Genomic DNA, 57,671 nt, shown 5'->3' with positions numbered 1-57,671 from the left:
CTGGATGGCCCTCTGATTTTTTGACCCGCGCGAACCCCAAGCGGGCACGTTTTCTCCGGCATGTTCGCGCTGCGGATTTCCTACACGATTCCAATGTGGTATGCCAACACTTACTAGCCAAAGGCCATCCGTCCGGGGCCAGGACGGACAGGTTCGCGCTGCATCGGCCCTAGACCGTTCTTTGACAAATGCATAGCGTAAGGCCGTCGCCCCCTGCGCGGGGGCGTGGATTGAAACCGCTCCAGCTCCTTGGCCGCCGAGCCGGCGCTGATGTCGCCCCCTGCGCGGGGGCGTGGATTGAAACTCCCTGGACGACGGCTACACGCCGTCCAGGGAGTGTCGCCCCCTGCGCGGGGGCGTGGATTGAAACACGGCAACCGCTTTGCCAGCATGGACGGCAGCCGCGTCGCCCCCTGCGCGGGGGCGTGGATTGAAACCCGGCATGATCGCCGCGGTGGCCGACCCCGAGTGTCGCCCCCTGCGCGGGGGCGTGGATTGAAACATCGGCTCCGACATGGACCCGCACTGGATAGCCAAGTCGCCCCCTGCGCGGGGGCGTGGATTGAAACTCGACGAACCCCACCTTGTGCTTGAAGGCCTGCGCGTCGCCCCCTGCGCGGGGGCGTGGATTGAAACCCCCCGGAACAGGGCGGCAATGCGGTGCGCGCGCTGGTCGCCCCCTGCGCGGGGGCGTGGATTGAAACCCGGTCCTTCGCGCCGGCGACGCCGAGCACATAGGTCGCCCCCTGCGCGGGGGCGTGGATTGAAACCCCCTCAGAGCCATGTTCCCGCCCCTCCGGCGACGGTCGCCCCCTGCGCGGGGGCGTGGATTGAAACTGGCGCGGGGCCGCGATGGATGACGGGTTGGCGGCGGTCGCCCCCTGCGCGGGGGCGTGGATTGAAACAGGCGCTGCAAGGCGCCGACGCCGATCACCGCGCCGGTCGCCCCCTGCGCGGGGGCGTGGATTGAAACGGATCGTTCGCGTTCCAGGCGCTGAACTGCCACGGTCGCCCCCTGCGCGGGGGCGTGGATTGAAACCGTAGAAACTGACCGCTATTGCGCGGGCTACCCGGTCGCCCCCTGCGCGGGGGCGTGGATTGAAACATCATCCGCGTCCGCCGCGTCACTCCGACCGCATCGTCGCCCCCTGCGCGGGGGCGTGGATTGAAACAGCACATGATCCGCCAGCCCGGCGACGCTTATCAACGTCGCCCCCTGCGCGGGGGCGTGGATTGAAACAGTCCAATATTGTTCGCTATCACTGCGCTACAGTGTCGCCCCCTGCGCGGGGGCGTGGATTGAAACTGCGCGGCTATGGTGCGCAGGATCAGCCCGGTATGGTCGCCCCCTGCGCGGGGGCGTGGATTGAAACCGCCGCCGCCGACCAGGGTGATCGCGGGGGCGGTGTCGCCCCCTGCGCGGGGGCGTGGATTGAAACGCCGACCCGCACTGGACGATGGTCCGCGACTACAGTCGCCCCCTGCGCGGGGGCGTGGATTGAAACGCCCGCTGTTCGTCCCTCGGGACGTCGAGCCTCCGGTCGCCCCCTGCGCGGGGGCGTGGATTGAAACCCCTGCCAGAGCAGACCCGCACCATGAGCGATGCCGTCGCCCCCTGCGCGGGGGCGTGGATTGAAACTTGACGATCACCGCATCGCCGGAAGCGTTGAAGGTCGCCCCCTGCGCGGGGGCGTGGATTGAAACGACGCGGACCGGTACGCATACTTGGCGGCGCGGCTGTCGCCCCCTGCGCGGGGGCGTGGATTGAAACGGCCGCAGCCGCAGCCCTGATCCGCGCGCGCGCGGTCGCCCCCTGCGCGGGGGCGTGGATTGAAACACTGAAGCGACCATCTCTCCGCCGATCGCATTCGGTCGCCCCCTGCGCGGGGGCGTGGATTGAAACACCGTGCAACTCATGGCACCGGCTGGAGCCACGCGTCGCCCCCTGCGCGGGGGCGTGGATTGAAACTTTTTCATGCCAGCATACTGCGAAGCATTTCCGGCGTCGCCCCCTGCGCGGGGGCGTGGATTGAAACGCCGAGGCCTCGGCGTCCAGCGCGGCCTGGCCGGGTCGCCCCCTGCGCGGGGGCATGGATTGAAACTCCCAGTTGCGCGCACTGTACTTCCTGGCCCCGAGTCGCCCCCTGCGCGGGGGCGTGGATTGAAACTCTGCCAGCGGGTTGGGGCTGTAGCCCACCAGGTGTCGCCCCCTGCGCGGGGGCGTGGATTGAAACGCCGAGAGCCAGCTGAAGCTGGCCCAGGCCCAGGTCGCCCCCTGCGCGGGGGCGTGGATTGAAACAGCGCGGCAGAGGTCGCCGCTGTCCTGGCGATACTGTCGCCCCCTGCGCGGGGGCGTGGATTGAAACTTGCCTTGCGCGAGATCGAGATGAGACCGGCCAAGTCGCCCCCTGCGCGGGGGCGTGGATTGAAACGTAACTCCCAGGAACTACAGGCCGAAAGTCATCAGGTCGCCCCCTGCGCGGGGGCGTGGATTGAAACCGCTAACGTCGCCCCACCCGACCGAATTGAGCGCGTCGCCCCCTGCGCGGGGGCGTGGATTGAAACACCCGGATTTGTTTGGTCGGGCCGTCCAACACCATGTCGCCCCCTGCGCGGGGGCGTGGATTGAAACCGCGTGGTAGCGCGACAGCTCGTCAATCTCATCCGTCGCCCCCTGCGCGGGGGCGTGGATTGAAACTGATCGAGCGGGACGAGGACGTCGTCGAGGTAGAGTCGCCCCCTGCGCGGGGGCGTGGATTGAAACCATCGCCGCGGACCGCGCGCACGGCCTCGTCCGGTCGCCCCCTGCGCGGGGGCGTGGATTGAAACCATCGCCGCGGACCGCGCGCACGGCCTCGTCCGGTCGCCCCCTGCGCGGGGGCGTGGATTGAAACACCGGGACCGTGCCGCCCGACCTGCTGGACCAGGTGGCCCCCTGCGCGGGGGCGTGGATTGAAACAAGGCGATCCTTTGCGTCGTACGATGCATGTCAGGTCGCCCCCTGCGCGGGGGCGTGGATTGAAACTCCTCGGTCAGGACTTCCTCGCCGTCCTTCGCGAGTCGCCCCCTGCGCGGGGGCGTGGATTGAAACCAGGTCAGCAAGTGCGGACAGCGCGTCGGATGGGGGTCGCCCCCTGCGCGGGGGCGTGGATTGAAACCTCGACCGAGTGAGCCAGCCCGAGCAGCACATCGTCGCCCCCTGCGCGGGGGCGTGGATTGAAACTTGTCCAGGCCGGCCAACCGCGACGCCACGAACGTCGCCCCCTGCGCGGGGGCGTGGATTGAAACAAACCGTTGGGTGTGAATATGCTTGATTGCTGCGGTCGCCCCCTGCGCGGGGGCGTGGATTGAAACATGAGCTTCCCGATCAGCGCGCAGAAGCGTATTGGTCGCCCCCTGCGCGGGAGCGTGGATTGAAACGCGCCGGGCAGCTGCGCGTTCGCAATCAGGCTGATCGCCCCCTGCGTGGGGGCGTGGATTAGAACATGTCGGACCCGGCCAGCGCGGCGAAATCCGGTGCTCGACCCCATGTAGAGCTATTCATGCCCAGCGGATGCGACGCTAAACTCCGCGACAGTGACGAGCCCGGTCAAAGCTGGACCGGGGGTGCATCGAACTGGTCAGCACCGCCTCCGCGAGATCGTCGGGCGGCTGGATGCCCAAGGCCACCATCACGGAGCGGAACTCCGCCTCCAACGCCTCGCCAGTAAGGGTTTCGGTGTTGGTGGTCGACGGTGGCGCGTCCATCAATCCATGCAGCTTGGCGAGCGCCACCGCTGCCCCGGTCAGGGCGCCCGGCTGCTCGCGCTGACGGGCAAGTTCGGCGGCTTCAAGAAGGAGATCGGTGACGGTCTCCAGGCTGACGACACGCCGCTCACGCGCTGCTTCCTGTGCTTCGGCCATGGCTGCAATGATCCTTGGATGATTGAGGAGGTCCCGCGCCCGGTAGCTGGCGCTCCGGCGGGTCATCTTCGGCTTGTACGCCTCAACGTAGGCATCAATCGGCTGCAGCCCACCGAGCAGGTTCTCGACGAAGCGTTGCTGCTTCTCGGTCAGACCGGACCTTACCTTCCGCGTCGCCGCCGTCATGCTGAGCCCACTTCGGTGCTGGAACACAGTCGGTATAGTATATATAGTGCCTCAGCCACTATAAAGCCACCAAATATGCGAAAAGGATGCGGATTGCCGCTGTCTCATTCGGGTAATTGGGTCAGGGGTCTGAAATCCTAGTCGGCTCTGACCAGGGCAGTGGGAAATCTTCGCCCAGGCGGTATATCGGCTATGTCGCTTTACCCCTGCGTTTACTCACCATACCTCATAAGAGGCGGATGGACTGTGCCGGCGAACTTGATTGAGCTTGGCAAGCAACCGTCTGGCTGGAGTGGCGCCACCAGCACCCAGAACGGCAGGTCATATCAGCGCTCACTTCGCCTATGGCGGCGCTGGCCTGGTCAGGTTGGGTCAGGGTCTGGTCAGGGTAAAGGCTGTCTAGAAACCCGCAGGATTGCTGGGTTGGTCAGGGTGGTCAGGGTGGTCAGGGTGGTCAGAGTTGATAGTGTTGATGAAAGCACATGTCTGAGCAGCAGCCCTCAGAATACCTCTCACTGCAGTGCTGGGCAATATGACCGATTTCACTGCGACCACCCTGACCACCCTGACCAGCCCAGCATTTCCGCGGGCATTTCGCGCCGGCATCCCTGACCAAGACCCTGCCCATGCCTCCTTCACCCTGACCAATGCAGGGTAAGGAAGCTATTCGTTCTCGATACCCTCACCGTCAGAAACCGTCGGCCAGTTGATTGGGCCACCGATTGCGCTCTCGAAAGCGGCCCGGGCGTCTCGCAAGGGAGGAAACCTGATGGACAGCGGTCGTTCACCGGACGAGTGCCGCGGCCGGTACATCTCCATAGTAGGTACCAAGCTGCGCAGTTGCTTCCAGAACATGGCCTGTGGCTCCGGACGGTATTCAGCTTTTTGGTTCCCCACCCATATGAGATATTCTTGGTACAGGCTGTTCTTTGACGCGCCCGTCATCCACCAGTGGGCGTCGATTTCTATCGCTATAACTTGTATCTGGCTATCTGTCGGTTCGGGTGGTTCGTCGGCTGCGTATTCCGGCGAAAGCGCCCTGGCGTTTCGGTTCAAACCGCCCACCGTTTCGGTGATTTCGCCCACCCGCCCCATGGGACGGGTGGGTGGGCGGCATCGTGATCCATCGTTTTCATCTTATGCTGGTATCGTCGCTCGTGCCAGGGGTCACGATGGCGTTGCAGATCTGGCTGTTTTCTGGTCTGCCGCCCGTACCCGGCGCATGGACTCGCCCGTGAGCTCGATGCGCAATGCCCGGTGAACGACGCGGTCGAGGATCGCGTCGGCGTAAGTGGCATCGCCGATCGACCGGTGCCAGTTCGCCACGGGGATCTGGGTTGCCAGCACCGTGGCGGCACGGTCATGCCGGTCGTCGATCACTTCCATCAGGTCGAGCCGCTGAGCCGCAGTGAGCTCGGTCATGGCCCAGTCGTCGATGATCAGCACCTCCAGGCGGGCCAGGCGGCGCAGGACGCGGGCGAGCGAGCCGTCGAGCCGGGCGGTCGCCAGATCGTCGAGCAGGCGCGTCAGCCGGGTGTAGAAGACGCCGTAGCCTTCCCGGGCCGCCTGGTTGCCCAGCGCACAGGCCAGGAACGTCTTGCCGATGCCGGTCGGGCCGGTCACCAGCAGCGGCTGGTGCTCGCGAACCCAGCGACAACTCGCCAGATCGCGGATCAGCGTGCGATCGAGGCCGCGCGGCGTGCGCCAGTCGAGATCCTCCAGGCAGGCGGTCTGGCGCAGCCGGGCCCGCTTCAGCCGGCTGGCCAGGGCGGTGTTGGCGCGCTCCGCCGTCTCGCGCTCGACCAGCAGGGCAAGCTGGTCGTCGAAGCTGAGCTGGTTGCGCTCGGGCTGGCGCTCGAGGTCTTCCAGGCCGCGCGCCATGCCGTACAGCCGCAGCCGGCGCAGAGCCTCGTGGGTCGGATGCTTCATGCTCTCGGGTCTCCTTGTTCAGTTCCGGTAGTAAGAGGGGCCGCGCAGGTTGGCGTGCTCGCCCAAGCCGTCGGATGAGGCTGGCGGCGGACCGCCGCTGGTGAGCCAGCGCTGGACGTAGCGCCAGGATCGGACATTGGCTTCCAGGGCGGCCTGACAGGCTTGTTCCAGCCGGTCGGCGCCGTGGGCGCCGCCGAGCCGGAGCAGGCCGAGACCGGCACGCACCGCCTGCTCGCGATGTTCCGCCGCCGCCAGGATGCGCTCGAACAGCAGGGTCGCCGCCGAGCCGACCGCGGCGAACTCGGCCTGAAGGTGTTCCGGCGTGTAGCGGGCCACCGCGCGGTGGGAGGCCGGCTGGTGAGCTTCCAGCGTCGTCCGGCTGCCGGCCGAAGCCCGGGGATGGCAGGCGACGCGCCGCCCGCGCAGGAAGATGCTGATCAGGGCGGCGGTCGCGTGGACATCGACCGTCTTGCCGATCGCGGTGTAGGGCACCGAGTAGGCGGCGCCGTCGATCACGACATGGTAATCGGGCGCCAGCTTGTAGCGGCTCCAGGTTCCCGGAACGAAGCGGTCCGCCGGCAGCGGCCGCAGATGGGCACGCTCCCGCTCGGCCAGGATCCGCGCCCGGCAGCTGTCCTTGTCGCCGCTCAGCGGTGCTGCGTTCAGCATGGCCAGGTGCTCCCGGATCGCGGCGTTGGCGGCGTCGAGGCTGACGAAGACGGTGTCGCGGATCGGCGCCAGCACGCGCCGTTCGACCTGCAGCACCGCATTCTCGACCGCTGCCTTGTCCCTCGGCTGACGCACCCGCGTCGGGACGACGGCGATCCGGTAGTGCTGGGCAAGGTCGTGGTAGCCGGGGTTGAGGGTGGGATCGTAGAACGAGGCGTGGCTGACGCCGACCTTGAGGTTGTCGGGCACCAGGCGGGCCGGAGCACCGCCCAGGTGCTCCAGCAGCCGGACGTGGGAGGCCAGCCAGTCCTCCGACCGCTGCGTCCAGGTCGCTTCGGCGTAGATGTAGCCGGAGTACGGCAGGCAGGCGACGAAGATCTGCGCCGGGCGGGCATCGGCGCCGACCCCGATCATCAGGGTCATGCCGGCGTAATCGACTTCCAGCGCGTCGCCCGGCAGATGGTCGCGCCGCATCCGGGGAACTGCCCGGGCGGCCTGCCAGTCCCGGAAGCGCTGGACGAACTGGGTGTAGCGGTAGCCGTCGGGATGGCAAACCAGATACTCCTGCCAGAGCAGTTGGAGCGTCACGCCCCGCCGGCCCAGGTCCCGCTCCACCGCTGCCCAGTCCGGCAGGGGACGTGGCTGCGCCGGCGGTGGCGGGAACAGACGCCGCTCCAGCTCCTCGTCGCTCCACTCCTTCACGTCGCCAAAGCGCAGGTCCGCGCTCTCGAGGCGGCGCAGGTAATCGCGCACCGTCGTGCGCGGCATCCGGCATGCCGCCGCGATCCGGCGCACGCTCGCCCCGAACTCATCGCGCAGCCGCAAGACTTCCCTGATGCGTCGCATGTCCGATCTCCCTCGCGGCATCCCACCCTCCCTGCCCATTGTCGCAAGGACCCCAGTGTAGATGCCGATACAGGATCAGACGCCGCCCATCTCTACTCCCACGTGTGGGCGAAATCGCCGAAACGGCAGGGCGGTTTGAACCGAAACAGGGGGGCGCTTTCCCCCGAAATCAGAGGGCGGATTCAGCCGAAATATGCAGTCGGCCACACACAACCGCTCGAACCACCAGCGTGATACGCCGTGCAGGCTGAAGAGCTTCTGCTCGATCAGGCCGGCCGTCGTCGGCGCCGTGCGGTGGTTCCACCTGGCAATGTCACGTCGGAGCATGTCGTGGAGGAACGCCGCCAATCCGCCGGCCTCCATCTCAGCGTTCAACGCGGTGAAATATTCGCTCTTGCCCTTCACCGTGTCAGGAACATCGAGCACCAGGTACCGGCGTGCGTCCTTGGCGGCCGGGACGGCCCAGTCATTGTTGGTCGCCATGATGACCCGCAGCAGGTTCGGTGCCTGGACAGCATCCACCCCCTTGCGTTCGATCATCAGCGTCGGTTCGGTGATCAACCCCTTGAGCACCCCGTCGGCAGCCCGGTCGCCGGCGAAGAAGGCTTCGTCGGCGAACAGGAGGAGCACATCGCGCAGATGGCCGTTGAAGTTCCCGACCACGTGTCTCGGGTTGGTCACCTGGATGCCGTGTATGCCCAAGATGTCGCGGAGAGCACGCCCCAGGGTTCCCTTCCCGTTGCCCTCGCCGCCGCGCAGGACGACGGCCACCTCTGCCTTGACCATGGGCTGTTGGAACATGTGCGCGCACCAGTTCAACAGCCAATCGCACAGGCTGGTGCTGCCCAAGCAGATGACGTCGAGGAGATGCCGGCGCAGCAGCGGCCACTCACCCGGGCGAGGCTCGATGCCAAAGCCGCGCCAGAGATTGAAGGTGTCCGCCGGGGCCACCTGGCCGGGCAGAAACACCAAGCCGCCCAGGAATTGCCGGCGGTGTTCGTGTTCCAGCCAAGCGTCACCAAGAGGACGCCGCATCGGCTGCCCGTTCTTGCGCCTGCCGACCTCAACCCGGTGGTTCGCGTATAGGGAGGAAATCTGGGCGGGGGAGCTGAAGACATAGACCGGCTTTCCAGTCGCGTAGTCGAGCTTTTCCGTCATCACCAACGTCTTGCCGGCGTCGAACACGACGGCGTGCCGCTCGTTCATCTTCAGGACCCAAGCAGGCGTGTCCGCCCGGTCAAAGGATCGCACGACGCAGCGTGCGAGATACCGGAGTTGGGCCGCCTCGGTGGTGTGCTTACCCGTTTCGCAGGCCGCTCCATGCTCGAAGGCCCGCAGGATGAGCGCAACATCGACGCCCGAGAAGCCGGCCTGCTTGAGCATGGACGCGAGACTCATATCCAAGCCGCTGCGGCTGGTGTCCATCAGCCCGGCGGTGTCTCCCTCCCAGCGGCACCGCAGAGGCTCGGACGTGGCCAGGGCGGCATCCAGGCCTGACTGGAGGGCTGGCGACAGGTCGGCCCATTCCCGGACTTCCAGCACGCGCTTAGCGCGCATCTCGCTGATCAGGGCGGCAATGGCCGCCCCCATCTCAGGAGTCGTCATCGGGCTCCGGGGCCGGTTTGCGGGAAGGTCCGTGGCCTCCTCAGAAAAAGCGGATGGTCCCCACTCGGCGAACAGCCGGTCCGGCAATGCCTCCAGCTGATCGGGCGAGTACTCCCCACCGCCCAACCATAGAACCCTCGCCTGGGTTATGCCACGCCCCTTGTCCTTTTTCTTCCCATGAGGAAAGTTCAACGTTCCCGGCATACGCATAATGCGGTCGGTGTTAAAGGTGTTGTCGCCGCCCAACGCTTTCCCGATGGCCTTGGCGAGCGCTTCATTTCGGCGTGTCGCCTCACCGTTCGGTCCGTCGAGGGGGCATGGCTCGGCAAAGCGCCAGAACAGCTGGACGCCGTTGCCGCTGTCGATGATCACGGTCGGCGGACAGTCAGGATCGGCAGCGAGTTCGTCTGCTTGGGCGAGAATCCGTTGGCGTTCCCGATCCCAGCCGCCGGGCTTGAGTTCCTCGGCTTCCCGGGGGTCGATGTCAACGCAAACAGCGAGCGCGGCGGCCATGTGCGACTTGGCCGGCTTTGTTGATACCGGCCCGTGTGTCTGATTGGGGACGAAGTATATGTTCGCCTGGTTCTCCTGATGGAACTTAACGAACTTCGGTACTCCGGCTTCGATCTCATCAGGATTTAAGGTTCTGCCGATCAGCTTACCGCTCGGATAAATGGCGATCAATGTGAAGGGATTGCCTTTCGACCAATAGAGCGCGAATTCAACGGCGCCAAGGTTCGGCGCGCCACCATGGTCGTAGGGGAATGCACTTATCGTCACTGGACGTCCTCCTCGAAGGCAGCTAGCCGGGATTGCGTCCGGCGGAAAAGGGCATCGGCACGCACCCGGCCGATGGACAGGGCCACCATGTCATCGAACCCCTGCTCAGCAGTCTCAAGGTCGCCCTCGGAAAAGAAGTGCGCGGCAAGCTCCAGGTCACTCAGACCGTCGATCGAGTTGCCGATGGGGACTTGGTGGAAGGAGCGGGCTCTTTCGCCCGGCCTGATCTGGTAGCTGACCGTGGCCCACAAATGCCCAGGCAACTGGGCCGGAACTTCCGCTCCGCGGTCCATCGCCGCCACTTGAAGCTCACCGGGCATCTTCTTGCGGAGGCGGAGGGATCGGCCGGGATTAGCGGCGAACCAATCGCTATCATCCTCCGCCCACGGGTCGGTGACCGCATCCGAAACGACGGCCACCGCGGGCTTCATGTTGTGCACGGCCTTGCAATCATCACAGACGGCCAGGAAATCGGCCCCACTGGGCACACAGAGCACGGGAAGGCCAGGGACAGCCGGTGCACCACAGCAGTCACATCCGTGGGCAAGGAAACGGTCCGTCGCCCGATTGGTCGAGTCGATTTTGGCTCCCGTCAGCCCAAACTTGCTTGCCCTGCGCCGGGATCGTGCCGCCTCCGCGCGGCGTTGATGGCGGTTGGGGGAAGACAAGGGCCTACTGGCACGGAACATAGGTTCCATGATATGAATTCTCCATCTGAAGTGTTGGTTGCGCCTCACGAGCAGTTAGCGAGCGCTACAGCATCGTGCGGACTGAGGCTTACAGGTGCTCGGCAGGTGCAATCCCCGCCGGGCACTGTTTAATCAAGCCGGCGCATCAGTCAGGACGAGCGCTTCAGGCTCGGCTAGCCTCTTATTCAGGTGAGGTGACTGGCAATATGCCTTTGACTAATGCGTGGCCAGCATTTCTTAAGCGGGGTCCTTCTGGCATGCTTGGATAAGCTCTTGGTATGCCTTGTGCTGGCCGAGCAGCCACGCTTCTAGTACTTCCGCCATGGCTCGGTTGCCATGCTCCCAAGCGCCGAGCAAAGCTTCGAGTGCTTGATGGAGGTTTGAGGGACCGATGTCGTAGATGCTGCGATCGCTGTAGAAAAATCCACCTTCTTGTACGGTGACATTGTTCCAGTGAAGGTCGCAGCATTCAGGCCGCGTAGCATCAGTCAGCCAGACAAACAGCAATTCAAACTCGCAATTGAACAGATATGCTGTCCCGTCGTCGGCGATCCACAGGCCGTACGGCAGGCGCAGCTTTTGCCGGTTGAATTCAGCAATCGACACGGGCGTGGCAAAGACGTATTCCAAAAGAGCTTGCCGAACCTTGTGCGGGGGGCGCGTGAATTTCGCGGTATTTAACACAAGCTTCGATAGTGGCCGCGGCCTATGCTCCCAAGACGGCTGGTTTGATGGCACGATGTTGCTGGCTTCATTACCTTGGTGAGTTGTGGTATCGTGTTTAGGCATGACTTTACTCTACTCTAAGGTGAAGCTGCCCTGGGCACCGGCTGTACACCAGCCCAGGGCAGCGGAATGTTAAGGCTGTCTTTCGATACGATTTCTGTCCGCACTGGACTGGCCCATAGATCACCCGATAAGCTTAGAACCGGTCACTGAGTGCGCCGACCTTGGTCTCGATGTCGATCAGCAGCCGAGTCCTTGAAAATCCTGCAAGTGAGTTGGTGAACTCCCCACCATCTTTCCGCGCTTCAGCCTGAACTCGTGGTTTTTGATCAGGCGCTAGGATCGTACCGTCTTACGCAGTGCTGCTACCGGTTGGCTGAAGGCGTGTATCTGTCTGCACGGAACTTATGATCCATGGTAGAATGTTTCCCTGTCTAAAATTGAAGCTGTGCCCCGCGAGCAAATGGCGGGCACTGGTGCATCATGTAGATTGAGAGTTACAGGTGCCCGGCAATTGTAGTTCTTGCCGGGCACTGTTCAATTACGCCGCTTCACGCGTCAGGGCGGCTGCTTCGCGCTCGGCCAGCTTCCTGGCTAACCATTCGAGGATTTCGGCTTCCAGCCAGGCTACCCGGTTGCAACCAAGATGGATACGGCGAGGGAACTCGCCTTTTTGCTCTAGGCGCCAGACATGCACGGCGCTGTACGGAATTTTGGCGGACAGTTCCTTCGCGGTTACCAGCTTGGGAACCGCCGACGGCATTGGTGAGACCCCGCCTTTGGGAAAGGAAGGTTGGGTCGTTCGGTCGTCCATGTTCGCTCCTGTAGGCTGGTGTTAGCCGACAGTAGCTTTGAACCGCGCCGGGTTTACCGGAGGCCCCATTTCTTGAGAGACTGGGGTCATCATGACGAAACAGGCATCACCCAAGTACGCCCCTGAAGTCCGCGAACGCGCGGTTCGGATGGTGTTCGAGCACGAAGGCGAGCACGCGTCGCAGTGGGCGGCGATCAGCTCGATCGCGACCAAGATCGGCTGCACGGCGGAGACGCTGCGGGGCTGGGTCCGGCAGGCCGAGCGCGACCAGGGCAAGCGGCCTGGTCCGACAACGGACGAGCAGGAGCGGATCAAGGCGCTGGAGCGCGAAGTCCGTGAGCTGCGCCAGGCAAACGAGATCCTTCGCAAGGCATCGGCGTATTTCGCCCAGGCGGAGCTCGACCGCCCGTTCCGGAAATGATCGCCTTCATCGACGAGCAGCGCGCCGTCCACGGGGTCGAGCCGATCTGCAAGGTGCTGCCGATCGCCCCGTCGACCTACCGCGCCCATGCCGCCCGGCGGACTGACCCGTCAAAGGCGCCGGCCCGCTGGCGAAGCGATGCCGAGATAAGCGTGGTTATCCGGCGGATCTGGGATGAGAATTTCCAGGTCTACGGGGTCCGGAAGGTCTGGCGGCAGTTGCGGCGGGAAGGCCTTGCCGTGGCGCGTTGCACGGTAGCCCGCCTGATGCGGCGTATGGGGCTGAAGGGGGTGACACGCGGCAAGACGGTACGGACGACGATAAGCGACCTGGCGGCGCCGTGTCCGCTCGACCGGGTGAACCGTCAGTTCCGGGCGCCCCGCCCGAACACCCTGTGGCTGGCGGATTTCACGTATGTGGCGACTTGGCAGGGCTTCGTCTACGTGGCCTTCGTCATCGACGCCTTTGCCCGGCGGATCGTCGGCTGGCGGGTCTCCAGCACCGCCCACGCCGGCTTCGTGCTGGATGCCCTGGAGCAGGCGCTTCACGACCGCCGACCTGCCAAAGGCAGCGGTCTCATTCATCATTCCGATCGCGGGTCGCAATATGTCGCTATCAAGTACACCGAGCGTCTCACCGACGCTGGCGTCGAGCCCTCCGTGGGAAGCGTTGGCGATTCCTATGACAATGCCTTGGCCGAGACGATCAACGGCCTCTACAAGACCGAGGTGATCCGGCGCCGCGGACCGTGGCGCACCCTGGAAGCCGTCGAGTTCGCCACCCTGGAATGGGTGGACTGGTTCAACCACCGGCGCCTGCTCGAGCCCATCGGCAATATCCCGCCCGCCGAGGCCGAAGCGCGCTACTATGCTCAAACCGAGGACGTCGCCATAGCGGCGTGACTCAACTAAATCGGCCTCCGGGAATCCCGGGGCGGTTCACTTCCAGCTTCGGGTAGACGAAGGGGGGTCGTCTACCCGAGCAGTCCGGCCTCACGCAGCTGGACCACGTGCGCACCGACTCCGGCCTCGATCTGAAACTCAATCGACTCCACTAGATCGCTCAGTGTCCGGCTATACGCACCTTTTCGATGATTCTTCAAAAGTTCGTTGACCTGCTTGGACGTGAACCTCAGGTGGGCAGCCCCGATCGCGATCACTTCCCGCCTTCGACCAGCAGGCGCCTTGTTGATCGCAGCGATGACCAGTGCGCGGGCATACTCCGTTTCGAGCGGCAGAGCGTTGCCGACGCGCTGCGTGTGCGCCATTCGGTCCTCGGAAACACCCTTCAGTACGTTCTGCTGCGCATCTATCAAGTCATTGAGAGCCGGACAGACATGCCCCTGACTTTCCAGAAAGCTCCGGAAGGAGTAATTCAGCGCCAACCATAACTCCTGCTGCCGCCGTCGCCGTGCGACAGAATTTTCATCAGGTATGTTCCGCCAGTCATGATTAAGTATCCCGATCTCCGCCAATAACGCTATCGCGGCATCTTCTAAATCTGGCGGAGGAGCACCCCTTGCGCTTAGTTCAGCCCGCTTGTGTAAGACTTCGATGATCTTTGGAGGCTTGCGGCTCATGCCGGCCTCCGCAGCGGCTCTACATTTTCGATATGATCCGTGCGCCCCAGGGCGACCACGTAGCATGCCCATGCCTTCAGAGCCGTCTTGCGTTGGTCCAGATACTGACCCCGCTGGTAAACGGCGGCGATGCCGCGAACCGTGCTGCTGACGTGGTTCAGGATACGATCGATCACGACTGGGTTGAGTCCTAAATCCTGACTGGCCATCGTCGCGAATGTCCGGCGCAGGTCATGGAAGCACCATCCGGTGACACCGCTGTCCGTCCCGAGCCGGGCGCGGGCACGGCTGAAGCCGCTGACGGAGGTGGTCAGCGTTGTCGTGAACAGGAACTCGACGTCATACCGGGGCAGGGTTCTCAGCACCTCCAGCGCGGCCGGGGCAAGATGGACAACGTGCTCGACACCGTTCTTGGCCCGTCCGCCTGGGATGGTCCAGATGCCTTTGTCAAGGTCGAACTCCGACCAGCGGGCGTCCGAGACTTCCCGGAGGCGCTGACCGGTCAGGATCAGTAACTGGGTCATCGGTCCGAAGGGATATCCTTCGCGGCCGGCAGCATTCCATACAAGGCGGAGCTCCTCCGGCGTTAGTACCCTGTCGCGTGACTGCTCGCTGCTCGGCGCCTCCATCGACGTCAGCGGGCTTGCGCTCACATAGTCGCGGCCGGCAGCCCAGGTGAACATCCGCCGCAACCGGCTAAACACCCGGTTTGCTTCCACAGGCGCGTGGCGATCGATGATGGCGTCGAGCAGTCGGTGGATGTCGGCCTTGCCGACCGCGGCGATATCCATCTGGCCGATCTGGGGCAAGACATCCTTCCGAAATGACCGTTCGACCTCGGCGGCGCTCCGATTGCAGGACTGGTCCCGCTTCAGCCACTCGGAAACCACCATTTCGACCGAACGCTTTGCTGTGGCGGCGGCCTTGGGCCTGGTGCCCTTGCGCAACTCGCCCAGTACCTTGACGGCTTCCAGCCTGGCGTTCGCCAGCGACATGGCTGGGAACTCGCCCAGGCGCCCCCTGACCAGCTTGCCATCGGCGCGGCCTAGGACGGACCAGGATTTCCTGCCGGTCGGCTCAACGCGCAGGCGCAGGCCCCGAACAGTGGCGTCGGGGTATTCGGTTCGGTCATTGGACGGCCGCACCTTGTCAACGAAGGTGGCGGTTAGAGGTTTTTCGGTGAGACGGGGCACACAACACTCCTGACTGCGGGTAACATGCCGGGTAGCTTGGGTAACAAGTTCCTGCGTATTGGCATGTTCGTCAGTGTAAGCCCAGGCAAGCCTAAATGCCAGTAATAACTGGCATTTTGAAGATCGAATGTTCTTTCATGTAGGCCGATGAAGGATTGATCGACCGACTTCTAAGCGGACGGTCGCTGGTTCGAATCCAGCAGGGCGCGCCAGTTTTTCAAGAGCTTGGCAGTGTATACTGCTGCGGCTTTACCGCAGAACAAGCTCATAGCAACTAACAATGTCAAAGTTGCACCTGTTCGGCTTCCGTTGCGTGGCGCTCATGAGGTCGGTCCTCAATCCTGCGAGCAGCCAACGTCAAGCCGACTACGGGGCCCATCAGGATTTTCGCCATCACCTTTATTCGTGTCGGTAGCCGTCGATCCGCCCGAGGCAGCTGATCCGACGCGTTGCGCCATGGGCGCAACCTACGACCGTCGGCCCGCAACATCTCCGCCCTGCATCGAGCCGTAGGTTGCGCCCATGGCGCAACACAGTGCGGCGAGGGGAACGGCCGGCTGCGAGGACCGGAGCGGTTCAACCCGCAGGCAAGCAGGTCCTGGTGGCCACGCACAGCACCGAACGTGACAAGCTGTCATACATCCCGGTCTCTCAAGTGATGTATCGTCCCGCCTGAAAGCGGCCCATTGTATGCGACGTTGAACTCATCGTCTGAAAATGTAAATTTTCACGGAGGAAGCCCCGATGACGACGATGCGGAGCGAAGTCCAAATAGCCTTTCGGTCATCGACGTACCGGAGGACAAGGCGGTGAAGGCAGCTGCGGCACTCGGTAAGCGGGATGACGACGTGGGTACCCTGAAGTCGGACATGAACCTGCTGAAATGGATGATGGGCTTCGTCCTCGCCTTTCAAATCGGCATTTTCGTGAAGCTATTCGTTCATTGACAGGGTTCGTCACCTGGCGGCCTGGACGGGCCCAGGGCCGGGAAGCACCTTCAGGCAACTTCCGACCACTGCCTCAGCCCTCCGGAACCAGCAGCGGACGGCGAAGCCGACTTCCACGCAGTGGATCCGAGGTTGTGCCTTTTGCGAGCCTGCGCCATATCCTGGAATTTGGCCTGGATCTCTTCCATCCCTCCAGGTCGAACGTCTTTAGCCGTATTAAGTAATGCTATCAGATATTCAAATACAAATTTGGTGTGTTTCTTAGTTAGTTAAATATTCACTCCCCCTTCACGCAAGTGTCATCCGGGGTCTTCACGATCGCGGCGCCGGCTAACCGCTTCAACGACAACGAATTTACCGGCGGCCGGCGTCATGGGAAGCAGGGCCAGGAGAAGGGAATCCGTCATGCAATCATCGGACATTCCGGAAGGCCGGCCGCTGGACGGAGGGCTGCCGCTCGTCATCGGGCATCGCGGCGCCAGCGGCTCCCGCCCCGAGCACACGCTCGAAGCCTATCGGCTCGCGATCGAGCTCGGCGCCGACATCATCGAACCGGATCTGGTCACCACCCGCGACGGGGTCCTGATCGCCCGCCATGAAAACCTGCTGGCGCAGGTCGCGCTGGACGAGGACGGCGACATCGTGTTCGGCGACGACGGCCGGCCGGTGGTGACCCAGGCGACCACCAACGTCGCCGAATTCGACGGCGACGGGGACGGGGCGCCCGACTTCCTCGACCGGCTCAGCGTCAAGGTGCTCGACGGCGACCCGGTCGCCGGCTGGTTCAGCGAGGATTTCACGCTAGCCGAGATCAAGCAGCTGAACGCCCGCGAGCGCATCCCCGACATCCGGCCGGAGAACGCGGCCTTCGATGACCAGTTCGAGATCCCGACCTTCGAGGAGGTGATCCAGCTCGTCCGGCAAGTCGAGGCGGAAACGGGCCGGAAGATCGGCATCATCCCGGAAACCAAGCACCCGACCTATTTCGAGTTCGAGGGCACCCACCAAAACGAGGACGGCGACGGGGACGGCACGCTGGACGACGGCGAGGACGCCAACGGCAACGGCCGCCTCGACGTGGTGGACGGCGGCTCGCCGATTGGCGTGGACACCGGCCGCGTGCTGGTCGAGACCGTGACCGAGCAGGGCTTCGCCGATCCCGACCGCGTCACCATCCAGAGCTTCGAAGTCGCCAACCTGCTGGAACTCCAGGACGAGATCATGCCGGCCGCCGGCATCGACCTGCCGCTGGTCCAGCTGCTGGGCGACGTCGAGGGCGCCTTCTTCAACGAGGCGGGCGGCGGCTTCTCCATCCCCTACGACATCGCCTTCAACGCCAACCCGGACAATGCCGGCCTCGGTGCGGACCTGTCGGTCTATGACGGACTGCCCTTCGAGGTGACGGGGGAGACCGACTATGCCGACCTGGTCAAGCCGGAGGCGCTGAAGCAGATCGCCGACACCTATGCCGAGGGGATCGGCCCCTGGACCGACAGCTTCATCATCCGCGAACCGCTGCAAACGCCGGTGGATGCCGACGGCGACGGCCGGGCGCAGGTCACTTCCCGCCTGACCGGCGAGATCCGGCCGCTGGTCGCCGATGCCCATGAGGCCGGCCTGAAGGTCACCCCCTACACCCTGCGGGCGGAGGAACCCTTCCTGGCGCTGGAGGAGGACGGCACCGCCCAGACCCTGCCGGAGCAGGTCGAACTGCTGACCAGGCTCGGCGTGGACGGCATCTTCACCGACCAGCCCGGCGTCGCCGCCGACGTGCTGGAGGACCTGACCGGTATCGGCGACCGGATCAGGGTCGCCACCTACAACGCCTCGCTGAACCGGGAGGAGGAGGGCGAACTGATCACCGACCTCTCCACCGGCGCCGACGAGCAGGCCCGCAAGGTCGCCGAGATCATCCAGCGCACCGACCCCGATATCGTGCTGGTCAACGAGTTCGACTATGACGCCGAGGGCAAGGCCGCCGACCTGTTCCGCGACAACTACCTCAAGGTCGGTCAGAACGGGCAGGACCCGGTCGATTACCCCTACCAGTACGTGGCGGCGAGCAACACCGGCGTGCCCTCCGGCTTCGACCTCGACAATAGCGGCTCGGTCGGCGGCCCGAACGACGCTTTCGGCTTCGGCGCCTTTCCCGGCCAGTTCGCCTTCGTGATCTATTCCAAGCACCCGATCGTCGAGGACCAGGTCCGCACCTTCCAGGAGTTCCTGTGGAAGGACATGCCCGACGCCCGCATCCCGGAAGGTTTCTACGGCGACGAGGAGCTGGACGTCCTCCGCCTGTCGTCCAAGAACCACGTGGACGTGCCGGTCGAGGTCGACGGCGAGATCGTCCATGTCCTGGCCGCCCATCCCACGCCTCCGGTGTTCGACGGGCCTGAGGACCGCAACGGGCTGCGCAACTACGACGAGATCCGTTTCTGGGACGACTATGTCACGCCCGGCGCCGGCAGCTACATCTATGACGACGCCGGCAAGACGGGCGGCCTGGGCGCCGGCGAGCGCTTCGTGATCGTCGGCGACTACAACACGGACCCCTTCGACGGCGACAGCGTGCCGGGCGCCGCCCAGCAGATCGTCGGCAATCCCTGGGTGGATCCGACCGTCGCCCCCGACAGCGAGGGCGCCGTCGTGGACAGCTTCGCCGACGGCGGCGTCAACCTGGACCATCTGGGACATCCCGGCCTGGACACCGCCGACTTCTCCGAGCCGCCGGGCAACCTGCGGGTGGATTACGTCCTGCCGTCCGTCAACGGCTTCGACGTCAAGGATGCCGGAGTCTTCTGGCCGGCGCCGGGCCGGCCGGGCGCCGACCTGATCGACGCGTCTGACCACCGGCTGGTCTGGGCCGACCTGGTGATCACCGGCGAACCCGTGGTGGAGGTCAAGGGGGTGGAGTTCCAGGGCGCCGCCTTCCTCGCCACCGGCACCGAGTTCGAGGGGACCGAGATCGGCGGCCTGTCCGCCCTGACCTGGGACCCGGAGCGCGGCGTCTTCCACGCCCTGTCCGACAGCCGCGGCGGCGACACCGGCACGCCGCGCTTCTACACGCTGGAACTTGACCTGGCCGACGGGCGCTTCGCCAACGACGACCTCTCCGTCACCGGCGTGACCACCCTGACGGACGCCGGCGGCGAGCCCTTCGCCGACGGCTCGGTCGATCCGGAAGGGCTGGCCTATGCCGGCTCGGGCAAGCTCTACCTCTCCTCCGAAGGCGACGCCGGCGCGGGGATCGCGCCCTTCGTCAACGAGTTCTCGCTGGAAGGGCGGCAGACCGGGACGCTGGAGATACCGGAGAAGTTCCTGCCGGCCGAGGACGGCGCGTCCGGCATCCGGAACAACCTGGCCTTCGAGAGCCTGACCCTGACCCCGGACCAGCGGACGCTCTATTCCGCCACCGAGAACGCGCTGGTCCAGGATGGCCCGGCCGCCGACCTGGAGCAGGGCAGCCCGTCGCGCATTCTGGCCTTCGACACCGCCGAGGGCAAGGTCAAGGCGGAGTATCTCTACGAGACCGAGGCCGTCGCCGAGCCGCCGGTGCCCGAGGACGCCTTCGCCACCAACGGGCTCGTCGATCTGCTCGCCCTCGACAACGCGGGGACGCTGCTGGCGCTGGAACGGTCGTTCAGCACCGGTGCCGGCAACACGATCAAGCTCTTCGAGGTGCGGATCGGCGGTGCCGACGACATCTCCGGCATCCAGGCCCTCGACGGGCTGGAAAAGGCGCCGAAGGCGGTGGAGAAGGAACTGGTGTTCGATTTCTCCGGGATCGGCCTGCCGCTCGACAATATCGAAGGCATGGCGCTGGGACCGTTGCTGCCCGACGGTCGGCAGAGCCTGACCTTGGTCAGCGACAACAACTTCAGCGACACCCAGTTCACCCAGCTCCTGGTCTTCGCCCTGGACCAGGAGGGTGGCCTGGGCCTGATCGGCACTCCGCCGGCAGAGTAAGGGTCGGGGCCCGGCGCCCGGGAAAGATGCCGTCGGCGAAGGCGACCACCGCCGCCGCCGCGACGATCACCAGGGCGCCGGCCAGCCCGAGGGGCGACGGCAGCATGCCGAATATGGCCGCGTCGAAGAGCAGCGCCCAGATCATGGACGTGTACTCGAACGGTGCCAGCGTCGAGGCCGGGGCGCGGGCCAGCGCCTCGGTCATGGCGATGTGCGCCAGCCCGCCGGCGATCCCGGCGCCGATCAGATAAGCCAGCGCGGCGCCCGTGGGCGAGGCCCAGCCGAGGGGGAGGGTGGCGAGGCCCGCCAGGGCGCACACGACGGCGAAGTAGAAGGCGATGGTGCCCGGCGGCTCCGTCGTGGTCAGCATCTTGATCTGGACCTTGGCGGACGCCGTCGTGACCGCCATCGCCAGGCCGGCGGCGACGCCGATCAGCGTGCCCGAGTCGAGCGACGGCCCCTCGAACGCCGGGGCAAGCATCATGGCGACTCCGAGGAATCCCGCGAGCGCCGCCCCGACCACGACCACGCCGGGCCGTTCCTCCAACGCCACCATGGCGGCCGGCACCAGCAGCAGCGGCGCCAGGAACGCCAGGGCGGAGGCCAGCGCCAGCGGCAGATAGGCCAGCGATATGAAGGAGAAGAACATGGCGGTGCAGCCGTACAGGCTGCGCTTCAGGTGGCCGCCCGGCCGGCTGGTCCTCAGCCCGTGGGGAAACTGCCGGCGCCAGAGGAGATAGGCCACGATCGGCAACAGGGCGAAGGCGCTGCGATAGAAGACGATCTGCCCGACCGGCGCCTCGAAGGACGCCAGCCGGACGAACAGCGACATGAGCGTGAAGAGCCCCGCCGCCGCCAGCCGCAGCATGATGCCGCCGGCATCCGAATGCGATCCGGGCCGGGCCGGCGTTCCGGGCTCACGTCGCGGCATGGGACACACGGTGCAGCATTTCTCCGCGCCGCAGCGGGTCGCTGCGGCTCGCGGGGGACGAACCGACCGCCGCCCCTTCCGCCGCCAGGAGGGGGGCCGGGGCAGGGCGCGTCGGCGGCATCAACCGCCGGGCGAGGAGTGGCAACGACTGCCGTCCATTCCGCTCTCTTGTCGTGCCGTCCGCCCCCATGCCGCCTGTCCGATCCGTGGTTCCGCCCCGAGCCCGATCACTCTTGGCGAGTCCTCGACGGATGGAAAGCGGTATCGTTCCCGCCCCGGCCGGCGTCGCCCGATCAGCAAGGTGCCAGACTCACGCTTCCGGAACCAGCAGCGCGAACGGGAACTTGCCCAGCAGCGTGCCGGCCGGGAAGGCGGCGCCGTCTTCCCGGGGCTGCGTTTCGATCACGGCGCCGGTCAGCAGGTTGCGCCAGCGGCCGGCGCCGACCGAGGTCGGCAGAACCACCGCCGTGTCGCCCCAGTCCGGATCGTCCTCCAGCCGGGCGACCAAGCGGGGAACCGCGACGATCACGGTGTCGCCCTCGTGCAGGCGAGCGAAGGCGCAGACCTGGTCGGCCTTGGCTCCCTGCGCCGCCAGCGCCTCGTAGGAGCCGTGGGCGAACAGCTCCGGCTTCTCGGTGCGCAGCTTCAGAGCCTGCCGGGTCACCGCCAGCTTGACGACGCCGTCCTGCCAATGGTCGAACAGGGCGGGCAGGCAGGAGGGGTCCTGCTCCAGCTCGCCTTCCAGCTGGTCCAGCGCCCGCTGGTGCATGTCATAGTCCACCGGCAGCCGGTTGTCCGGATCGACCAAGCTGAGGTTCCACATCTCGGAACCCTGGTAGATGTCGGGCACGCCCGGGACGGTCAGCTTCAGAAGCACCTGCGCCAGGCCGTTGAGCGCCCCCAATTTCGCCACCCGCGCCTGGAACGGCACGAAAGCTTCCAGGAAGGGACTGCGGCGGGAGACGTCCAGGCATTCGTGCAGGAAGGCGATCACCGCCTCCTCGTACTCCGTGTTGGGGGCGGCCCAGGTCGAATGGACCTTGGCCTCGCGGATCGACTTGATCATCGCGCCCTCGACACGACCGATATAGCCTTTCAGCAGGGCGGCATCCGGCTGCGTGACGTTGGTCAGCTCGGCCGGCCATGACCCGACCAGGAGCTGGTACAGCAGGTACTCGTCGTTCTTGTCCGGCGGCGCCGTGCCGGCCATGTCGCCGCGCCGGGCGCGGATCATCCGGCTCCAGGTGCGGATCTGGCGTTCCCACTCCTCCGGCATCTCCGACAGCACGTTGATGCGGGCGCGGGTGTCCTCGCCGCGCTTGGTGTCGTGGGTCGATGTGCCCAGCATCGCGTGCGGCCAGCGCCGCGCCCGCTCCGCGTTGGCGTAATGGAAGGCGCTGACGCTGACGCCGAACAGCTCGGGGTGGCCGCCCACCTCGTTCAGGGAGACCAGCCGGTTGTAGCGGTAGAAGGCGGTGTCCTCCAGCCCCTTGGCCATCACCGGCCCGCTGTACTGCTGCACCCGCATGGCCAGCCGGATCACGGCGAAGCGGCTGTAGCCGCTGCGCGGCTCGGCCACCAGGTCGCCGGTCAGCAGCGCCTGGAGGAAGTCGAACACGCTGGGGTCGGCCGCGTCCACCGCCCGGCGCGCCTGGGCGATGGCCCAGTCGATGTAGCGCCGGTCGCTCTCCGCCGGGGTCGTGCCGTCGATATAGGTCCGGTAGACCGGGAAGCGGGCGACGATCTCCTTCAGGGCGGAATGTAGGATGTTGTTGGTGAAGTCGGCCGTCCGCCAGTTGGACCGGGCGATCCGGGCGGCGTCGCGGGCGAGCACGTTCAGCTCGCTCGCCATCTCGTGCTCCATGATCCGGATCTTGCTCTCGTGGACGATGTCCTCGAAAGACCGGGTCTGGCCGGTGAACTCCGTGTAGATCCGGTCGAAGGCCTCCTCGCCCGCCGCATCCACGAAGATGCCGCCCACCAGGTTGGTGAACTCGTAGCCGGTCGTGCCCTCGATCGGCCAGTCCTCGCGCAGATGCTCGTGGTGCGCCAGGATCTTCTCGACCACCAGATAGAAAGGGCGCGGCGCCTTCTCGCGCAGGCGGATGCAATAGCCCTTGGGGTCCACGAGGCCGTCGATATGGTCGATCCGGATGCCGTCCAGCGTGCCGTCCTCGACCAGGTCCAGCACCAGCCGGTGGCTCAGGTCGAACAGCTCCGGCTGCTCCATGCGCAGGCCGGCCAGCTCGTTGATGTTGAAGAAGCGGCGATAATTGATGTCGTCGGCCGCGACCTTGAAATAGGCGGCGCGCCAGTTCTGCTGCTGGATCAGCTCGTGCAGCGCCCGGAAGCTGTCGGGCTGGCCCGCCGTCCCGGTGAACCGCTTGATGCCCGCCTCGACGGCCTGCGCCACCTCCGGCTTCCCGGCGACCAGGCTCGCCAGTTCCGCCTTCAGCTCGGAGGCGCGGCGCTCCACGTGGGGCCGGAAGGTCGGCAGCGCGCCGAAGGCGTCGCCCAGGTTCTCCAGGTCGGGATTGTCGTGGCCCAGGATCTCGGCGTAGTTCAGCGGGCAGATCGGCAGCTTGTGGGTGCCGTACGCCCAGACCGCGAAGCTGCCTTCCTCCGGGTCGAACTTCAGCGCCAGGTCGCCGTCCTCCAGCACCTTGCCGTACTGGTCGCCCAGGAACGGGATCAGCAGCTTGCCCTGGAGGAAGCGGCGGTCGGGATCCCAGTCGATGTCGAGATAGCCGGCATAGGCCGAGTCCTGGCCCCATTCCAGAATGTTCAGCCACCAGGCATTGTCGGAACCGCCGACACCCATATGGTTGGGCACGAAGTCCACGATCTGGCCCAGCCCGGCCTGTTTCAGGGCGGCGATCAGCCGCTTGAAGCCTTCCTCGCCGCCCAGCTCCGGGTTGATGGCGTTGTGGTCGACGATATCGTAGCCGTGCGTGCTGCCCGGCCGCGCTTTCATGTAAGGCGAGGCATAGAGATGGCTGACGCCCAGCCGGGCCATGTATTCGGTCAGCGCGCTCGCGTCGTCGAACTGGAAATCCTTGTTGAATTGCAGGCGGTAGGTTGCCCGCGGAATGGGCGTGCCGCTTGAATCATTCATTTGAAATCGGCCTCTTTGGCGGAGGAAGTGAGCGGGCGGGCGTCCCGGAAGATCCGTGCCAGCGCGACAACGCGCGGGTTGCCGTTTAGTTCCTCAAGGCTCAACGACTGCTTGCGGCGCCAGTTGGGGTGCTGGTCGGTGGTGCCGGGCAGGTTGACCTGGTGCGGCTCCTCGGTCAGCTCGTCGATCTGGACCATCGCGATGCCGGAGCGGGTTCGTGCCAGGAACCGGTGGACCGCCTCCGACAGCGCGTCGTCATAGTCGGACCCAACCGAGAAGCCGGCAGGCAGGTCCAGCCCGGCCGCCTTCAGGGCGTCCAGCAGCGCCTGCTTGTCGCGGGCGCGGAGGTTCCGCTGGTTCCCGGCCTCGTCCGCGCCGGGATAGAGGCCGTGGCGCTCCTTCAGGCCGATATCGTGCTCCTCCCACCAGCCGCGCAGCGTCGCCAGGTCGTGGCTGCCCACGGTCGAGAGTGCCAAGTGCGGATAATCCTCCGGCCCGACGAAGCCGCCGCCCTCGGCATATTCGAAGAAGACCACCCGGTACGACAGGATGCCGGCCTCGGTCATGCGCTCGCGGAAGCCTTCCGGCACGGTGCCCAGGTCCTCGCCGACCACCAGGCAGCGGTTGCGCTGGCTCTCCAAGGCCAGGATGCCGACCATGTCGTCCAGCGGATAGGAGACGTAGACCCCCTCCGACGCCGGCTTGCCCTCCGGGATCCAGTAGAGATGCTGGAGCGCCATGACATGGTCGATCCGCAGGCCGCCGGCATGGCGCATGTTGGCCCGGACGAGGTCGATGAAGCCGGCATAGGCCTGCTCGCGCAGCGCCTGCGGGTCGAACGGCGGCAGGCCCCAGTCCTGCCCGGCCGGGTTGAACAGGTCGGGCGGCGCCCCGACATGGGCCGACGACACCACCAGCCCGGGGTTCGCCCAGGTCTCCGCGCCGCTGCTGTCGGCCCCGACCGCCAGGTCGCGGTAGAGGCCGACCGCCATGCCGCGCGCCTTGGCCTCCGCGGCGGCTTCCGCCAGCTGCTCGTCGGCGACCCATTGGGTCCAGGCGTGGAAGTCGATCCGGTCGGCGTTTTCGCGGGCGAAACGATCCACCGCCTCGCCGTCGGGCTTCCGGTATTCCGGCGGCCAGGTGCGCCAGTCCGCCTTGTCCGGCGCGAAATGCGCCCGCAGCGCCAGGAACCGGCAGAGCCGCTCCAGCGGCTCGCCCTGCTCGCGGCGGAACCGGGCGAAGGCGTCCCGCCGCTCCGCCGAAGCCCGCTCCTTGAACTGCTGGAAGAGCACCTCCAGCACCGGAAGCTTCAGCGCCGCGGCCTCGGCGTAATCCACCAGATCGGCGTCGCGGGCGGCCTGGAGCCTGCGCTTGAACTCCGGCGCCTCGGTCAGGACGCGGCAGCGCTCGCAGCCCGGATATTCCGGCAGCTTGGCCGGATCGATGTAGAGGATGTTCAAGTACAGCCGGCTCGCCGGGGAATAGGGGCTGGCATGGCCCGGGTTGTCCGGGAACATGGTGTGCAGCGGGTTCAGCCCGATCACCGACGCGCCCAGGTCGGCGGACTTGCCGACGAAGCTCTTCAGGTCGGCGAAGTCGCCGATGCCCCAATCGTCACGGGAGCGCAACAGATAGAGCTGGGCGGAGATGCCCCAGATCCCGTTGCCTTCCGATACCTCCGGCGGCAAGTGGCAGCGGTCCGGGGTCACGATCAGCGGCATGGTGGCTTCCGCCATCCCGCCGCCGCCCACGGCCAGGGTATGGTATCCGGGCGGGAGCTCCTGCTCGATCACCAGCCGCCGGCGCTCCACCGCGCGTCCGGCATGCTCGCCGGTATGCAGCAGTTCCAGGTCGGAGAACTTGACGGTCCCCTCGTGCCGCCGGCCGCCTTCCTCGTCCACGTGCCAGCGCAACTGGGCGGCGCTGGGGGTGAAGGAGAGCGGCACCTCGACCCGCCGCCGGCTGGCCCGGACCACCGAGACCGGCGGCAGCGGCCGGCCCAGGTCGGCCTGTTCCAGGGCCTCCAGCCGCGCGCCCGCGGCGCGCTCGTCGGGCACGTCGTGGCCCAGGGCGGCCAGCATGTTGCGCTTGGCGCTCTCCGACATGCGGACCATCTGCCCGGCGGCGTTCTTGTATTCCAGCTCGATGCCGGCCCGCTCGGCCAGCCTGTCGAGCGCCGGCGTGTTGGACGGGGCGGGGGAGGCCGGCGCCCCGTCCAGCAGCTCCGTCACGCCTTTCAGCGGGATCGCGACCCAGTCCGGCCGGTTCGCCAGCTCGTAGCCGACCTCGTAGAGCGCCTTCTCGAACAGGAACAGCCGGAGCAGGCTGTCGGCATGGGCGGGGTTCCCGGGATGGCCCGGCGCGCCCTTGACCGCCTCGCGATAGGCGTTCAGGAAGGTCTCGTTCACCGTCCGCGTCCAGTCTTCCGGCCGGTCCGGCTTGGCGGTCGCCGCGGCATAGGCGAAGGAGCGCAGCATGCCCGCCACGTCGCGCAGCGGCGAATGCTTGGCGCGCCGCTCTGCCAGGGGGCGCATCGGTTCGCCTTCGAAATCGATGATGAAGACGTCGCCGCGCGACACCAGCACCTGACCCAGGTGGTAGTCGCCGTGCAGCCGGGTGCGGCTGACCTCCAGGTCCCTGGGCGCCAGCGCGTCGAACCGGCCCATCAGCTCGTCCCGCCGGGCCAGCAGCCTTTCCGCCTCGCCGCGCACTTGCGGTGACAGGCCGGGCAGGGCGCGTTCCAGGGACGCCAGGGTGGTCCGGGCCATCGTCCGCACAGCCTCGACCCACTCCCCGATCGTTTCGCCGCCGACCGGCTCGGCCCGGAAGGCCGGATCGTCGGTCCGCGTGGCGAGCGCGTGGTGCATCTCGGCGGTGCGCTGCCCCAGCCGGCCGACCAGGGCCAGCAGGTCAGGACCGGGCGGCGTCTTCGCCCGCTCCAGCACGTGCCCCCAGGCGTCCTCCGCGTCCGGCACCAGCGCCTGGAGGACGCACAGCGCGATTGGCCGGCCGGACTCGTCGGTCTGCTCGATCGTGCCGAGCAGGGCGGGAGTATTGGCGAACTTGGCCGTTCCGGTCAGGAAACGACCGACCTCCACCTCGGGATGGATGCCCGGCTCCAGCTTGCGGAAGCCCTTCAGCATCGCGCTGGAGCCGATCCGGATCGAGGTGTTGGACTGTTCCGTCCTGGATCGCTGGATCGCGGGCGCCGCTTCCGCCGCCACGCCTTTCCTGCCGCCGCTCTCCCCGGCCATCCGCGCCAGCAGGGCCCGCACGAAGGCGTCGCGAGCGAAAGCGTCGATCAGCACGCCGGCGCGCCCGTCCTGGCGGATGCTCGCCAGAACGGCCGGGTCGCCGGGGTCGGCCCCGCCTTGGCCCGGGTCGCCCCACACCACCATGAGCGGCAGGAAGTAGCGCTGCTCGGCTGCGCCCGGCGGTTGCACGCGGAGCGTCGCCAGCAGCGCCGGCCCGTCTTCGGTCGGCAGCTCCTCGCCCGCAGCCAGGGTGACAGCGGGCTTACCGGCATCCTTGGCGCCGTACCAGCGGTGACGCAGGAGATATGCCGGAAGCACATCCCTCTGAAGAGTCTGCAAGGCCTCGCCGCGCAGCACGGCCATCACGGTACGTTCGGAAGAAGCCAGTTCGATCGAGGTCGGAGCGGCGGCTGAGGTCGCCATCGGTTGCACCCTTGGTTTGTACGGTGTCCGCCCAACCCTCAGGGTGCGGTTAAGTTCCGGACGTCAACCTCTACTCCTACCCGACCTCTACTCCTTCGTTGTCATCGACCGGAGGCTTTCGGCGTTAGAGTGTGCTGTCGCGGCGCGCCCCGGGGCAGCGCCGGTGAGCGGGAGGCTTTTATGACGGAAGGCTGCAAGATTCTGATCGTCGAGGATCAGATGCTGATCGCGATGGATCTGGAGCGGCTGATCGAGGGAATGGACTATACGGTATGCGGCTTGGCGCGTACCCGGACCGAGGCCCTGCGCCTCGCCGAGGAGCATCGTCCCGACCTGGTGGTGATGGATGTCCGGCTGGCCGACGGCAGCGACGGCATCGCCGCCGCGCGCGAGCTTCGCCAGCGATTCAACATCGGCGCCCTGATGATCTCCGGCCAGATCGACGCCGCCCAGGCGGAAGAGGCCGAGGCGGAGATCTTCCTGCGCAAACCCTTCGAACCGCGTCAGCTCCGCCGCGCCATCGCCGACGCGCTCCGCCTGCGCCAGGCCGACCCGGGCTCTGCGGCCTGACGTCCCTTTTCTCGGAGGGGCGGCGTCCCGCCGCCCCTGGTGCGCGGGACGCGCACCCTCCGGAATCCGGCGTGCCTACCGCTCCAGCGCCCTGTCCATCCGGCGCGACTCGTCCCGCAGGTCCAGCAGTTCGCGCCGGTCCAAGATATCCGCCTTGCCCTGCCGGTCCAGCAGCTCGCGCCTTTCCTGGCTTCCGCGGAGCTGGTCCCGGTATAGCTCTGCCCGTCCCCGGTCGGACGGATCGATACGTTCGCCCGGCACAGGGGTGCGGTGGGGAGAAATGACGTTGCGTTCCCCCGGCACCTGGGCCGCCGCCGTGCCGATGGGCAGCAGCAGGGCGGCCACGATCATCAGGTTTCTCATTACAGGCATGTGGGGTGCCGGGGGACGCCGGTCCAGGCTATGGTTCCGGAAGCGTAATGATGCCGGCGCCTGCTTGGGCGGCGGCTGAGGGTTTCGTTTCGGACCCAGCGGGCGCCCCGGCTATTGCAGCCGGTTGACCGAGCCGCCGCCGGCCACGAGCATCGCCCGGAAGATGGTCCGGACCTACTCGGCACTGTTGCCGGCCACGGCCATCATATGTCCGGTGGCCGGCTTCTCCACGATCCTCCCATACCCATTCTCGAAGAGCATGGGGTATTCTGCCGCTACGCGCCGCCTTGCCGATGGTCGGCAACCACCTCAAGGTCGATCGCTCCTGCACGCGGAGGTCCGATGATTACCAGCAAGCTCACTCGCAAGGGAAAGACGACCACTCCGAAGCGGGTGCGTACCGCGCTCGGGCTGCGCGAGGGTGACAGGATCGCGTACCGCATCGAGCAAAGCCGCGTGATCCTGACGCGCGCCGTCCCCCAACAGGCCGATGATCCCTTCCATGTCTTCCACGAGTGGAATTCGGAGGCGGATCGGCGGGCATATGCTGATCTGTAAGATCCGGGATGCCGGCATGTCGGGCGTCGATCCTGGGCCGTCGCGCGGACCATGGTTCCCGTCTCCCGTCCAATCACCAAACCGATGGGGAAAAGCCGATGCTGTCCCATGTCTATGTCGGGATCACCGATTTCCAGCGCGCCTTCACCTTCTATGACGCCCTCATGGCGGAACTTGGATATCCGCTGAAGTTCTGCGAGCCCGAGAATTCCTGGGCAGGCTGGATGCCGAAGGCGGGCGGGCGGCCGCTGTTCGTCATCGGCGCGCCCTATGACGGGCAGCGGGCTGAGCCGGGCAACGGGCACATGGTCGCTCTGCTCGCCCCGAGCCGGGAAGCCGTCGATCGGTGTCACGCCATCGCCATGGCCGCCGGAGGGCTGGACGAGGGGAGGCCGGGTCTCCGGCCCCATTATCATCCCGATTATTACGGCGCCTATTTCCGTGACCCGGACGGGAACAAGATCTGCGTCTGTTGCCATGATCCCGTCCCGGCTTCGGGTGCCGACCGGCCGGCCTGATCCCACGCTTACCTCCTCCTAAAGAGCAGGAAATTCCCTCCACCGCCTTGACCTTATCCCGCGCCTGGTGTGTTCTTGTTTTGTTCCAGGCGTGGCGACGGTCGAGTTCCCGCCATGCGGGCATCGCGAGGCGAGAGGGTTCAGGAGTGGAGTATCGATGGCGCGGCGGGTTCTCTCCCTATGGCTTCCCGGCCTGGCAACCGACCGGCTGGCCCGCCGCAAGCCGGAATTGCGGGATCGGCCACTCGTCACCATCCTCGGGGAACACGGGCGGATGATCGTCGCGGCGGTCAACGGGCATGCCGAGTCGGCCGGCATCCAGCCGGGCATGACGCTGGCCGACGCCCGCGCGCTGGAGCCTGCCGTCCATCCCGCCGACGCCGATCCCGCCGCCGACGCCCAGGCGCTGGACGGCCTGGCGGACTGGTGCGGGCGCTATACGCCGTGGGTCGGGCTGGACGCGCCGGACGGCATCTTCCTCGACATATCCGGGTGCGCGCACCTGTTCGGCGGCGAGCCGGCGCTGCTCCGCGACGTGGTCGGCCGGCTGAAAGGGTTCGGCTATCAGGCCGGGGCGGCGGTCGCCGATTCGGCGGGGGCCGCCTGGGCGGTGGCGCGGCACGGCGGGGAGCGGATCGCCGCCGTGCCGCCGGGGCGCGGGCGGCAGGCGCTGGCCGGGCTGCCGGTCGAAGCGCTGCGCCTGCCGGCCGAGACGGCGGCCGGGCTGCGCCGGGTCGGCATGCGGCGGGTCGGCGACCTCTACGGCATGCCGCGCGCCGCGATCACCGCGCGGTTCGGCGTGGTCGTCACCCGGCGGCTCGACCTCGCGCTCGGCGTGGCGCCGGAACCGATCTCGCCGCGCCGGCCGGTCCCGCCCCACGTCGCGCGCGCCGCCTTCGCCGAGCCGATCTCCACGCCGGAGAATCTGGCGGACGCCACCCGCCGCCTGTTGGACGACCTGTGCGCCGGGCTGGAGCGGGCGGGCAGGGGAGCCCGGCGGCTGGAGCTCCGCTTCTTCCGCATCGACGGCCGGGTGGAGCGCTCCACCGTCGGGACCAGCCGGCCGGTGCGGGCTCCCGCCCATCTGGCCCGCCTGTTCGCCGAGAAGCTGGACCGGGTGGCGCCCGGCCCCGGCATCGAGATCATGATCCTTTCCGCCACCGCCGAACCGCTCGGCCCGGAGCAGATCGAGATGCCGGTCGGCGATTTCCGGCCAGCCTCGGCCATCTCCGGAGAGCTGGCCGAACTGGTGGACCGGCTGGGCAGCCGCTTGGGCCTGTCGCGGGTCCGGCGCCTGCTGCCGCGCGAGAGCTGGTGGCCGGAGAACGCCGTCGAGTCCGCTCCCGCGCTGTCCGGCCCGTCCCCCGGAGCGAAGGGAGCCGCCCCCTGGCCGGCGGACCGCGCCCGACCGCTCCGCCTGCTGCCCCGGCCCGAGGCAATCGACGTGATCGCCCCCGTCCCGGATGATCCGCCCCTGGCGTTCCGCTGGCGCGACGGGATGCACAAGGTCGTCCATGCCGAGGGGCCGGAGCGGCTGGAGCCGGAATGGTGGCGCCAACTCGACGAACTGCGCGATTATTACCGGGTCGAGGACGCGGACGGCCAACGCTTCTGGGTCTACCGCGCCGGCCTGTACCAGCCGGGCCGGGCGGCGCGCTGGTATCTCCACGGATTCTTTCCATGAGCCCGCCGGGCTCCGACGATGCGACGAGGGAAACCGGGGTCAGACCACCATTTCCCACCGGCTCTTCCGGGATGCCGACGTTCGGGGGAAATGGTGGTCTGACCCCGGTTTCCTATGCCGAGCTCCAGGTCTCGACGAATTTCAGCTTCCTGCGCGGCGCCTCCCACGCGGAGGAGCTGGCGACGACCGCCGCGGCGCTGGGCCATTCGGCCATCGCGGTGACCGACCGCAACAGCCTCGCCGGGGTGGTGCGCGCCCATGTCGCGGCCAAGGGGGCCGGCATCCGGCTGGTGGTCGGCTGCCGGCTGGACCTGACCGACGGGCCGAGCCTGCTGTGCCTGCCGACCGACCGGGCCGCCTACGGCAGGCTGTCGCGGCTGCTCACCGCCGGGCGGCTGCGGGCGCCCAAGGGCCAGTGCCACCTGACCCGCGCCGACCTGTACGACCATGCCGAGGGCCAGATCCTGATCGCCCTGGCGCCCGACCATCCCGGGCCGGATTTCGCCGACGCGCTGCGCGCCTACCGCGCGCTGTTCCGCAGGCGCCTGCACCTCGCGGCCAGCCACCTGTACCGGGGCGACGACGCGCGGCGGCTGGCCCGGCTCGCGGCGCTGGCGGCCGACGTCCGGGTGCCGCTGGTCGCCACCAACGACGTGCATTACCACGCGCCGCACCGCCGGGTGCTCCAGGACGTGCTGACCTGCATCCGCGAGCACCGCACCGTCCACGAGGCCGGCTACCTGCTGGCGGCCAACGCCGAGCGCCACCTGAAGGCGCCGGAGGAGATGGCCCGCCTGTTCCGCCGCCATCCCGACGCCGTCGCCCGCACGGTCGAGATCGCGGAGGCCTGCACCTTCTCCCTGGACGAGCTGCGCTACGAATATCCCGACGAGATCACCACCGGGGGCCGCACCCCGCAGCAGGAGCTGGCCCGCCTGACGGAGATCGGCGCCGCCGAGCGCTATCCCGCCGACCTGCACCCCGGCGGCATCCCGGCCAAGGTCCGGGCCGCCATCGACCACGAGCTGCCGCTGATCGAGCAGCTGGGCTACGCGCCCTATTTCCTGACCGTCCACGACATCGTCCGCTACGCCCGCTCGCGCGGGATCCTGTGCCAGGGCAGGGGATCGGCGGCCAACTCGGCGGTGTGCTACTGCCTGGGCATCACGGCGGTGGACCCGGCGCGCTCCGACCTGCTGTTCGAGCGGTTCGTCTCCGCCGCCCGCAACGAGCCGCCCGACATCGACGTGGATTTCGAGCACGAGCGGCGCGAGGAGGTGATCCAGTACATCTACGCCAAGTACGGCCGCGACCGCGCCGGCATCGCCGCCACGGTCAGCCGCTACCGGGCGCGCGGCGCGATCCGCGAGGTCGGCAAGGCGCTTGGCCTGTCGGAGGACACGGTCGCCCGGCTGGCCGGCTCGATCTGGGGCTGGGGCCGGGACGGCATCGACGAGGACCGCGCGCGGGAGCATGGGCTGGATCCCGCCGACCCGACGCTGCGCATGGTGCTGGACCTCTCCGGCGAGCTGATCAACTTCCCCCGCCACCTGGGCCAGCATGTCGGCGGCTTCGTGATCACCCGCGGCCCCCTGTCGGAGCTGTGCCCGATCGTCAACGCGGCCATGCCGGACCGGACCACGATCGAGTGGGACAAGGACGATATCGACGCGCTGGGCATCCTGAAGGTGGACGTGCTGGCGCTCGGCATGCTGACCTGCCTGCGCAAGGGCTTCGACCTGCTGCGCGACCACCGCGGCATCGACCTGGCGCTCGCCACCGTCCCGGCCGAGGACCCCGCCGTGTACGAGATGCTGTGCAAGGCCGACAGCCTGGGAGTGTTCCAGGTGGAGAGCCGGGCGCAGATGTCCATGCTGCCGCGCCTCAAGCCGCGTACCTTCTACGACCTGGTGGTCGAGGTCGCGATCGTCCGCCCCGGCCCGATCCAGGGCGACATGGTCCATCCCTATCTCCGCCGCCGCCAGGGGAAGGAAAAGGTCGAATACCCCTCGGACGAGCTGCGCCGGGTGCTGGAGAAGACCCTGGGCGTGCCCCTGTTCCAGGAGCAGGCGATGAAGATCGCCATCGTCGCGGCGGGCTTCACCCCGTCGGAGGCGGACCAGCTCCGCCGCGCCATGGCGACCTTCCGCAAGGTCGGCCTCATCCACACCTTCGAGGCCAAGATGATCGAGGGCATGGTCGGGCGCGGCTACGACCGCGCCTTCGCCGAGCGCTGCTTCCGCCAGATCGAGGGCTTCGGCACCTACGGCTTTCCCGAGAGCCACGCCGCCAGCTTCGCGCTGCTGGTCTATGTCTCGGCCTGGATGAAGTGCCGCCATCCCGACGTGTTCGCCTGCGCCCTGCTCAACAGCCAGCCCATGGGCTTCTACGCCCCGGCCCAGATCGTGCGCGACGCCCGCGACCATGGGGTGACCGTGCTGGGGCCGGACGTCAACCGGTCCGACTGGGACTGCACGCTGGAGCCGGCGGGAACCGGGTATCATGCGCTGCGGCTGGGATTCCGGCAGATAAAGGGCTTCCGGCAGGCCGACGCCGCGGCCCTGGTGGCGGCGCGGTCCGGGGCGCCGTTCCGCGATCCCCACGATGTCCGGCGTCGCGCCCGGCTGTCGGCGCCGGCGCTGGAACTGCTCGCCCAGGCCGACGCCTGGCGGTCCCTCGGCCTGGACCGGCGGGCGGCCCTGTGGGCCGTGCAGGCGCTGGGGCCGGAGCCGCTGCCGCTGTTCGCCCGGCTGGACGGCCCGGCGGCGCCGGAGCCCGAGGTGACGCTGCCCGACATGGCGCTGGGCGAGCACGTGGTCGAGGACTATGCCAGCCTGTCCCTGTCGCTGAAGTGCCATCCGCTCCACCTGCTGCGCCCGGGGCTGGAGCAGGCCGGCGTCGCCCCTTCGACCCGCCTCGGCGAGGCGCGGCACGACACACGGCTGACCGTCGCCGGACTGGTGCTGGTGCGCCAGCGGCCGGGCAGCGCCGCAGGCGTCGTCTTCATCACGCTGGAGGACGAGCACGGCGTCGCCAACCTGATCGTCGTGCCGCCCGTGTTCGAGCGGTTCCGCCGGATCGTCCTGACCGCCCGGCTGATCGCCGCCACCGGCCGGGTCGAGCGCCACGACGGGGTGATCCACCTGCTGGTCGACCACCTGTCCGACCAGAGCGCGCGCCTGCGCGAGCTGACCGGCGGACCCGCCCCCGTACCCAGCTTGGCCGGCGCCATCGCCCGCGCCGACGAGGTCAGGCGCCCCCCGCCGGAAAAGGGGCCGGAGGTGACCAGGGTCTTCCCCGATGGCCGGAATTTTCGGTGAGGTCCGGGGAACCCGCTCCGACCTATCGCCCTGCCAGTCCCGACGACTTCAGCAGGCTGCGCAGCGACAGCAGCGCCTGCTTGCGCTCGGCCTCCGCCTTGAACCGCTTCAGGAACGGCTCCAGGAACTCCGGGCTGTTGACCGCGCGGCCGACCGCCTCCACCGCGCAGGCGCGGGCCTTCCCCTCGGGCAGGGGGGAGCCGGCACACAGCTTCATCAATTGCAGGATCCTGTCGGTGAAGCTGCGGTTGGGCGCGTTCAGCACGTCCAGCCGGATTATGTCCAGCATCGTGTTGTCCAGGTCGGCCAGCAGCTTGGACTTGGTGTCCTCGTCCATCTCCGCGCCGGCCACGTCGCGGTGCATCCCGACCAGGACGGGCAGGGCGGCGGGCCGGTCCTTGCCGCCGCTCTCGCGGATCAGGTCCTCGGGCGACCAGGCGGCGCGGACGAACTCCGTCATCTTCGCCTTGCTGGCGACATAGGGCATCAGATCGACGATGCGCACCAGCGTCCGCACCTTCTCCGACGGCAGCTTGCACTGGCCGATCGCCTCCGCCACGCTTTCCGGGTTGATCAGGCGCAACGCGCGCTGCTCCAGCGTCTCCAACATCTCGATGTCGTCGGCCAGCGGCGGGGTCGCCTTGAACAGCTCCATCAGCAGGTGGAGCGTCTGCGCCTGGTTCCACAGCGCCCGCTCGGCCTTCAGGGGGGCGATGTTGGTCAGTTCCCGGATCACCCGGCGCTCGATCGTGCTGCGGGTGCGCGGGCAGCGGCCCTGCCGGATCAGCCAGTTCAGCGCCCGGATGCCGTCCGAGGCGCGGTTCGACGGCGGCTCGTAGCGGCCGGCATGCAGGTCCAGCAGCGCCCGGATCTGGGTCAGCCGGTCGGCGTGGTCAGGGCCGGTCAGGTCGGCGGTGGCGTTGGTGGCATTGGCGATTTCCGCCATGATCGCGTCCAGCGGCATGGCGTGGCGGGCCGGCAGATCCTCCTCCACCAGGTGGCCCAGCGCGTCGAGCTTGCCGATCCAGCCCTTGGCGTCGGCCAGGTAGAGCGCCAAGGCGCGGAAGATGTGGTACTGGGCCGAGCCGGGGTGCTTCGCCTCCAGCGCCGCGCACTGGGCGCCGTATCCGCCGGGGGCGCAGGCCCGGACGGGAGCCCGCTTGGCGTCGGCCCGGAGATCGTTCAGCAGCTGGTCTGTCAGCGCCAGCAGCTCCTTGAAGCGGCGCTGGACCGGCACGTCCGACCCCTGGACCTGGGCGATCGCCGCCTTCTGCAAGGCCCCCTGCAAGGTGGTGCCGGCGTCGTTCAGGCGCAGGGCGTGGGCCTCGGAATGGAGAAGCTCCAGCGGAGTCAGCCGGTTGTCGTCCAGGTAGCGCTGCAGGGCCGCCGCGATGGCCTCCCGCGCCCGGTCGCCGCGCAGGTCGCCGGGCGTCCGGCAGATCCCGTCGCCGCCCGGGACGGGCATGATCAGCGGCGCCGACGGATCGACCGTGCCGTCTCGCCACAGCGCGCGGGACAGGATGGTCCGGCTGACATGGCCGTAATCCTCGTACTCCGTGCAGAGTGCTACCCGCGCGCCCATGCCGACCTTGTCCGCCTGCGCGTTGCGCGCGCCGATCTCCGCCTCCTCGCGGTCCAGGGTGGTCTTCGCGCACATCCAGTAGCTGCCGTGATAGGTGTGCAGCTCGTAATAGACGCGGGTTGTCCCGATCGCTTGAGAACTTTCAGACACGCAGGAGGCCCTTTTCCGGATCTTGAAGATCAAGTCCCCAGGCGTGGTGTAGGAGCGCCCGTTCCGGGGCAGGCCCGCAGGGAGGCGTAGCCGACCGGAGGGCCTGCCCCGGAACGGGCGGTCATCGTGGTTCTCGGGTAAAGTCTGGTCACCACAACACATACCTGATCCAAGGTGACCACGATGACCGACGAGATGATGACGCTTCGCTCGATGCTTGAAAAGGGCACTGATGCGGATGTGCTGCGGGAGATGATCGGCTTTGCCGCCCAGCGGCTGATGGAGATGGAGGTTCAGGCGGTGACCGGCGCCGGTCACGGTGAGCGCTCGGCTGACCGCCTCGCACAGCGCAATGGCTACCGGGATCGCGACTGGGAAACCAGGGCCGGCACGGTGGAGCTGCGCATCCCCAAGCTGCGCAAGGGCAGCTATTTTCCAGGATTTCTGGAGCCGCGCCGGATGGCGGAGAAGGCGCTGACGGCGGTGATCCAGGAGGCCTACATCCAGGGCGTTTCGACCCGCGGGGTGGACGATCTGGTCAAGGCCATGGGCATGAGCGGCATCTCGAAGAGCCAGGTCAGCCGGTTGTGCGAAGAGATCGACGACCGGGTCAAGACGTTCCTGAGCCGTCCGATCGAAGGCGACTGGCCATATCTCTGGATCGATGCGACCTACGTCAAGGTCCGCCAGCAGGGACGTATCGTGTCTGTCGCCGTGACCGTCGCGGTGGCGGTCAACACCGACGGCCGGCGCGAGGTGCTGGGCATGGACATCGGTGCCTCGGAGGCCGAGACCTTCTGGCTCGAATTCCTGCGCAAGCTCAAGCGTCGCGGTCTCGCTGGCGTCAAGCTGGTGATTTCCGACGCCCATGAGGGCATCAAGGCAGCCGTCCAGCGCGTGTTCCAGGCGACATGGCAGCGCTGCCGAGTGCATTTTATGCGCAACGCCATGGCGCATGCTGGCAAGCAGGGCAAGCGCCTCTTCGCCGCGTTCATCGCCACCGCCTTCGCCCAGGACACCGCCGAAGCCGCCAAAGCCCAATGGCGCCAAGTTGCCGACCAGATCCGGACAAAGGCTCCCAAGTTGGCGACCCTCCTGGACGAGGCGGAAACCGACGTGCTGGCCTACATGACGTTCCCAAAGGAGCATCGGGTCAAGATACACTCGACAAACCCGATCGAGCGCCTGAATGGCGAGATCAAGCGCCGGACCGACGTTGTCGGCATCTTTCCGAACGAGGACGCCATTACTCGGCTTATCGGCGCCATTCTCCTGGAGCAGAACGATGAATGGGCCGTCCAGCGCGCCCGCTACATGACACTGGAAACCATCGCTCCACTCGGCGATAATTCCCCAATCATGCTGCCCGTTGTGGCTGCATGATAAACCCGGCCAGACTGCTGGGAACCAGGATGATTGGCAATGCCAATCCTACACCACTGCCTGGGACACGATCATCTTGAACCGTTGGGGAACCGCCCGGATCGAGCCGGCCGGCCCGGCGGCACCCAGCCGTTCCATAACTTTCGTATGATGCTAGTGGACAACAAGTTAAAACTTTAGGCAAAAGAATCGTACCGAATATGGCGCGACAATGTCGCCCATCTTCGTTGACCCCTTCGATCTAAAGGGTTAACATGTTTTCGCAATCACGCAAAATGCGGAGCGGAACCATGGAAGTCGGTCAATATCCTTCGCCTCTCGGCGTCGTCGGCCTGAAAATCGGGCAGAAGAGCCAGCAGACCCAGGCCCAGGTGGTCACCCAGGCGCTGGAAAGCACCAAGGAGCTCGTCCAGAACTCGGCCCAGGCCTCCGGCGGGGCGAACGGCGGCGGCAAGCTGCTCAACATCAAGGCTTGATCCGCATCGGGGCTTGATCCGCATCGGGGCTTGATCCGCATCGGGGCTTGATCCCGCCCTTCCAATCCGCCGACGGATCGTCCAAGAATTCCCCGACCCCCCGCCGGACGGGGACACGGCCCGCCGGGACGGGCCGCCAGGATCGGGGATCGCCTTGAAGATAGGTCTCGCATTGGGCAGCGGAGCGGCGCGCGGCTGGGCGCATATCGGCGTGCTCCGCTCGCTCGAAGCCTCGGGCATCAGGCCCGACATCGTCTGCGGCACCTCGGTCGGCGCCCTGGTCGGCGGCGCGTGGCTGACCGGCCAGCTCGACGCGCTGCAGGAATGGGCCTCCACCATGGGCCTGTTCGGCGTGCTCAAGCTGCTGGACGTGACCTTTTCCCGCGGCGGCCTCGTCTCCATCACCAAGGCCTTCGAGCAGTTCCGCAACGACCGGACCGACGTGCTGATCGAGCACCTGCCCACGGTCTTCGCGACCGTCGCGACCGACCTGGCGACCGGGCGGGAGGTCTGGCTGAGGGAAGGGCATCTGCTCGACGTGGTCAGGGCCTCCGCCGCGATGCCGGGACTGTTCCCCGCCGTGCCGCACGACGGCCAGTGGCTGGTCGACGGCGCGCTGGTCAACCCGGTACCCGTGTCGCTGTGCCGCGCCTTGGGCGCCGACGTGGTGATCGCGGTCAACCTCAACGGCGACCTCGCGACCCTGCCGCGGCTGGCCAAGGGTTCAGGCTCCCCGGAGGGGAAGCCGCCCGCCGAGAAGCCCCCCGTGCTGGCCGCCCTGCTGAACACCCGGATCGGCAGCCATCTCAGCGACAAGACCCGGTTCCTCGCCAGCCAGCTGACCACGGCGCGCGAGCCCGTTCCCAACGTGCTGGAGATCCTGGCCGGCTCGATCGACATCATGCAGGACCGCATCACCCGCTCCCGGCTGGCGGGAGAGCCGCCCGACGTCCTGATCGCGCCCCGGCTGGGCCATATCGGCATCCTGGACTTCGACCGCTCCGAGGAGTTGATCGAGCTGGGCCGGACCTCGACCGACGCGATGGGACCGGCGATCACGCTCGCCGTAAGGCGCGCCTGAAGGCATATGCACGACGTGCAGGGGGGCAGCGGCGATGTTGTGGCATCTACCCTTTAGTGCTAATGATACTCCATAAAGATGAAACAATAAGTCTCGTATCTGCGGCCGTCCCTTCGGGCGGGAGGGGATGATGACCGGATCAGGCCTTTCGGAACAGGATGTGAAGCGTCTGCTGGTGGATCGGTCGCCGCAGGCCCGCATCGAAACCATGTCGAAGGTGATCGCCGACTTCGAGTCCGGCCGGTTCTCCGACAAGGAACAGGACCTGGTTCGCCAGATCCTCCAGCGTCTCGCGATCGACGCGGAGATGGCGGTCCGCGAGGCGGTCGCCTGGCAGATCTACAACAGCCCGCTGCTGAACGCCGACTTGGCGAAACGCCTGGCCCAGGACGTCGCGGAGGTGGCCTTCCCCGTGCTGCGCCACGCCACGGTGCTGCCGGACGACTTCCTGGTCGAGGTGGTGCAGCAGCGCGACAGCAAGAAGCAGGTCGCCATCGCCGCCCGCGACGAGGTGTCGGCCCGCCTGTCCGACGCCATCGTCGACACCGCCAACATCACCGCCATCGAGCGGCTGGTGCGCAATCCCGGGGCCATCCTGGCCGAGCCGACCCTGCACCGGACCCTGGACCGCTTCGGCGCGATCGAGACGATCAGCGAGTCCATGGCCGGGCGGGACGACCTGCCGATCACCGTGATAGAGAAGCTGATCCACTACGTCTCCGAGGAGATCCGCGACGAGCTGGCGGCGCGCCACGACCTTCCCGCCGGACTGCTCGGCGGGCTGGTCGAGCATGGCCGGGAGGCGGCGACGCTGCTCCTGCTCAAGCCCATGGCCGGCCGCTTCCGGGACGTCGAGCTGTTCGTCAAGCACCTGCACGCCAACAACAGGCTCAGCCCGTCGCTGCTGTTCCGCTCGCTGTGCTGCGGCGACGTAGACCTGTTCGTGGCCGGGGTCGCCGTCCGCTGCAACCTCAGCATGGCGAACGCCCGGCTGCTGGTGTTCGACGAGGGCCAGCTCGGCCTGCGCGCCGCCTTCGAGCGGTCCAGGATCCCCTTGAGCCTGCTGCCGCCGTTCCGCTCGGCCCTGGCCGTGGTCCGGGAAACCGGCTATCGGGGGGAGGAGGCGCACCGCGCCGATTTCCAGAGGAAGGCGGTGGCGCGCGTCTTCAACGATTGCGCCGGCAAGGGCGACAGGGACATCGAGGAGCTTCTGCTCCAGCTCTTCGACCACAAGACCGACATCCACCTGAAGGACGTCGTTCCGGCCCCGCCGTCGACCGATGGGCTCGGCGGCGCCGCGGCGATGCGCCGGACCATGCCGTGAGTTCCTGACGCGGGAAAATGCCTTCCGCGATGCCGCCTGAAACGATGCAAGCCGGTATTCAGTCGCCTTCGAAGATCAATTTTGTTATCAATTGCGAGCAATCGCTCTTCGATCCTCGGGTCCATTCGGGAATGGCAGACACCATCGCAGGAAAAACGACTCCGGGGTGTTCGTCCAGCGGGCGCCGCGACGACGCGGACCGGACCGGTGACGGACGGGAGGATATCCGCTCCACCGAGTTCCTTCCCCCCGAAGCCCGCGCGGTCCTCGACCGGGCGCCGATCCCGATCCTGCTGGCGGCGCCGGCGGCGGACTCCCGGTCCGGCGGTCCCGTCGGCCGAATGGCGGTGATCCACGCCAACCCGGCGCTGGCGCGGCTCGCCGGCCGGGCCGGCGTCGAGATCCCTCCGGGATGCCGGCTCGACGCGCTGTTCCGCACGGCGCCGGGCGCGCCGGGCTTTCCGGCCGAGGACGGCGCCGTCGCGGCCGGCTTCGCGGGAGCCTCCCCGGCCGTGCCGGCCGGCAAGCTCCTGCTCGCCGTCGTCGCCGACCGCCTGGGCAGGAGGAACCACCGGCTCGCCGCCTTCATCGACGGGGCCGCTCCGCCGGACCAGCAGGCGACGGTGGAAGCCCTGCTGGCCGCGGCGTCGCTCGCGCTGGCTTCCACCGTGGAGGCGGCGACCGCGCGCTCGACGCTGAACACCGTCCTGTCCAGCCTCACCGACGCCTTCATGTCGGTCGACCATGCCTGGCGCTTCACCCGGGTCAACCGGATGGCCGCCGAGGCCTGCGGCATGGCGCCCGAGGACATGATCGGCCGCTCCTTCTGGGAGCTGTTCCCGGAAGCCGTCGGCAGCCCGCTCCAGGCCGCCGCCCACCGGGCGGAGACCGAGCAGGTCCCGGTCCACGCGGAGGCGTTCCATCCCCGGCTCGGCCGCTGGTTCGAATACCATGTCTATCCCTCGCCGGACGGCCTGGGCATCATCGAGACCGACATCACCTCGCGCAAGCAGCAGGAGTCGCGCCAGCATCTGATCGCCGACCTCAACGAGGCGGTCCGCCTGCTGACCGACCCGACCGAGATGATGGAGGTGGGGCTCGTCCTGGCGGGCCGGCATTTCGGGGTCTCGCGCATGGTCTTCGCCGAGATCGATCCCGGCCGGCTCGTCGTGACCGGCCTGCGCCAGTACCGGGACGGCGTGCGCGAGGTGCCGGGCGACATCCGGCTCGCCGATTTCGGCGCCAGGGCGCTGGAAACCCTCCAGCGCGGCCATACCCTGGTCGTCGACGACGTCCATGCCGACGCGCGCACCGCCGGGAGCGTCGCCGCCTTCGAGCGGATCGACGCGCGGGCCATGCTGGTGGTTCCGCTGACCCGGTCGTCCCGCCTCCTGGCGCTCCTGTCCCTGCAGGAGCGGATCCCGCGCCAGTGGACCATGGACGAGATCGACCTGGCGGAGCGGGTGGCCGAACTGATCGGGGAGGCGGTCGAGCGGGCCCGGTCGGAGCGGGCCGTCCGCGACGGCGAGCGCCGGCTGCGCCTGGCGACCCAGGCGGCAGCCCTGGGGGAATTCGAGTACGACCCGGTGACCGGCTCGGTGATCCGGTCGGTGCTGGTCGACCGGCTGTTCGGCTTCCAGCCGGGCGAGGTCGGGTCCCATATCGATCCGTTCTTCGGCCGGATCCATCCCGACGACATCGAGGCGTTCCGCCGCGGGCTGGAGGACGCCGTCGCGGGCAGGGCGGACTGGAACCATATCTTCCGGGTCGTCCACCGCGACGGCAGGATCTGCTGGATCGCCTCGGTCGGCGAGGTCATCCGCCGGTCCGACGGGACCGCCCAGCGGATGGTCGGGATCATCCGCGACATCACGGTCGACTGGCTGGCCGAACAGGAGCTGCGCCGCGCCCGCGACGCCGCGACCGAGGCGAGCGCCGCCAAGACCCGCTTCCTCGCCGCGGTCAGCCACGACCTGCGCCAGCCGATCCAGGCCGTGTCGCTGTTCCTCGACCTGCTGAGCCATAAGGTCCTGCCGCCCGACGCGCGCGACCTGATCGGCATGATCGACGTCTCGGTCAAGGGACTCCAGGGCATGCTGAACGGGCTGCTCGACGCGGCCCGGCTCGACGCCGGCATCGTCAAGCCGGTGGTCCAGCCTTTCAACCTGGACGAACTTCTGGAGAGGCTCGCCGCCGAGTTCGAGGGCCAGACAACCGCCGCCCGCCTGCTGTTCGAGGTGCGGCCGGCCAAGGTCGCGGTCTCCAGCGACCCGGTCCTGCTCGAACAGATCCTGCGCAACCTGCTGTCCAACGCGGTCAAGTTCACGATGCGCGGCTGCATCCTGCTCGAATGCATCCCGAACGAGACCACGGTCGACATCCATGTCGCCGACACCGGCCCGGGTATTCCGGAGGACAAGACCGAGGCGATCTTCCAGGACTTCCTCCAGCTGGACAATCCGGCCCGAGACCGCAGCCGCGGGATCGGCCTCGGCCTGGGCACGGTCGCCCGGACCGCACGGCTGCTCGGCCATCCCGTGGGCGTGCGCTCCAAGGTCGGCGAAGGCGCCATCTTCACCGTCACGGTGCCGATCGCCGACACGCCGGTGAAGCCCCCGGAGAAGCTGTGGCGCGGCCACGAGCAGTGGCAGGACCGCATCCTGGCCGACCGGACGATCCTGGTGGTGGACGACGACCACGCCGTCCTGACCGCCCTGGTGATGCTGCTGGAGGACTGGGGCATGCGGGTGATCCGCGCCGGCGGGCTGGACGAGGTGGCCGAACTCCTGCCCGAACTGGACAGCCCGCTCGACCTCGTGCTGACCGACTACCGCCTGCCCAACGGCGCCACCGGGGCCGAGGTGATCGACCTGGTGAGGCAGAGCGGCCACCATGCGGAGATCGCCGGCCTGGTCATGACCGGCGACACGTCGCCCAAACGGCTGATCGAGGCCCAGAAGGCCCAATGCCGTCTGCTGCACAAGCCGGTCAATCCGGACGACCTGAAGCGCGCCCTGATCTCCTGCTTCTGACCGTTCCCGGCGCGGGCTCGGCACGGGCTTGTAACGATGCGGCTCGGAGCCATCTGCAAGGCAACGAAGTTTGGACATCGGCCGGAGGATGACGATCATGTTCGACTCTGACACCAACCGGCGCCGCGACCCGGAACCCGTGGATCCCAACGCGCGCAGCATGATGCGCTTCGCCCTGCTGAGCGGGCTGTCCCTGGTCCTTGCCCTGCTGTGGCCGGCGCATCTGTTTCCGGTGATGCTGGCCGGATTCCTGTTCATCAATGCCATGACCAGCGCCGCCGTCGCGGCGATCCAGCGCCAGCCGCTCTGGAGCCCGACCCTGACGCGCTGGGACGAGGGGGCGGCGTTCTATGTGTTCGGCTTCATCGCCGGGCTTTTCATCGACCCGGGGGTGGTTGAGGACGCCCTGAACGCCACCCGCGCCGCGGGTTGACATATCGGGGTCCGGTGAGACGCTGAAAAAGCGCAAACCCGTTTTTGGAAGATTGTCCAAAGTTGTGATCCGCGTCACTATGGCGGTGCGCCCGTGGTGGTAGGGTGCGCTCTTGTCTTGATTCCTGTACGGGTTTGCCATGGCGTTCAGTGCGACCTTCTGGGGGGTGCGCGGCACGATTCCCTGTCCATCCCCGACACATTTCCTGTTCGGCGGGAACACGAGCTGTGTCGAGGTGGCGGTGGGCGACCACACCATCATCCTGGATTGCGGCACCGGGTTCCGCGGCCTGGGCAAGCACCTGATGAAGCGGACGACGCGGCGGGCGACCATCCTGCTCAGCCATTTCCACCTGGACCATATCGCGGGCTTCCCGTTCTTCCATCCCGCCTACAGCCAGGATTTCTCCTTCAGGATCATGGCGGCGCGCTTCCAGGGCTGCCCGAACATCCGCTCGATCCTGGCCAGCCAGATGGAGCCGCCGCTGTTCCCGGTGCCCATGCGCACCATGAAGGCGGACATGACGTTCGAGAATTTCAGCCCGGCCGATACCCTGACCCTGGACGGCGGCATCCGGGTCCGCACCGCGGCGCTCAACCACCCCGACGGCGCCTGCGGCTACAGGATCGACCACGACGGCCGCTCGCTGGCCTACGTCACCGACACCGAACATGTCCCGGGCGCGCCCGACCGCAACATCCTGGACCTGATCGCGGGAGCCGACCTCGTGATCTACGACGCGACCTACACGGAGCAGGAATTCGCCTGCAAGGCCGGCTGGGGCCACTCCACCTGGGTGGAGGGCGTCAAGCTGTGCCGGGAGGCGGGAGCCCGCCGCCTTGCCCTCTTCCACCACGAGCCGGACCATGACGACGCCTTCATGTCCAGGCTGGAGACCGAGGCGCAGTCCGCCTGGGCTCCCGTCTTCGCGGCGCGCGAAGGCACGACCGTCACGCTGGAGTGACGGCCGGCCCGCCGCGTCGCCGCCTATCTTGCCTGGACGAACCGGACCTGCGAGTCGTCGCGGCGGACGATCCGGATGACGAAGGGCGACGTGAGCACCTGGGCGGCCATGGCTCCGGGAGGCGGCGAGCGCTCGCCGTAGGAGACCACCAGTTCGCGGCCGCTCGGCAGGCCCTGTTCGATGAACTGACGGTCGGTCGTCACCTGTTCCGTGATGGTCTCGATCACCACGCCGTAGCCGGCCGTCTGCCGCATGCCGAGGAAGACGCCGATCCCCATCCAGTCCCTGGGCAGCGGACCCGGCGCCGGGGTGCCGGTGAGCTGCCAGAGGTTTTCCCACTGCTCCTGGGTGCGGGCGACGATCGTGGTGCGACCCTGCACGGACGCCTGGGTGCCGCTCCACTCGAACTGTCCGTCGATGCCGGGTACCTGGACGATCTGCGTGCCCTCCGGATTGGAGAGGGGTTCGCCGGCCAGCAGGTTCATCGCCGCGGTGCAGCCGGTGGCGGACATCAGGGCGGCGCCGAGGGCCGCCAGAAGGATCCCGCGCATCGGTCAGGCGGCCCGCGGCAGCGCTGACTCGACCAGCTTGGCCCAGTAGCTGGCGCCGACCGGCAGGATCTCGTCGTTGAAGTCGTAGCGCGGGTTGTGGACCATGCAGGCGCTGGGCCCGCCCGCCTGGCCGATCCAGACATAGGAGCCGGGCCGCTCCTTCAGCATGAAGGCGAAATCCTCCGCCCCCATGCTGGGCGCGGGATCATGGATCACCTGGGCCTCGCCGACCACCTGGGCCGCGACGCGGGCGGCGAAATCGGTCTCGGCGGCGGTATTGACCGTGGCCGGGTAGTTTCGCCGGTAATCGACCTCCGCCTCCGCGCCGAAGGCTTCCGCCGTGGCCGTCGCGACCCGCTTCAGGCCGGCCTCCACGCTGTCCTGCACGGCGGGCTCGAAGGTCCTGACGGTGCCGCTCAGCACCACCTCCGCCGGGATCACGTTGTACGCGGCGCCGCCATGGATCTGGGTGACGCTGACCACGGCCGAGCGCAGGGGGTCGGTGTTGCGGCTGACCAGGCTCTGCAGCGCCGTCACGACATGGGCGGCGACCACCACCGGGTCGACGCCGTGGTGGGGCATGGCGCCGTGCGCCCCGTGGCCGCGCACGCGGATATCGAACTGGTCTGCCGCGGCCATGATCGGCCCGGTGCGGACCGCGATCGAGCCGGCCGGCATCTCCGGCCAGTTGTGCATGCCGTAGACTTCCCGGGCCGGGAACAGGTCGAACAGCCCTTCCTGCACCATCTTCTGGGCGCCGCCCTTGCCCTCTTCCGCGGGCTGGAAGATGAAATGCACCGTACCGTCGAAGTTGCGGGTCTCCGCCAGGTACCTTGCCGCTCCCAGCAGCATGGTGGTGTGGCCGTCATGGCCGCAGCCATGCATCTTCCCCGGAACCCTGGACGCGTGCGGAAAGTCGTTCTGCTCCTGCATGTTCAGCGCGTCCATGTCGGCGCGCAGCGCTATCACCCTGTCGGGCCCGGCGGCGCTCCCCGCCGTCAGCGTGCCGACGACCCCGGTGCCGCCAAGCCCCCGATGGACCGCGATCCCCCACTCCTCCAGCTTGGCCGCGACGATGCCGGAGGTGCGGAACTCCTCGAAGGCGGTCTCGGGATGGGCATGAAGATCGCGCCGCCAGGCGGTCATCTCGTCGTGGAAATCGGCGATGCGATTGATGATCGGCATGGTTCGTCTCGGTTCGAATCAGGGTGTCCGCCCGCGCAGGTTAGCAGACGGAAGCGGGTCAGGACAGTCGCAGCGGCGCGGAAACCTCCGCCAGCCGCGCGTCGATCGCCTCGGCGGTCGGCAGGCTCTCCTGCGCGCCCAGGCCCAGGCAGGCGATCGAAGCGCCGACGCTGGCCCGGTGCAGCGCCTCCTCCGGGCTGGCGCCGCCGTCGAGCGCCGCGGTGAGGATGCCGCAGAAGGCGTCGCCCGCCCCGGTGGTATCGACCGGGGAAATCTTCAGCGGCGCCGCCGTCCACAGGGCGCCGCCCGATTCGGCCATCAGCGCGCCGGCACCGCCCAGGGTCACGACGCAGGTGACGCCGCAGGTGCGGGCGAGGTCGCGGGCCAGTCCGGTCGCCGAGCTGGCGGAAAGCTCCAGGCGCCCGGCGATCTCGGCGGCCTCGAGCTCGTTGACCACCAGGATGTCGATCAGCTTGAGGATGTCCGGCGGGACGTCGGCGGCCGGCGCCACGTTCAGGACCGTGCGGGCGCCCAGCGCATGGGCGCGCCGGATCAGCGCCCAGTTCTGCTCCGCCGGGACCTCCATCTGCATCAGCACGGTGATGCCGGCGCCGAGCCTTTCGTCGGGGATGCGGTCGGCCGAGGCCGACAGATTGGCGCCGCTGGCAACCGAGATGAAGTTCTCGCCGTCGGCATCGACGCAGATCATGGCGCAGCCGGTCGCCGTCTCCGCCACCTGGATGCCCGACGTGTCTACCCCGTCGCGCGCCAGGTTCTCGACCAGCGTCGAGCCGAAGGCGTCGGGCCCGATGCAGCCGGTCATGGCGACCGCGGCACCTGCGCGGGCCGCCGCGATCGCCTGGTTGTTGCCCTTGCCCCCCGGCTTCAGCTGGTACGCGGGGCAAAGGACCGTCTCTCCTGGTTTCGGTAGCGAGGGGACCGTCATGACGAGGTCCATGTTGAGCGAGCCGAAAACCAGAATCATCGTTGTCCCAATCCGAAATGCGCCGGTGCCGAACCGGCGCCGTTCAATGGGAGAACAGCACCGGTATGGTCATGTGCTGCATAATATGACGCGTGACGCCGCCCAACACCAGTTCGCGCAGCCGCGACCGGCCGTAGGCTCCCATGACCAGCAGGTCGGCCGAAACGTCGGTCGCATAGTTCAGGATCATGTCGCCCGGGTCCATCCCTCGGGCGTTGACGTGGTCGGCCGTGACCGGCACGCCGTGGCGCGCCAGGTGCAGGCTGATGTCGGCGCCGGGCTCGTCGCCCAGGCCGTTGATGCCGGTCTTCGGGTTGACCGCCAGGACGCTGACCTTCTTCGCGGTCTCCAGGAAGGGCAGGGCGTCGTTGACCGCGCGCGCCGCCTCGCGGCTGGCGTTCCAGCCGACCAGCACCTGCTCGCCGATGGTCGGGAACCTGCCTGCATAGGGCACCATCAGCACCGGCCGGCCGCAGTCGAACAGGACGTCCTCCGGATGGACCGGCGGGACGTCGCGGTTCCGGTCGGGGTCGATCTGGCCCAGGATCACCAGGTCGGCGTAGCGGCCGACGATCCCGGCCACCTCGGTCGGATCGCCGCGCAAGGCCCGCCACTCCGCCCGGGAGCCGATGCCGGCCAGCTCGACCCGCTGGCGGAACAGGCCGGCGGCCTCGTCGGCGATCTCCTGCGCCATGCGCTGCTGGAGGGCGATCACGCTGTCGCCCAGCTCGCCGGCGACATAGCTCGGCAGCGCCGGCGGCGCCGATACGAACAGGCCCGTCAGGTGGGCGTCGTGCCGGGCGGCCAGCATGGCCGCGGCGTCGATCCGCGCGGCGGCAGGCTTGCTGGTGTCGACGACGACCATCAGGTTCTTGAGCGCCATGGAATTTCTCCCCCTCTTCTGGTTCCGTCACGAATCGGCGTGACCGGCCTTTCCGTCGCTTCGGCAGCATCCTCCCCTGGACGGACCTGTTCATTGATCAGGATCAAGAAGAGCGGGCGGGGGAGGGGCGGCGTCCCGCCGCCCAGGGTGCGCGAGACGCGCACCCTCCCGTCAGGATTACCCTGCCGCCACCATCCCCTCCGGCGGTTCGACGCCGAACCGGGCCGCCCAGGGCTCCAGCGCCTCGCCGACGCCGGCGTAGAGGTCGACGCCGCTGCGCAGCTGCTCCGAGCGGCGCTTCAGCCCGCCTTCGCCGGGCAGGCGGACCGGCGGGGCGCCGGGGCGCGGCGGGATCGAGTGGGCCTTGTCGGCCAGCCAGCCCGTCTCGCGCAGGAAGGCGTCGCGCCCGCCGAACGCGTCCGGGTCGAACACCTGCAGGAACACCGAGGCGCCCCAGCCGGTGGCGCCGTCGGCCCGGCCGTAGCCGCCCAGGGCGGAGGTCATCATCTCGATCATCAGCCCCAGCGCGTAGCCCTTGTGCCCGAGGTCGAGCCCGCCGAGCGGCAGGATCGCGCCGGGCGGATCGGCGAAATAGGCCGAGGCGTCGGCGGTCGGCTCGCCGCGCCCGTCGATCAGCCAGGGGTGGGGCAGGGGCTTGCCCTCCGCGTGGCAGCGGTTGGTCAGGCCGTTGGTGGTGGTCGACATGCTGACGTCCAGCAGCACCGGCGCGCCCGTGGTCGGCCAGCCCGCGGCCAGCGGATTCGGGGTCATCAGCCGGCCGATGCCGCCATGGGGCGTGACGCTGGCGCCCGCCGGGTCCGAGCTGGCCAGGATGATCGCGAGGCCCCGGTCGGTGGCGCGCTTCAGGTACGCGGCGAGGCAGGCGATATGGTGGCTGCGGCGGATGACCACCGTGGCCGTGCCGTACTGCACCGCCCGCTGGCTGGCGAGGTCGAGCGCCTGGACGACCAGCCAGGGGCCGGGCAGGCGGCGGCCGTCCCAGGTGACGGCGGGGCCGGTGTCGGCCAGGGTTTCCGGATCGCCCGACACCGCCATGGCGCCGGAGTCGATTTCCTTCAGGTAGCCGGGCAGCAGTTGCAGGCCGTGGGTGGTGTGGCCGAAAAGGTCCCCTTCCACCAGGATCTCGGCGACGGTCCGGGCGCGGGCGGGCGCCAGGCCGGCGGCCTGAAGCAGGGCGGCGGCGTAGCCGACCAGTTTGTCCGCGGCGAAGCGGGGCATGACAGTTCCTCCTGGATATCCTGCGTTTTTCGAGGGTTGACGGGACCCATGGGGCAGCGGATCGTTCGTCATGACAACTAAAAACCGACATCGGAACCGACATTAGGGGGGATCAGGCCATGGATCGGGCTTTCGACATCATCGACGAGCGCTTCAAGCGCTACGCGCTCGGCAACGTCTTCGTGGAGCGCCTGCACACCGGGATGCGCTGGGCGGAAGGGCCGGTCTGGTTCGGCGACGCCGGGCAGCTCCTGTGGAGCGACATCCCGAACAACCGGATCATGCGCTGGGTCGAGGGCGGCGGCGTCAGCGTCTTCCGCAGCCCGTCCAACTTTTCCAACGGCAATACCCGCGACCGGCAGGGCCGGCTGGTCACCTGCGAGCACGGCGCGCGCCGGGTCACCCGGACCGAGCATGACGGCTCGGTGACCGTGCTGGCCGACAGCTACCAGGGACGCCGGCTGAACTCGCCCAACGACGTGGTGGTGAAGTCGGACGGCTCGGTCTGGTTCACCGACCCGCCCTACGGCATCCTGACCGACTACGAGGGCCACCGCTCCGAGATGGAGCAGGACGGCTGCCACGTCTACCGGATCGACGCGGAGACGGGGCAGGTGACGGTGGCGGCGGACGATTTCGACAAGCCCAACGGCATCGCCTTCTCCCCCGACGAGCAGACCCTCTACGTCGCCGATACCGGCGCCTCTCACCGCAAGGACGGCCCGCACCATATCCGGGCCTTCACCGTGTCGCAGTCCGGCACCCTGTCCGGCGGGGAGGTGTTCGCCACCATCGAGCCCGGGCTGGCCGACGGCTTCCGCCTGGACACCGACGGCAACGTCTGGACCAGCGCCGGCGACGGGGTCCATTGCTACTCGCCCAACGGCGACCTGATCGGCAAGGTGCTGGTTCCGGAGGTGGTCTCCAACCTGACGTTCGGCGGACCGAAGCGGAACCGGCTCTTCATCACCGCCACGACGTCGCTCTACAGCGTCTATGTCGGGGCGAACGGCGCCGGGCCGTTCTGAGGGGAGAAGGGACCGGGATGCGTATCCTCATTCCAGACGCGCAGTTCCTCGACGATGCCGAGATCGAGCGGGCCGCCGCCGGTCCCGGCGTCACCTTCGACGTCCATCGCGCCGTGCGGGAGACCGACGTGCCCGAGGCGAGCTGGCGCGCCTGCGACGCAGTGATCTGCTACCATGTCATCCAGTACCGCGGCCCCTGGCTTGACCGGCTGGAGCGTTGCCGGGTGATGGTGCGGGCCGGAGTCGGCTTCGACAACATCGACATCGCGGCGGCGGCCGGGCGCGGCATCCCGGTCTGCAACGTGCCGGATTACGGCACGACCGACGTCGCAGACCACGCCATCGCCATGATGATGGCCCTGACCCGCGGCGTGGCGGCCTATGACGCCCAGCTCCGCGCCGACCCGGTGGGGGCTTGGCGGTTCGACACGCCGCCCCTGGTCCGCCGCGTGCGCGGGCAGACGTTCGGAGTCGTCGGGCTGGGGCGGATCGGGACGGCGGCGGCGCTGCGCGCCCGCGCCTTCGGCATGGACGTGCTGTTCTACGACCCGGCGCTGCCCTCCGGCGCGGAGCTTTCCTTCGGTTTCGGCCGTACCCGCTCCCTGGCCGACCTGATGGCGGGGGCCGACATCGTCAGCCTGCACTGCCCCCTGACCGGGGAAACGCGCGGCATGATCGGGGCGGAGGCGCTGGCGGCTTCCCGGCCCGGCCAGATCCTGGTGAATACCGCCCGCGGTGCGGTGGTCGACCTGGACGCCCTGTTCGGCGCCCTCAAGGACGGCAGGGTGGGCGGGGCCGCGCTCGATGTCCTGCCAGTCGAGCCGCCCGAGCCGGATCATCCGCTGATACGGGCCTGGAAGGCGCAGGAACCCTGGATCGCCGGCCGCCTGCTGCTCAGTCCCCACGCCGCCTTCTACAGCCCGTCAAGCATCGTCGACCTGCGCCGGAAGTCGGCCGAGACGGTCATGGCGGCACTGGCGGGGGAGCCGATCAACTGCGTCAACGGCGTGGTGCCGCGGCACGGTTGAGGACCCTGGCCGGCGATCAGGTCCGCCGTTCGGCAGGCGCCGCCGGTTCATACCGGCCGCCCTCGTCGCAGGGATCGGTTTCCTGCGGGTCCGGCATCGACGAGGCGTCGCGGCCCAGTTCGGACTGGACCTGCTCAAGGCTGCGCAAAGGGTTCAGGAGATAACTGCTGACGGGCATTCAAAACGGCTCCTTGGCGATAGCCAAAAATATCGAGCAGCCGGTGAATGACTGGTTAATGACAGAGATTTAATAATCGTCTCTGCTGCAGGCCATGAAATAGTCACCATCTGCAGACCAGATCAGGGGGCCGACCTTGGAGGGCGGGTATACTACTATCGATAACGGAATTGGACAAGTCTAGGATGTGGAAATTACTAGCTCTCTCGCTGGCGACCGTCGCGCTGGTGGTGTTCCATACGCCGATCGCCGCGCTCGCGTTCTTCGGCGTGATCGTGGCCGTCTTCATCGCCACTGTCTTCGCGTCGACGCCCAACTCCGGGCAGCGAGAGGTCTGAGAGGGGAAGGACCGGGTGGGGCCGTCCCGTCACGGCCCCCGCTTCCGCGATCCTTCCCGATCCACAGCCGCTACTCCGCCGGATGATGCGACAGCGCGCCCGGCTTCGCGGCCGAAACCTGCCGGGCCTGTTGCGGCATTCCGGCGCGCAGCACGATCGACGTGCCGAACATGATCAACCCGACCATGAAGATCAGGACCGATGCCAGCGCCGCGAAAGCGGAGCGTGTCTGATCCATCCACAGCATCAGTCCGGCCGCCGCGAAGCAGGCGAAGCCTCCCAGGCCGATCAGGTCCGCCGCCGGGCCGATATTGAAGGGGGTGTTCCTCAACCGCTGCTTGATATCCTGTGCCCAGGTGCTTGCCGTTGCGTAAATCATGATCTCTGCCCGACCCGTTCCTTGATTTGATTTGCTGTTGACCAGAGTAAGCGCGGTTCGCCGCGCCAGCGTCAAGCCTGTCGGCCGGTATAGCCTCGACGGAAAATGCGGCGGGAACGAGACGCCGAAACGTCCCGTGTTTAACTGCTTATTGACTAAGCGGCCCTAAAATTGTCTCCAACAGGCGGAGGTTCCGCCGCACGGGTATTGGAGAACAAGGTGTCTGGCAGTTTCGAAATCCGCCCTCGCGGGGTTGATCTGGATGGTGGAACTTCCGGGGCGCGGCGCCCGGCCGAGTACCAGCGCGGCGGCGACGACGCCCTGTTCGACGAATTCAACAATACCCTGGCTCGCCTGGAGGGCGCCGGGCGGGACCGGCCCGGCAACAGCGGACTGATCACCCAGATCGAGACCCTCGCCGCCGTGGTCGAGCGCCAGGCGCAGGAGCTTCGGGTCGCCCGCTCCGCCGCGTCCAAGCTCGAGGCGGAGAACGAACGGATGCGCCAGATGCTGCGCGCGTTGCTGGCCGCGATCGATGCGGGCGAGACCCGGATCTTCAGCACCGTGGAGCGCGCCGAACGCCGCCTGCGGGAACTGATCGACACCGGCACCGCCTTGCCCGATCCCTCCCTCAGCCAGCAGGCGCCGCGCTCACGCAACCCGCGCCCGGTCCGCGAACAGGAACCGGGCCTGCCGAGCAGGCCGTCGATCCGGGTGATCGAGTAGCCCGGTTCCGGGCGCCTGGGGGATTTACCCCAGGCCGAGCTTCTTGCGGACGTCGTAGCTGCGGTCCTTGGACCAGCGTTCCAGGAAGCCGGCCAGTTCGCTGTCAGGCGGTTCGGGCAGCACGACCTTCAGCTTGACATACTGGTCACCGGCCAGTCCGGTCTTCGGATCGACGATCCCCTTGCCCTTCAGCCGCAGCGTCCCGCCGGTGTTGGAGCCGCGCGGCACCTTTACGGCGACCTGCCCGTCCAGCGTCGGCACCTTGATGGTGGCGCCCAGCACCGCCTCGGGCAGGCTGATCGGCAATTCCAGATGGATGTCGGAGTCCTTGCGCACGAAGAAGGGGTGCGCCTCGACATGGACCTCGACGATCGCGTCGCCAGCCGGACCGCCGCCGATCCCGCTCATCCCCTGGCCTTTGAGCCGCAGTTTCTGCTGGTCCTCGGTCCCCGGCGGGATCGCCACGTCGATGCTCTTACCGGTCGACAGGTTGATCCGCCGCTTGGTTCCCAGCGCCGCCTCCGTGAAGGGGACGGTGACCGAATAGGCGATGTCGGTGCCGCGCGACTTGAAGCCGCCGTGGCCGGCGCCGCCCCGCCGGCGCCCGGCGCCGAACAGGTCGGAGAAGATGTCGTCGGCGTCGAACCCGCCGAAGTCGGCGCCGCCGCGTCCGCCGCCGGCATAGGCGCGATGCAGCGGGCGCTCGTTTCCGTTGGCGTCGATCTCGCCGCGGTCGAACCTGGCGCGCTTCTCCGCGTCGGACAGAAGGTTGTAAGCGCCGGAAACATCCTTGAAGCGCTGCTCGATATCGGGCCTGCCCGGGTTGAGATCGGGGTGGAACTGCTTGGCGAGGCGCCGGTAAGCCTGCTTGATCTCTTCGGCGGAGGCCGACTTGGTCAATCCCAGAACCTGATAAGGGTCGCGCATGACGGCCACGAGGTAGCGTATCCTGTAAAAAGGGTCGGCACTACGGCGGACGCCCGCCGGCCGGTACGGCAGCGGGCGCCTGGTCAGTGCCTCGGGCCGGACGGCCGATCGGTGGCGTTCAGCTCACGATCTTCCAGGTGCCGTCCGGTTGCTGGCAAGCCTGACCAAAGGCCTGTTGGGTTCTGCCCCCGACAGTAACCGTTTGCTGGTATTCTCGGCAATAGGCGTTGGTGCCGGGCTGGCGGCCCTCTCGGGTCGGCACGATGGCGCCGGAGTTGCCGCTCTCGGGATTGCTCCAGACGATCTTCTCCCCGATCGGGGCCTCGTAAGCCCGCTGGGCCGCCCGGCCGGCGTAAACCTGGTCGGCCCGGTCGAGCGAGGAGCCGATCTCGCTGCCGAGGAAGGCGCCCAGCAGGGTGCCGGCGCCGACCGCGACCAGTTTGCCGGTGCCGCCGCCGATGGTCGAGCCGAGCAGCCCGCCGGCCGCGGCGCCGCCCAGCGTCCCGAGGCCCTGCTTGGGGCCGAGCCCGTCCGTGGTGCAGCCTGAAAGCAGTGCGAGCGCGATCAGCGCGGGAGCCACTCTCTTCAGCATCTTCCTCAAAGCCTCGTCGAAATCTACCAGGGGAGCCGGCACGAAGTGGCGGCAAGCTGGCATTCGGTATCCAGGAGAATGATGTATATTGTGTTGTCGCCCGAAAAATATGACCGGCATCACACATGATCGAATTTAAAGCGAATGATCCCTATGGGCTGTTCCGGACCTGGATGGCCGAGGCCGAGAAATCGGAACCCGAGGACCCCAACGCCATGGCGCTGGCGACCGCCGATGCCGCGGGAGTGCCGTCGGTCCGCATGGTCCTGCTGAAGGGACTGGACCCGCGCGGGTTCGTCTTCTACACCAACCTGGAGAGCCGGAAAGGCGTCCAACTCGCGGCCAACCCCAATGCCGCCCTGTGCTTCCACTGGAAATCCCTGAGGCGCTCCGTCCGGGTCGAGGGACCGGTCGAGCGGGTCTCCGACGCGGAGGCCGACGAGTACTACCACAGCCGCCCCCGGGGCAGCCAGATCGGCGCCTGGGCGTCCAGGCAGTCGCGCCCGCTGGAAGGCCGCTGGGAGCTGGAAAAGCGGGTGGCGGAGTTCACCGCGCGGCACGCCGTCGGCACGATCCCGCGTCCGGAATTCTGGTCCGGGTTCCGCGTGCTGCCCAGGCGCATCGAGTTCTGGGCCGACCGCCCGTTCCGTCTCCACGACCGGGTGGTCTTCCACCGGGTGCAGGAGGGCGACGACGGCGCGTCGGATGCGGCGCCGCGGTGGACGACGGAACGCCTGTTTCCCTAAAGGTGTTGCCGTCAGCATTCGGAAGCCGGCAGACAGGGAACCGGGATGGCAGAGACCATCGGAGACGATGCGGAACAGGATGATGACGGCCGTCTCCGCCGGGCCGCGACCTATGCCAGCGTCGGCGTCGCGCTGACGCTGATCGCGGCGAAGCTGGCGGCCTATCTCTACACCGAGTCGGTCAGCATCCTGTCCTCCCTGATCGACAGCTCGTCCGACCTCCTGGCCTCGGTGGTCACGCTGCTGGGGGTCAGGGTCGCCCTGCGGCCGCCCGACCGGTCCCACCGCTACGGGCACGGCAAGGCCGAGCCGCTGGCGGCGCTGGCCCAGGCCGCCTTCGTCGCCGGCTCGGCCGTCTTCCTCACCTACGAGGCGATCAACCGGCTGTTCAACCCCGTGGCGATCCAGGAAAGCTCCGCCGGCATCGCGGTGATGGTCTTCTCGATCGTGCTGACCGTCGGGCTGGTCGCGTTCCAGCGCCGGGTGATCCGGCGGACCGGCTCCATGGCGATCGGGGCCGACAGTCTCCATTACAGCGGCGACCTGTTCATGAACCTGGCGGTCATCGCGGCGCTGGTCCTGACCGGCATGACCGGCATCCCGATCCTGGACCCCCTGTTCGCGCTCGGCATCGCCGCCTTCCTGATCGTCGGGGCCTTCCGCATCGCCAAGGGATCGCTGGACACCCTGATGGACCGCGAGCTCCCCCACGGCGACCGCAAGCGCATCCGCGAGATCGTCATGGCCCATCCCGCGACGCGCGGCATGCACGACCTGCGCACCCGCAACGCCGGCATCACGCTGTTCATCGAGCTTCACCTGGAACTGGACAGCGAACTGACCCTGGCCGAGGCGCACGACATCACCGACGAGGTCGAGTGCCGGCTGACCGAAGCCTTTCCCCAGGCCGAGGTGATCGTCCACCAGGAGCCTTTCGGCCTGTCCGACGACCGCCTCGACACCCGCATCGCCGAGGCCGGGCGGCTGCGCCGCGGATCGTGAACCGTTCCGCTTCGGCGATTTCTTAACCGCGCCCCCTCATGATGTCGGCGGTTCCCCTCATGATGTCGGCGGTTCCGGTCCAGGAGGGGGCTAGGAGGGGGAATGGGGTGCTGAAGCGTCTGGCCGTACTCGCGCTGCCGATCCTGGCGCTCGCCGCCTGCCTGGACGAAGTCCCGTCGAACGAGGTCATCGCGAAGCTGCTCGAAGCCTCGGCCAATCAGGAACTGGCCGTCGTCAGGGCCGCCGGAACCCTGCCGCCGCCCGGCCAGCTGGTGCCCGACGCCGTCCGCATCGTGAACCTCAGGACGATCGGCGGCGTCACCGACAGCAAGGGCATCCATGTCGCTTCCATCCAGTTCGACCTGATGGTCGAGCTGAACGGCGCCCGCATGCTGAGCCAGCGCGGCGCCAAGGCGCGCCTCAAGCTTGCCCGGGAGGGCTCCGGCTGGCGCATCCTCGAG

The 57,671-nt window shown here is 67.7% G+C and carries 46 protein-coding genes, 1 CRISPR repeat array and 1 other annotated feature (2 of these 48 only partly in view); of the genes, 23 read left to right on the top strand and 23 right to left on the bottom strand.

Features of this window, described 5'->3' with window-relative positions; genetic code table 11:
• Positions 1 to 24, top strand: the end of a protein-coding gene (cas2, locus tag IGS68_RS19100) for a CRISPR-associated endonuclease Cas2 (RefSeq protein WP_201072667.1). It extends 267 nt beyond the left edge of the window; 24 of the gene's 291 nt are visible here — the last part of the coding sequence; its start codon lies beyond the left edge, outside the window; the stop codon is at positions 22 to 24.
• Between the two features lie 181 nt (positions 25 to 205).
• A CRISPR array of direct repeats spans positions 206 to 3,485; the repeat unit is 32 nt; unit sequence GTCGCCCCCTGCGCGGGGGCGTGGATTGAAAC.
• A 76-nt stretch (positions 3,486 to 3,561) separates the two neighbouring features.
• On the opposite strand, the gene IGS68_RS19095 is transcribed toward cas2, so the two are convergent.
• From IGS68_RS19095 to IGS68_RS19065, 7 genes are all read right to left on the bottom strand, one after another.
• Positions 3,562 to 4,089, bottom strand: coding sequence for a terminase small subunit (locus IGS68_RS19095; protein ID WP_201072659.1), 528 nt, complete (start codon positions 4,087 to 4,089; stop codon positions 3,562 to 3,564).
• Positions 4,090 to 5,256: 1,167 nt separating this feature from the next.
• On the bottom strand, positions 5,257 to 6,018 hold the full coding sequence (istB, locus tag IGS68_RS19090) for an IS21-like element helper ATPase IstB (RefSeq protein WP_201072657.1): 762 nt from the start codon (positions 6,016 to 6,018) through the stop codon (positions 5,257 to 5,259).
• An 18-nt stretch (positions 6,019 to 6,036) separates the two neighbouring features.
• Positions 6,037 to 7,554 (bottom strand): IS21 family transposase, encoded by a 1,518-nt coding sequence (istA, locus tag IGS68_RS19085; protein WP_201072655.1) that lies wholly within the window; start codon positions 7,552 to 7,554, stop codon positions 6,037 to 6,039.
• A gap of 54 nt (positions 7,555 to 7,608) precedes the next feature.
• Complete coding sequence (locus tag IGS68_RS19080) at positions 7,609 to 9,918, bottom strand: primase-helicase family protein (protein WP_201072653.1); 2,310 nt, start codon at positions 9,916 to 9,918, stop codon at positions 7,609 to 7,611.
• Positions 9,915 to 10,358, bottom strand: coding sequence for a hypothetical protein (locus tag IGS68_RS19075; protein WP_201072650.1), 444 nt, complete (start codon positions 10,356 to 10,358; stop codon positions 9,915 to 9,917). Before IGS68_RS19075 ends, IGS68_RS19080 begins: the two co-directional genes overlap by 4 nt.
• 486 nt (positions 10,359 to 10,844) lie before the next feature.
• Positions 10,845 to 11,396, bottom strand: a complete 552-nt coding sequence (locus tag IGS68_RS19070; RefSeq protein WP_201072648.1) for a hypothetical protein — start codon at positions 11,394 to 11,396, stop codon at positions 10,845 to 10,847.
• A 478-nt stretch (positions 11,397 to 11,874) separates the two neighbouring features.
• The gene (locus IGS68_RS19065) at positions 11,875 to 12,147 is read right to left on the bottom strand and encodes a helix-turn-helix transcriptional regulator (RefSeq protein WP_201072646.1); all 273 of its coding nucleotides are present in this window, start codon (positions 12,145 to 12,147) and stop codon (positions 11,875 to 11,877) included.
• A 91-nt stretch (positions 12,148 to 12,238) separates the two neighbouring features.
• On the opposite strand from IGS68_RS19065, the gene IGS68_RS19060 reads away from it, so the two are divergent.
• Positions 12,239 to 13,470 (top strand): IS3 family transposase gene (locus IGS68_RS19060; RefSeq protein WP_201072042.1). Its coding sequence is split into 2 segments (ribosomal slippage): positions 12,239 to 12,533 and positions 12,533 to 13,470, totalling 1,233 coding nucleotides; the frame shifts between segments, so codons are not numbered across the junction.
• Positions 12,523 to 12,639: a sequence feature (AL1L pseudoknot), on the top strand. Its footprint overlaps the gene before it by 117 nt.
• 71 nt (positions 13,471 to 13,541) lie before the next feature.
• Here IGS68_RS19060 and IGS68_RS19055 read toward each other — a convergent pair.
• Together IGS68_RS19055 and IGS68_RS19050 are read right to left on the bottom strand one after the other, a co-directional pair.
• A complete protein-coding gene (locus IGS68_RS19055) occupies positions 13,542 to 14,147 on the bottom strand; it encodes a hypothetical protein (protein WP_201072644.1) in 606 nt (201 codons plus the stop codon).
• Positions 14,144 to 15,340 (bottom strand): tyrosine-type recombinase/integrase, encoded by a 1,197-nt coding sequence (locus IGS68_RS19050; RefSeq protein WP_201072642.1) that lies wholly within the window; start codon positions 15,338 to 15,340, stop codon positions 14,144 to 14,146. Before IGS68_RS19050 ends, IGS68_RS19055 begins: the two co-directional genes overlap by 4 nt.
• Before the next feature lie 686 nt (positions 15,341 to 16,026).
• Between IGS68_RS19050 and IGS68_RS19045 the strand changes: the two genes are divergently transcribed.
• Both IGS68_RS19045 and IGS68_RS19040 read left to right on the top strand, forming a co-directional pair.
• On the top strand, positions 16,027 to 16,287 hold the full coding sequence (locus IGS68_RS19045; RefSeq protein ID WP_201072640.1) for a hypothetical protein: 261 nt from the start codon (positions 16,027 to 16,029) through the stop codon (positions 16,285 to 16,287).
• Positions 16,288 to 16,692: 405 nt separating this feature from the next.
• Complete coding sequence (locus IGS68_RS19040) at positions 16,693 to 20,253, top strand: esterase-like activity of phytase family protein (protein ID WP_247880973.1); 3,561 nt, start codon at positions 16,693 to 16,695, stop codon at positions 20,251 to 20,253.
• Here the strand turns inward: IGS68_RS19040 and IGS68_RS19035 are convergent.
• The 3 genes from IGS68_RS19035 to malQ all read right to left on the bottom strand — a co-directional run bounded on the left by IGS68_RS19035 (position 20,180) and on the right by malQ (position 27,976).
• On the bottom strand, positions 20,180 to 21,184 hold the full coding sequence (locus tag IGS68_RS19035; protein WP_201072637.1) for a DMT family transporter: 1,005 nt from the start codon (positions 21,182 to 21,184) through the stop codon (positions 20,180 to 20,182). The two genes, IGS68_RS19040 and IGS68_RS19035, sit on opposite strands and share 74 nt — an antisense overlap.
• Positions 21,185 to 21,494: 310 nt before the next feature.
• Positions 21,495 to 24,299: a malto-oligosyltrehalose synthase gene (gene treY / locus IGS68_RS19030; protein ID WP_201072635.1), complete on the bottom strand. Its 2,805-nt coding sequence runs from the start codon at positions 24,297 to 24,299 to the stop codon at positions 21,495 to 21,497.
• Positions 24,296 to 27,976, bottom strand: a complete 3,681-nt coding sequence (gene malQ, locus IGS68_RS19025) for a 4-alpha-glucanotransferase (RefSeq protein ID WP_201072633.1) — start codon at positions 27,974 to 27,976, stop codon at positions 24,296 to 24,298. The genes treY and malQ overlap by 4 nt, the downstream gene beginning before the upstream one ends.
• 180 nt (positions 27,977 to 28,156) lie before the next feature.
• Here malQ and IGS68_RS19020 point away from each other — a divergent pair, with 180 nt between their 5' ends.
• Positions 28,157 to 28,546 carry a response regulator gene (locus IGS68_RS19020; protein ID WP_201072631.1) on the top strand — a complete coding sequence of 130 codons (390 nt, stop codon included), beginning with the start codon at positions 28,157 to 28,159 and terminating at the stop codon, positions 28,544 to 28,546.
• Positions 28,547 to 28,621: 75 nt separating this feature from the next.
• Here IGS68_RS19020 and IGS68_RS19015 read toward each other — a convergent pair whose 3' ends face one another.
• Positions 28,622 to 28,918 (bottom strand): hypothetical protein, encoded by a 297-nt coding sequence (locus tag IGS68_RS19015; protein WP_201072629.1) that lies wholly within the window; start codon positions 28,916 to 28,918, stop codon positions 28,622 to 28,624.
• A 342-nt stretch (positions 28,919 to 29,260) separates the two neighbouring features.
• Here IGS68_RS19015 and IGS68_RS19010 point away from each other — a divergent pair, with 342 nt between their 5' ends.
• The 4 genes from IGS68_RS19010 (at position 29,261) to IGS68_RS18995 (ending at position 34,998) form a co-directional block, all read left to right on the top strand.
• Positions 29,261 to 29,476 carry a type II toxin-antitoxin system PrlF family antitoxin gene (locus IGS68_RS19010; protein ID WP_201072627.1) on the top strand — a complete coding sequence of 72 codons (216 nt, stop codon included), beginning with the start codon at positions 29,261 to 29,263 and terminating at the stop codon, positions 29,474 to 29,476.
• Between the two features lie 98 nt (positions 29,477 to 29,574).
• Positions 29,575 to 29,994 carry a VOC family protein gene (locus tag IGS68_RS19005; protein ID WP_201072619.1) on the top strand — a complete coding sequence of 140 codons (420 nt, stop codon included), beginning with the start codon at positions 29,575 to 29,577 and terminating at the stop codon, positions 29,992 to 29,994.
• Between the two features lie 157 nt (positions 29,995 to 30,151).
• Positions 30,152 to 31,678: a Y-family DNA polymerase gene (locus tag IGS68_RS19000; protein WP_201072617.1), complete on the top strand. Its 1,527-nt coding sequence runs from the start codon at positions 30,152 to 30,154 to the stop codon at positions 31,676 to 31,678.
• A gap of 71 nt (positions 31,679 to 31,749) precedes the next feature.
• Positions 31,750 to 34,998 (top strand): error-prone DNA polymerase, encoded by a 3,249-nt coding sequence (locus IGS68_RS18995; protein ID WP_201072615.1) that lies wholly within the window; start codon positions 31,750 to 31,752, stop codon positions 34,996 to 34,998.
• 22 nt (positions 34,999 to 35,020) lie between these two features.
• Here IGS68_RS18995 and IGS68_RS18990 read toward each other — a convergent pair whose 3' ends face one another.
• A complete protein-coding gene (locus IGS68_RS18990; protein ID WP_201072613.1) occupies positions 35,021 to 36,730 on the bottom strand; it encodes a hypothetical protein in 1,710 nt (569 codons plus the stop codon).
• Positions 36,731 to 36,913: 183 nt separating this feature from the next.
• Here IGS68_RS18990 and IGS68_RS18985 point away from each other — a divergent pair, with 183 nt between their 5' ends.
• The 7 genes from IGS68_RS18985 to IGS68_RS18955 all read left to right on the top strand — a co-directional run bounded on the left by IGS68_RS18985 (position 36,914) and on the right by IGS68_RS18955 (position 45,423).
• On the top strand, positions 36,914 to 38,113 hold the full coding sequence (locus IGS68_RS18985; protein ID WP_201072611.1) for an IS256 family transposase: 1,200 nt from the start codon (positions 36,914 to 36,916) through the stop codon (positions 38,111 to 38,113).
• 290 nt (positions 38,114 to 38,403) lie between these two features.
• Positions 38,404 to 38,589, top strand: a complete 186-nt coding sequence (locus IGS68_RS18980; RefSeq protein WP_158044447.1) for a hypothetical protein — start codon at positions 38,404 to 38,406, stop codon at positions 38,587 to 38,589.
• A gap of 154 nt (positions 38,590 to 38,743) precedes the next feature.
• Entirely contained in the window at positions 38,744 to 39,670 is a 927-nt protein-coding gene (gene rssA / locus IGS68_RS18975; RefSeq protein ID WP_247880972.1) for a patatin-like phospholipase RssA, read from the top strand.
• Positions 39,671 to 39,830: 160 nt separating this feature from the next.
• Positions 39,831 to 40,994: a DUF2336 domain-containing protein gene (locus IGS68_RS18970; protein WP_201072604.1), complete on the top strand. Its 1,164-nt coding sequence runs from the start codon at positions 39,831 to 39,833 to the stop codon at positions 40,992 to 40,994.
• Between the two features lie 131 nt (positions 40,995 to 41,125).
• Positions 41,126 to 44,026, top strand: coding sequence for an ATP-binding protein (locus IGS68_RS18965; protein WP_201072602.1), 2,901 nt, complete (start codon positions 41,126 to 41,128; stop codon positions 44,024 to 44,026).
• A gap of 97 nt (positions 44,027 to 44,123) precedes the next feature.
• On the top strand, positions 44,124 to 44,459 hold the full coding sequence (locus tag IGS68_RS18960) for a hypothetical protein (RefSeq protein ID WP_201072600.1): 336 nt from the start codon (positions 44,124 to 44,126) through the stop codon (positions 44,457 to 44,459).
• A gap of 139 nt (positions 44,460 to 44,598) precedes the next feature.
• Positions 44,599 to 45,423, top strand: a complete 825-nt coding sequence (locus IGS68_RS18955; RefSeq protein ID WP_201072598.1) for an MBL fold metallo-hydrolase — start codon at positions 44,599 to 44,601, stop codon at positions 45,421 to 45,423.
• A 23-nt stretch (positions 45,424 to 45,446) separates the two neighbouring features.
• Here IGS68_RS18955 and IGS68_RS18950 read toward each other — a convergent pair whose 3' ends face one another.
• The 5 genes from IGS68_RS18950 to IGS68_RS18930 all read right to left on the bottom strand — a co-directional run bounded on the left by IGS68_RS18950 (position 45,447) and on the right by IGS68_RS18930 (position 50,266).
• Positions 45,447 to 45,974 carry a protease complex subunit PrcB family protein gene (locus IGS68_RS18950; protein WP_201072596.1) on the bottom strand — a complete coding sequence of 176 codons (528 nt, stop codon included), beginning with the start codon at positions 45,972 to 45,974 and terminating at the stop codon, positions 45,447 to 45,449.
• 3 nt (positions 45,975 to 45,977) lie between these two features.
• A complete protein-coding gene (locus IGS68_RS18945; RefSeq protein ID WP_201072594.1) occupies positions 45,978 to 47,159 on the bottom strand; it encodes a M20 aminoacylase family protein in 1,182 nt (393 codons plus the stop codon).
• Positions 47,160 to 47,217: 58 nt separating this feature from the next.
• On the bottom strand, positions 47,218 to 48,144 hold the full coding sequence (locus IGS68_RS18940; protein WP_201072592.1) for a ribokinase: 927 nt from the start codon (positions 48,142 to 48,144) through the stop codon (positions 47,218 to 47,220).
• 43 nt (positions 48,145 to 48,187) lie between these two features.
• Positions 48,188 to 49,027 (bottom strand): universal stress protein, encoded by an 840-nt coding sequence (locus IGS68_RS18935; RefSeq protein WP_201072590.1) that lies wholly within the window; start codon positions 49,025 to 49,027, stop codon positions 48,188 to 48,190.
• Between the two features lie 177 nt (positions 49,028 to 49,204).
• Positions 49,205 to 50,266: an Ldh family oxidoreductase gene (locus tag IGS68_RS18930; RefSeq protein ID WP_201072588.1), complete on the bottom strand. Its 1,062-nt coding sequence runs from the start codon at positions 50,264 to 50,266 to the stop codon at positions 49,205 to 49,207.
• Positions 50,267 to 50,385: 119 nt separating this feature from the next.
• Here IGS68_RS18930 and IGS68_RS18925 point away from each other — a divergent pair, with 119 nt between their 5' ends.
• Together IGS68_RS18925 and IGS68_RS18920 are read left to right on the top strand one after the other, a co-directional pair.
• A complete protein-coding gene (locus tag IGS68_RS18925; protein ID WP_201072586.1) occupies positions 50,386 to 51,294 on the top strand; it encodes an SMP-30/gluconolactonase/LRE family protein in 909 nt (302 codons plus the stop codon).
• 17 nt (positions 51,295 to 51,311) lie between these two features.
• Positions 51,312 to 52,322 (top strand): C-terminal binding protein, encoded by a 1,011-nt coding sequence (locus IGS68_RS18920; protein ID WP_201072583.1) that lies wholly within the window; start codon positions 51,312 to 51,314, stop codon positions 52,320 to 52,322.
• A 16-nt stretch (positions 52,323 to 52,338) separates the two neighbouring features.
• Here the strand turns inward: IGS68_RS18920 and IGS68_RS18915 are convergent, their stop codons facing one another.
• Positions 52,339 to 52,500 (bottom strand): hypothetical protein, encoded by a 162-nt coding sequence (locus IGS68_RS18915; RefSeq protein WP_201072581.1) that lies wholly within the window; start codon positions 52,498 to 52,500, stop codon positions 52,339 to 52,341.
• A 185-nt stretch (positions 52,501 to 52,685) separates the two neighbouring features.
• On the opposite strand from IGS68_RS18915, the gene IGS68_RS18910 reads away from it, so the two are divergent.
• Complete coding sequence (locus IGS68_RS18910; RefSeq protein ID WP_201072579.1) at positions 52,686 to 52,838, top strand: hypothetical protein; 153 nt, start codon at positions 52,686 to 52,688, stop codon at positions 52,836 to 52,838.
• 70 nt (positions 52,839 to 52,908) lie between these two features.
• Here the strand turns inward: IGS68_RS18910 and IGS68_RS18905 are convergent, their stop codons facing one another.
• Positions 52,909 to 53,292, bottom strand: a complete 384-nt coding sequence (locus IGS68_RS18905; RefSeq protein ID WP_201072577.1) for a hypothetical protein — start codon at positions 53,290 to 53,292, stop codon at positions 52,909 to 52,911.
• A 144-nt stretch (positions 53,293 to 53,436) separates the two neighbouring features.
• Here IGS68_RS18905 and IGS68_RS18900 point away from each other — a divergent pair, with 144 nt between their 5' ends.
• Positions 53,437 to 53,943 (top strand): hypothetical protein, encoded by a 507-nt coding sequence (locus IGS68_RS18900; RefSeq protein WP_201072575.1) that lies wholly within the window; start codon positions 53,437 to 53,439, stop codon positions 53,941 to 53,943.
• Positions 53,944 to 53,967: 24 nt separating this feature from the next.
• Here IGS68_RS18900 and IGS68_RS18895 read toward each other — a convergent pair whose 3' ends face one another.
• Complete coding sequence (locus IGS68_RS18895) at positions 53,968 to 54,870, bottom strand: DnaJ C-terminal domain-containing protein (RefSeq protein WP_201072573.1); 903 nt, start codon at positions 54,868 to 54,870, stop codon at positions 53,968 to 53,970.
• A 118-nt stretch (positions 54,871 to 54,988) separates the two neighbouring features.
• Positions 54,989 to 55,462: an RT0821/Lpp0805 family surface protein gene (locus tag IGS68_RS18890; RefSeq protein WP_201072571.1), complete on the bottom strand. Its 474-nt coding sequence runs from the start codon at positions 55,460 to 55,462 to the stop codon at positions 54,989 to 54,991.
• Positions 55,463 to 55,587: 125 nt separating this feature from the next.
• On the opposite strand from IGS68_RS18890, the gene pdxH reads away from it, so the two are divergent.
• The 3 genes from pdxH to IGS68_RS18875 all read left to right on the top strand — a co-directional run.
• Positions 55,588 to 56,208, top strand: coding sequence for a pyridoxamine 5'-phosphate oxidase (pdxH, locus tag IGS68_RS18885; RefSeq protein ID WP_201072569.1), 621 nt, complete (start codon positions 55,588 to 55,590; stop codon positions 56,206 to 56,208).
• A gap of 45 nt (positions 56,209 to 56,253) precedes the next feature.
• Complete coding sequence (locus IGS68_RS18880; RefSeq protein ID WP_201072567.1) at positions 56,254 to 57,210, top strand: cation diffusion facilitator family transporter; 957 nt, start codon at positions 56,254 to 56,256, stop codon at positions 57,208 to 57,210.
• A 107-nt stretch (positions 57,211 to 57,317) separates the two neighbouring features.
• Positions 57,318 to 57,671, top strand: the 5' portion of a protein-coding gene (locus tag IGS68_RS18875) for a hypothetical protein (protein ID WP_201072565.1). It continues 9 nt past the right edge of the window; 354 of the gene's 363 nt are visible here — the first part of the coding sequence; the start codon lies at positions 57,318 to 57,320; its stop codon lies off the right edge, out of view.

This window comes from Skermanella sp. TT6 (genome assembly GCF_016653635.2).
Lineage (GTDB): Bacteria > Pseudomonadota > Alphaproteobacteria > Azospirillales > Azospirillaceae > Skermanella > Skermanella cutis.
The sequence above is the reverse complement of the archived record's forward strand: the minus strand, read 5'-3'. Positions and strand labels throughout refer to the sequence as shown.

Excerpts from the sequence above, each read along its gene's own strand:
- IGS68_RS19095 (WP_201072659.1), bottom strand. The coding sequence starts at position 4,089 with ATGACGGCGGCGACGCGGAAGGTAAGGTCCGGTCTGACCGAGAAGCAG.
- istB (WP_201072657.1), bottom strand. The coding sequence starts at position 6,018 with ATGAAGCATCCGACCCACGAGGCTCTGCGCCGGCTGCGGCTGTACGGC.
- istA (WP_201072655.1), bottom strand. The coding sequence starts at position 7,554 with ATGCCGCGAGGGAGATCGGACATGCGACGCATCAGGGAAGTCTTGCGG.
- IGS68_RS19070 (WP_201072648.1), bottom strand. The coding sequence starts at position 11,396 with ATGCCTAAACACGATACCACAACTCACCAAGGTAATGAAGCCAGCAAC.
- IGS68_RS19065 (WP_201072646.1), bottom strand. The coding sequence starts at position 12,147 with ATGGACGACCGAACGACCCAACCTTCCTTTCCCAAAGGCGGGGTCTCA.
- IGS68_RS19055 (WP_201072644.1), bottom strand. The coding sequence starts at position 14,147 with ATGAGCCGCAAGCCTCCAAAGATCATCGAAGTCTTACACAAGCGGGCT.
- IGS68_RS19040 (WP_247880973.1), top strand. The coding sequence starts at position 16,693 with ATGCAATCATCGGACATTCCGGAAGGCCGGCCGCTGGACGGAGGGCTG.
- IGS68_RS19035 (WP_201072637.1), bottom strand. The coding sequence starts at position 21,184 with ATGCCGCGACGTGAGCCCGGAACGCCGGCCCGGCCCGGATCGCATTCG.
- treY (WP_201072635.1), bottom strand. The coding sequence starts at position 24,299 with ATGAATGATTCAAGCGGCACGCCCATTCCGCGGGCAACCTACCGCCTG.
- malQ (WP_201072633.1), bottom strand. The coding sequence starts at position 27,976 with ATGGCGACCTCAGCCGCCGCTCCGACCTCGATCGAACTGGCTTCTTCC.
- IGS68_RS19020 (WP_201072631.1), top strand. The coding sequence starts at position 28,157 with ATGACGGAAGGCTGCAAGATTCTGATCGTCGAGGATCAGATGCTGATC.
- IGS68_RS19015 (WP_201072629.1), bottom strand. The coding sequence starts at position 28,918 with ATGCCTGTAATGAGAAACCTGATGATCGTGGCCGCCCTGCTGCTGCCC.
- IGS68_RS19010 (WP_201072627.1), top strand. The coding sequence starts at position 29,261 with ATGATTACCAGCAAGCTCACTCGCAAGGGAAAGACGACCACTCCGAAG.
- IGS68_RS19005 (WP_201072619.1), top strand. The coding sequence starts at position 29,575 with ATGCTGTCCCATGTCTATGTCGGGATCACCGATTTCCAGCGCGCCTTC.
- IGS68_RS19000 (WP_201072617.1), top strand. The coding sequence starts at position 30,152 with ATGGCGCGGCGGGTTCTCTCCCTATGGCTTCCCGGCCTGGCAACCGAC.
- IGS68_RS18995 (WP_201072615.1), top strand. The coding sequence starts at position 31,750 with ATGCCGACGTTCGGGGGAAATGGTGGTCTGACCCCGGTTTCCTATGCC.
- IGS68_RS18985 (WP_201072611.1), top strand. The coding sequence starts at position 36,914 with ATGACCGACGAGATGATGACGCTTCGCTCGATGCTTGAAAAGGGCACT.
- IGS68_RS18980 (WP_158044447.1), top strand. The coding sequence starts at position 38,404 with ATGGAAGTCGGTCAATATCCTTCGCCTCTCGGCGTCGTCGGCCTGAAA.
- IGS68_RS18965 (WP_201072602.1), top strand. The coding sequence starts at position 41,126 with ATGGCAGACACCATCGCAGGAAAAACGACTCCGGGGTGTTCGTCCAGC.
- IGS68_RS18960 (WP_201072600.1), top strand. The coding sequence starts at position 44,124 with ATGTTCGACTCTGACACCAACCGGCGCCGCGACCCGGAACCCGTGGAT.
- IGS68_RS18955 (WP_201072598.1), top strand. The coding sequence starts at position 44,599 with ATGGCGTTCAGTGCGACCTTCTGGGGGGTGCGCGGCACGATTCCCTGT.
- IGS68_RS18950 (WP_201072596.1), bottom strand. The coding sequence starts at position 45,974 with ATGCGCGGGATCCTTCTGGCGGCCCTCGGCGCCGCCCTGATGTCCGCC.
- IGS68_RS18945 (WP_201072594.1), bottom strand. The coding sequence starts at position 47,159 with ATGCCGATCATCAATCGCATCGCCGATTTCCACGACGAGATGACCGCC.
- IGS68_RS18940 (WP_201072592.1), bottom strand. The coding sequence starts at position 48,144 with ATGATTCTGGTTTTCGGCTCGCTCAACATGGACCTCGTCATGACGGTC.
- IGS68_RS18935 (WP_201072590.1), bottom strand. The coding sequence starts at position 49,027 with ATGGCGCTCAAGAACCTGATGGTCGTCGTCGACACCAGCAAGCCTGCC.
- IGS68_RS18930 (WP_201072588.1), bottom strand. The coding sequence starts at position 50,266 with ATGCCCCGCTTCGCCGCGGACAAACTGGTCGGCTACGCCGCCGCCCTG.
- IGS68_RS18925 (WP_201072586.1), top strand. The coding sequence starts at position 50,386 with ATGGATCGGGCTTTCGACATCATCGACGAGCGCTTCAAGCGCTACGCG.
- IGS68_RS18920 (WP_201072583.1), top strand. The coding sequence starts at position 51,312 with ATGCGTATCCTCATTCCAGACGCGCAGTTCCTCGACGATGCCGAGATC.
- IGS68_RS18915 (WP_201072581.1), bottom strand. The coding sequence starts at position 52,500 with ATGCCCGTCAGCAGTTATCTCCTGAACCCTTTGCGCAGCCTTGAGCAG.
- IGS68_RS18910 (WP_201072579.1), top strand. The coding sequence starts at position 52,686 with ATGTGGAAATTACTAGCTCTCTCGCTGGCGACCGTCGCGCTGGTGGTG.
- IGS68_RS18895 (WP_201072573.1), bottom strand. The coding sequence starts at position 54,870 with ATGCGCGACCCTTATCAGGTTCTGGGATTGACCAAGTCGGCCTCCGCC.
- IGS68_RS18890 (WP_201072571.1), bottom strand. The coding sequence starts at position 55,462 with ATGCTGAAGAGAGTGGCTCCCGCGCTGATCGCGCTCGCACTGCTTTCA.
- pdxH (WP_201072569.1), top strand. The coding sequence starts at position 55,588 with ATGATCGAATTTAAAGCGAATGATCCCTATGGGCTGTTCCGGACCTGG.
- IGS68_RS18880 (WP_201072567.1), top strand. The coding sequence starts at position 56,254 with ATGGCAGAGACCATCGGAGACGATGCGGAACAGGATGATGACGGCCGT.